Here is a 57671-nt window from a genome sequence, read left to right as displayed (position 1 = left end):
TTTGTGTCCTTGCGGCGTAGAGCCCGGCTGTCATAGGTGGAGACAAGTGCCGTGTCTTCAGCAGGGTTCCAGACGGTCGTATCGATGCCGTTCAAAATGCCTGAAAGGACATCCGCGCGAGCGTGCAGAACACCATCCAACCCCATGCCGAAATGAGGTGTCAGGACTTCCCGGGCATAGGTTGGACTGACCGTCGTGATCCTGTCAGCAAACATCATGCCGCCCTTCAAAAAACCGACATCGCCATAATATTCCAAACCTTCCGGGTTGAACCAGTCCTCACGCAGGCCAAGCTCGTTCAGAACATGAGCGCCATACCGTCCCTGAAAGGCAATGTTGTGAATCGTCAGAACCGACTTCGGCCCTGCCCGGCCTGCCTGTTTCAGATAGACCGGAGCAAGTGCTGCCTGCCAGTCGTGAGCGTGAACGACATCTGGACGCCAGTCACCCAATCCGTCAAAACTGACGCGGGCCGCCGCCTGCGCAAGGGCCCCAAATCTTTGATGATTGTCTGCCCAGTCCGAGCCGTTCTGATCGGTATAGGGTTGTCCCGGACGATCGAACTGTCGCGGTGCATCTAGCAGCAAAAGCGTGATGCCTTTTGCCTTGACCTGAACCAGACGGCCGGCCCCGCCAGGAAGATCACCAAAACTGGCGACTTCCTTGCCCTTGGCGACAAGCGGCTGCAAAGAAGGATAGGCTGGCAGAACCGTGCGGCAGTCGATACCGATCTGTGCAAGCGCCCGTGGCAGGGCGCCGACCACGTCAGCCAGTCCTCCAGTCTTCACGAACGGAGCGCACTCCGAAGCCACCATCAAGACATTCATGTCATGTATCCAGTCGGTCGATCATGGATTGCGTGATCAGACAAATGCCCTGTTCGGTCCGCCTGAAACGCTTGGCATCGAGTTCGGGGTCTTCACCGACAACAAGGCCTGACGGGACTTTTACGCCACGGTCGAGAACCACGTCCTTCAAATAAGCACGCCGGCCGACTTCGCTGTATGGCAGTGCAACTACGCCTTCCAGCTCCGCATAGGAGTGCGTCTTGACCCCGGTGAAAAGAAGGCACCTGTAGAGGGAGGAACCTGACACAATGCAGCCGCCGGAAACCATCGACGACACGGCCTGTCCACGCCGACCCTCTTCGTTGTGAATGAATTTGGCTGGTGGCGCTAATTCCGAATAGGTCCATATCGGCCAGTCATTGGCATAGATATCGAGCCCGGGTGTAAAATCAGTCAGATCGATATTGGCCTGCCAATAGGCATCTATCGTCCCGACATCACGCCAATAGGGTTTGGACTCCAGACCGGACATCACGCAGGAGCGACCGAACGGATGAGCCATGGCGCCGCCCTCGGCGACGATCTGCGGAATAATGTCCTTGCCGAAATCGTGACTTGAACTTGGGTCGATGGCGTCCTGCAGAAGCAGTTCATAGAGGTACTCAGCGTCGAAAACATAGATCCCCATGCTGGCCAGCGCTTTTTCGGGGTCACCGGGCATCGCAGGCGGATCAGCCGGCTTTTCGACGAAGTCCAGAATATTGTCAGCCTCGTCAACGGCCATAACACCAAATCCCTTGGCCTCCTCGCGCGGCACTTCCAGGCATCCGACCGTCACCTTCGCACCGGTCCGCACATGCTGCTCGATCATGATCGAGTAGTCTTGCTTGTAGATATGATCACCGGCCAGAACGAGAATGTATTTTGGGTCATAGCTCCTAATGATCTTGATGTTCTGGTTCACCGCATCGGCAGTTCCCTTGTACCAGTTCTCTTCATCAAGCTGCTGCGAAGCGGGCAGAATATCGAGAGACTCATTGCGCTCGGCACGGAAAAAACTCCAGCCGCGCTGAATATGCCGGATCAGACTATGGGCCTTGTACTGTGTTGCCACACAGATCCTTCGGACACCGGAATTGACCGCATTGGACAGGGCAAAGTCGATGATGCGTGTCTTGCCACCGAAATAGACCGCCGGTTTCGCCCGGATATCAGTCATTTCCTTGAGCCGGCTGCCACGGCCGCCCGCAAGCACGTAGGCGAGTGTTTGCTGTGCCAGTCTGTGTCTGTCCTGTTCCATCGAGGCCTCCCAGTCTCTTGTTTCTTCGCAGCTATTCTCCGCAATATTCAAAAAAGAGCGTCGCCAGCGGCGGCACCGTGATTTCTATCGAGTGTTCGCAGCCATGACCGGCAACCGCCTCCGCGATCACTTCTCCACCATTGCCCTGATTGCTTCCGCCATAGGCTTCTGCATCCGTGTTCAGGCGCTCCGTCCAGCGTCCGGGTTCAGGCACGCCGATACGGTAGCCGGTGCGGGTGACCGGTGTGAAGTTCGCTACGACGAGAACCGGCGCACTTCCGTCCCTGCCGTTTCTGACCCATGAAAAAACAGACTCTTCCGCGTTGCCGCCGTCGATCCACCGGAAGCCTTCAGCAGCACAATCGAGTTCATGAAGCGAAGGCAGGGAGCGGTAGAGTGCGTTGAGATCGCGGATCAGTGCCTGAACCCCGCCATGAGTCGGATAATCCAGCAGGTGCCAGTCGAGACTCTTCTCGTGGTTCCACTCCGAAGGTTGCGCAAATTCACCGCCCATAAACAGCAGCTTCTTGCCCGGATGTCCCCACATGAAGCCATAGTAGGCTCTCAAATTGGCGAAACGCTGCCATTCGTCGCCCGGCATGCGTCCGATCAGGGAGCCTTTTCCATGAACAACTTCGTCATGGCTGAGTGGCAGAACAAAGTTTTCCGAAAATGCGTAGTGCAGTCCGAAGGTCATCTTGTCATGGTGATATTTCCGGTTCACCGGATCTTCCGACATGTAACGCAGGGTGTCGTTCATCCACCCCATGTTCCATTTGAATCCAAAACCGAGACCACCGGTTGACGTGGGTGCACTCACCCCCGGATAAGCGGTCGATTCCTCAGCAATGGTCATGATGCCCGGGTCGGCACCATAAACCGCCTCGTTCATCTGTTTCATGAAGGTGATTGCTTCCAGGTTTTCACGTCCGCCATGAACGTTCGGCACCCATTCCCCTTCCTTGCGCGAATAGTCGCGATACAGCATCGAGGCCACGGCATCGACCCGAAGGCCGTCTATGTGGAATTCTTCCAGCCAGTATTTTGCATTGGCGATCAGATAGTTGGAAACTTCTGTGCGCCCGTAGTTATAGACGAGCGTGTTCCAGTCCGGGTGATACCCTTCCTTGGGATCCGCATGTTCATAAAGCGCCGTTCCGTCGAACCGCCCGAGCCCGTGGGGATCGGTTGGGAAATGTCCTGGCACCCAATCAATGATCAGACCCAGATCCGCCGCATGGCAGGCTTCGACAAAAGCACGAAAATCGTCCGGAGACCCGAAACGACTTGTGGGCGCAAACAGGCCGACCGGCTGGTAACCCCAAGATCCACCAAACGGATATTCGGAAATCGGTGTCAGCTCGATATGGGAAAATCCAAGATCTTTTGCATAATTGACCAGATCTTCAGCCAGCTCGCGGTAATGTAGTGTGCGGTCCCCGTCTTCTGGAACACGTCGCCAGGATTCCAGGTGCACTTCATAGATGGAAATGGGTTTGTCGAACCGCTGCAGGTCTCCCCGCCTGCCGATCCAGTCAGTGTCCTTCCACTCATATCCGCGCAGGTCCCGCACGACAGACGCCGTTTTGGGTGGATGTTCCGAACCAAACCCGACCGGGTCGGCTTTGAGCGGCATGAGTTCACCGGAATTGCTGATAATCTCATACTTGTAGGCCATGCCGTCGCCGACATCGGGTATGAAAAATTCATGGACACCCGTGGCCCCGCGCCGACGCATGATATGCCTGCGCCCGTCCCAGCCATTGATATCCCCAACGATTGAAACGCGCCGGGCATTCGGTGCCCAGACCGCAAAATGCACCCCGTCTACGCCTTCATGAGTGACAACATGCGCTCCCAGAGCCTGCCAAAGCCGTCCGTGCGTTCCCTCACCCAGAAGGTATTCGTCCATGTCACCCAGAACCGGACCGAATGCATAAGGATCGGCTTCTGTCCAGACGTCGCCGCCATGTGTCATGCGCAATCGGTAGGAAAACCGTTTCCGGCGGCGAGGCACTTTGACGGCAAACAAACTGTCCACGCCGTCAACAGGACTCAGCTTGACCAGCGCCTTGCCTGAACCCTCTTCCAGCACTTCCACGGTTTCCGCACCGGGGCGAAAACAGCGCAGCACCAGATCGCCATCGATCTCATGAAGCCCAAGAACCGAAAACGGATCAGCATGTTCACCGGCCGCAATGGCCTGCGCTTCCGCAAGATCGATTAGCACGCCCTTTGTCATCCCGTCAGCTCCAGTCTGACTTTTCCGGATGCACTCACCTGCCAGATATCGCGCGCATAGCCCTCGATCGTCCTGTCTGACGAGAACCAACCCATATTTGCCGTATTGCGCAGCGCCATAGCCGCCCAGTTTTGCGGATTGCGATACACTTCATCAACACGCCGCTGCGTTTCGAAATAGCTGTCGAAATCACAAGTCACGAGGAAATAGTCATGGTCGTAGAGTGTGCCAATCAGCCCGTGGTAGCGCGATGGGTCACTGGGTGAAAATACACCTTCGAAAATCTGGCCAAGGACACGGGTCAGGCGCGGGCTTGCCTCGATTGCCGCTCTTGAAAATCCGTGAACATGCCGCCGCTCAACCACTTCGTGCGCCGTTAGTCCGAAGAGGAAGAAGTTCTCCGGCCCTACGTGCTCCCGGATCTCGACATTTGCACCGTCCAGGGTCCCGATGGTCAAAGCACCGTTCAGTGCAAACTTCATGTTGCCTGTTCCAGATGCTTCCTTTCCGGCGGTTGAAATCTGTTCAGAGAGATCAGCTGCGGGGATCAACCTTTCAGCCATGGTCACGTTGTAGTTCGCCGGATAAACGACCTTCAAGAGATCCTTTGTCACTCGATCATTGTTGATCACGCTGGCAACATCGTTGATCAGGTGAATGATCTGCTTGGCAACATGGTATCCGGGAGCAGCCTTGCCGCCGAAGATTTTTACGCGCGGTGTCCATTCGGTATTCGGCGCATCATGCATCTCATTCCAGAGCGCGATTGTCTCCAGGATATTCATGAGCTGGCGTTTGTATTCGTGAATACGCTTGATCTGGATATCGAACATCGCACCCGGGTCGATCTGGATATCGCAGCTCTGTGCAATCCAGCCCGCCAGTTGCTCCTTGTTCCGCCGCTTGGCCACGCTGAAAGCATCCAGAAATACGCGGTCGCCGCTTTTCTGGTTGAGCGCCTTCAGCTGCTCAAGATCCCCGACCCAGCCTTCACCGATTTCCTGAGTGATCAAGTCGCTCAATGGCGCGTTGCAGGTGTGCAGCCAGCGGCGCGGCGTAATGCCGTTCGTCTCATTGACAATCCGCGTCGGGTGAATGCGATTGAGATCGGCAAAGACGGTTTCCTTGACAAGGTCCGTATGAAGTGCCGAAACGCCGTTGACCTTGTGCGCCATGATGAAGGCGAGTTCGCCCATGCGCACATGGTCCTGCTCCAGAATACGCGGACTGCCGGGATACTTGGCCTGTTGGTCGTCCTCAATGGAGCGAATGATTTCCAAATGGCGCGGAAGGACCCGTCCCAAAAGACCGACATGCCAGCGCTCCAGCGCCTCGGGCAGCAAAGTGTGGTTTGTATAACCCAGACATTGACGCGCCAGATCGATCGCTTCAGCCATCGGCACATCGTGTTCATCCACCATCAAACGGACAAGCTCCGGACCGGCAATGGCCGGATGGGTGTCGTTCAATTGAATGGCGACCGCATTCGGCAGCTCTCGGATGTCGTCGTGATCCCGTAGAAAACGGCGCAGCAGATCCATGATCGATGCAGCAGTAAAGAAATATTCCTGCTTGAGGCGCAATTCCTTGCCGGCATCCGTCGTATCGTCCGGGTAAAGCACGCGGGAGATCGTTCTCGCCAATGCCTCGGAGCGGCCCGCCGCCAGATAGTCGCCGCGATTGAAGCTCTTCAGGTCGAATTTGGCTTCAGGCTTTGCCGACCAGAGACGCAACGTGTTGCCCCAACTGCCCTTCCAGCCGACAACCGGCGTGTCATAAGCTGTTGCCAGAACCGTTTCCCACGGATGCCAAAGCGCCTTGCCGTCCTGATGCTCCACATGACCGCCAAAGCCGATGCGGAACTGCACTTCCGGGCGCGCGAACTCCCAGGCATTGCGCTGAGAGAGCCATGTTTCAGCGGTTTCTACCTGACTTCCATCGACGAAGTCCTGTTTGAAAAGCCCGTGTTCATAACGAATGCCGTAGCCATAGGCCGGAATGCCAAGAGAGGCGAGAGAATCCATGAAACAGGCTGCAAGCCTGCCGAGACCGCCGTTGCCGAGGGCAGCATCCGGCTCGTTCAGGACGATTGCCTCATAATCTTGCCCCAGATCAGCCAACGCCGTCTTGGCCTCCTGAACAAGACCAAGGTTTGCCGCTGTGTCTTCAACAAGGCGCCCGATCAGGAATTCCATCGACAGGTAGTAAACGCGCTTCGCGCCACTTTCATAAGTTTCGCGCGTGCTGCGGAACCAGTGGTCCACCATCCGGTCGCGTAGCGCGAGCGACAGCGCCACGCGCCAGTCGTAAACGGATGAATGCGCTGCGTCCTTGCCTAGCGAATTGCGCAGGTGTTTCAGGATTTCTTCTTTCATGCTCCGGCCTTTTGGACGTTCCCAGATCTCTTGCTTTTTTGCGCCTTTCAAGACGCCGCCATCAGCCGCGACCTTATCGAAGCCCCTTTCCTTTTTCCATTGACCTGCCGAGCATAGTAATCGCTCGTGCGCGTTGCACACATTTTCTTCACATATAATTATTTCAATCGATTGATCCGTCGCGGTTCCGCCAATAGCGAAAAGAAAAACCCTTAGCTTCGGAAAGCTCAAACTCGTTCGACCGGCAAGCTTTCGACCTCATCGATTGGCTCCTAGTTGCTGAGTGTTACGCACCCTCGTCTTGGACGGGAAAACCTGGCGCAGTCAGATCCAGTGCGGAGACTGGTTCGAGCACCAACACCCCTACTGCCCAAAAGCCGGAAAACGATGCAGACAAGGTAGGCATATAGCTTTGCCCCACAACGCCATTTGAGCAGCCGGATCAAGCAGGCGCCCCCCAAAACGCGGTTCCGTGACTGTGATCACAGAAAGAAAACAAGCAACTATCTAATTTTTAAGTCGTAGGAAAAAAAATTTTATAAGGAATTTAACAATGCCACAATATTCGCAGGTTTCTATCAGTCAATTCAAAGATAAAACAAAACCTGAATTCGGCGAAAGTTTCAATTTTGCTTCAGATATTGAGGGAGAAGGTGAAGATGACGCTTCTTCTTCGTTCGACAGATTTGAATTCGACGATGGGGAGAACGGTTCGTCCGGAGACACCATTCCGACCGAAACCGTTACGTTTAACTTTGAAGAGATCAAGGTAACCTATTCAGAACGGTTAGACCTTGATGTTGCGTTGAGCGGAGACGGCGACCTTCCCCCGGGTGCTACCGACGACTTTTTCTTCTGATCCAAAACCAGAAATGGTCGGCCTCATCTGCTTGAGGGCGACCAATGTTCTATGCAGCGCAGGTTTGGCTCGTTGCACCAATAAGTGACCCTTGCACGGATGCGCCGCTCTGAGCTGATCCATTGAAGAAGCTCAAAGAAAAAGACGCGCATCATGAACCGCGCCCCATCGAGAATCACCAGCAGTGAAAATGCTTCAAAATGCGGCTTCATGATTTTGCGGCAACAGCGTGACCGTGCCGAATATAAAGTGTATCAACAAAACGCACACAATTTTACGCTATTGCACTGCAACAGGGAAAATTGAAAAAGTACTTGTGATTCAACAATAAAAATCCCGTTTCAATTAAAAATTTTAACACTTCCAGCATAAACTATATGGAGCGGCATAGTAAAAGTTCGCGACAAATTGACACGATAAGACATAAACCTTATCAAGAAAAAATGATTGAACGAGACATAAAAATTGTAGAAACCGCCTTGCAGCTGTTTGCACACTACGGTGTCAGGAAGACAACGATGAGTGAAATCGCAAATGCTGCCGGGGTGGCCCGTCAATCTCTCTACAATGCTTATGATGGCAAGGAAGACCTGATTTACGGCGCGCTGGAACATCGCGCACGCGTCTCCGCCTCTTCAATTGTCGCGGAGTGCTCTGAATTGGAAAGCGTCGGCGAGCGTCTGGACGTTGCTTTCAAATATCTTGTTCTGAAACCCTGCGAAATAATGCTGCAGGTGCCCCACCGCGAAGAAATATTGCAGGTGGTTGAAAGTTTTGAAAACGAGAAGAAGAATAAAATTATCCAGCTTTACAACAATGTAATCATGGAAACCCTGAGCCCATTTGAGAACAAGACAAAGCTGGGCCAGGTAAGCTTCGAGGAATTGTGTAATTTTATTCGATTCTCATTCGACCAAATGAAGAAAAATGTGGTCGACCTTGAACAGCTGCATCATACCTATTCGCCATTGAAAAAACTGCTCGAAAACAGCGTAGATGCTTAGTTTGCCCAAGTTGTAATACTGGCAGGTTTCATTTCCCAAATTCTCGGCACAAATTGACAAGGCCGATCTATGGGGGCGGTCCGGCAGGGTGGAACCTGCCGGACCGAGGACTGACTAGAGGTCATAGAGGTCAAAGACCGCTGTCAGTGAGCTCGCGTCAAATCAGAACGTCCGCTGCAGGCGAACACCGAAGAGGAGTTCGTCAACATCAGAACCTGCGTCCGGATCAACATTCGCGTAACCAACATCAGCACCCAGGATGAAGCCAGATACCGGCTCCCACTGTACGGAACCATCGATCGCCCAACGGGAGAAGTCGGTGAAGCCGTTAGCCTGATCGACGTCCATGTAAGAACCGTCGAGTGCCAGACCGATAGTGGAAGTTGCCTGGACGTATGCACCAGCTGACAGGGAGTAACCGTTGGAAGTACCGCTGGTTGCGCCGAAGTCAGAAACAGTCACGCCGCCTTCAGTGCTGCCTGCACCGATGTAGGACAGAGCGCCGTCAGCATAGAAGCCCTGGAAGTAGATGTTCGAACCGGAGTTGATCATCGGCAGGTTGAACACGACGCCACCGCCGACTGCCCAACCGAGCTGGTCGTCAGCACCGTTGTTGGTTCCACCAGTCTGGTGGGAAGCAGCTGTGCTCGGGTAAACCTGGTGCAGAGCACCGGACAGCTGTGCAGAACCCCAGCCCTGGGAAACCGCGAGAGCAGCAACGACGTCCGGCATGCGGGTGCCGCCATAATCGCCAACCTGACGGCCAGCCTGATCTTCAAGAGCGATCGTAGCGGAGAAACCGTTGCCGAAAGCTGCTGTGTAAGCGATCTGGTTGATCGTCTCATCGGACCAGTCACGGTCAACAACACCAATGAAGGACTGACCGGTGAAGATGTCGAAGTTAGAAGCGAGGTAACCAGCTGTCAGTCCGCCCCACTGGATGTAGGTGGAACCGAAGTCGAAGGTTTCTGTATCGTTGTCTACACGCTGAGACAGCTCAACATATGCACGCAGAGTACCGAACTCGGTTGCTGTACGAGCGTCGAGGTACAGGTAACCCTGTGTACGCCAGGAGTAACCGTCAGAGTCGCGAGTGCCCCAGTTACCATCGTCGAGAACGTTGTTCACGATGAACTGAGTACGAACACGGCCACCAACACGCAGGCAGGTTTCTGTGCCCGGAATGTAGTAGAAGCGTGCGCCGTATGCGTCACAGATACGAACGTAGTCGACCGGCTCCGGAGCAACCGGAAGATCGGCAGCCTGAGCGGTGGCAGCAGTTGCAACTGCTGCAGCGCCGAGCATCATGCCCTTAAAGAGTTTCATAGTGTTCTCCAATTTCTAAACTGCGTAGCAACCAAACGAACCGCAGAAATTAAGCCAATTTCTAATTTTTACTTAAGTTTATACGAATCATTCGATTCTAAACTTAGATCGATTGCCTGCTGCCACGATAAAAACTGCTTTTCCCTCTCAATAGCAAGCCTAGAAAACACCGCGAATGAACATTCAAAACTCAAGTAGCATTTTTGCAACATATTGTTTTTAAAGGCATATTTTAATTTAAACACAGAAAGCCCCGGCCGATTTCCAACCAGAGATGCGAGCAGTTAAATACTTATTGGGAGAAAGTATTTCTCCAAACGAGCCGCGAGTGCAGGACATTGCATTTGCAACCACACATGGCTTACCCGTGCTGCACATTTAGACTCTAGGAGTCTTTTTGTCAAATTGTCTCTTTGTAAATTTGTCAATAATGTAAATGTGTCGCACGCAGACTGTGGGTTGTGGACGTACGGCGGTCGATTAGGCGCCGCACTCAAAAGGAAAACTCAAGCTGTTGAGCCCCAGAAAAAATGCGACGAACCCGCTATGTTTGAAAGCGTCGTTGAGGTTTCATATTGCAGGCGTTTACCTGAGCCAGTTCACGATCACCTTGGTTGTCTCAACCGGCATTTCCTGCTGTAGCCAATGCCCCGCATCCAGGCAGACAACTTCGACCTTCGGCACGAAGTCGCTCAAATTGGGTGACTTCGGCACAACATCCCGATCTCCATAGATCATGAGAGCGGGCTGATGGATAATGGGATCGACCTTAGCCAGTAGATGCCAGTTGCGATCAAGGTTGCGATACCAATTGATGCTGCTCGTGAACCCTGAGGCTTTAAAGGCGGTGTCGAAAACGGACAATTCGAGATCGCTCATAAGCGGCTCTCCGGAAGGGACGATTGCCTTGGCAAGGTTGATCATCATCATCCCGGGCTCCGGAACCACGGGCGGCTCGTTCTTTCGAAACAAATTCCGCAGGAATTGATATCGGTTTTCGTCCAGAATCGCATCTGCGACACCCGGCCGGCGGTTGAAATGCACCATATAGTGATCGCTTCCCAGAAAGCCTTCAATGAAGTCTATCCACGGAACGTCTCCTCGCTGCTGATACGGCAGACTGAGCGCGATCACCTTTTGCACACGATCGGGGTGCAGCATGGCCGCGTTCCAAACGACATTTGCACCCCAGTCATGACCAATGAAAATTGCATTCTCATATGCGAAGTGATCGAGAAGTGCGACGAGATCGCCCGTAAGGTGTTCGATATCATAGGCGCTCACGTCCGTTGGCCGTGATGAATTGCCATAGCCGCGCTGATTGGGAACGATGACATGGTAGCCCGCGGCGGCAAGTGCAGGCATCTGAAAGCGCCAGGAAAAAGCATGTTCCGGCCAACCGTGACACAGCACAATCGGCCTTCCCACGTTTTCCTGCCCACATTCAAAGACTTCCAATTCAACACCGTTGAGCGAAATCATTGTTGGTTTGGGAAAGTCGGTCGGATCAAACATTTAGCTGCCTTTTAAGAATGAGATGCGACCAGGCACCGCCGTCGTCGACGCTGTGTTCTGGATCGGGTGTGTCGAGGCGGGTGTCACAAGTCCGAAAAGTCCTTGCTGAGGCCTGCACCTGATGCTTAAGGTTAAACAGTGCCATTTTCTGGCACCTTTAAATGCTGATCTTGCCAAATGAATATTCGCCTCAGACAAGACGCCATCGTGCGCAGCCTTCGACGTAACGGAACATCGACAATTTCTGCGCTCGCGTCAGAGGTCGGCGCTTCAAGACGGACAGTTCTGCGCGACATCGGCGCGCTACGCGACCAGGGGTTCATCATTCATGCCGAGCCAGGCCGAGGCGGCGGGCTGCAGCTTGATCCGCAATCGGTCCAGACGGCACCACGCCTCTCGGTCGTCGAGGTTTTTGCACTGCTGATCAGCGTTGCCTCGATGCGCGCAGCCGGATATCTGCCTTTCTCAAAGCTTGCGGATGCGGGACTAGCAAAAATCGAGAAAGCTCTGCCCTCGGACAAGGTTCGAGATTTGAGGCACTTCCTGGATTGCCTGTATGTCGGAGAACTCGCACCGCAGGTTGACCTGTCCAATATGGGAACGATGGATCCAGTCCTGCTTCCTGCATTTGAAACAGCATTTCTTCAACGCTTACACCTTCGTTTCAGCTATCGCGACGCAAAGGGCGAAACGAGCAGCCGATACGTCGAACCGCAGGCAATGCTCATACTGCCTCCACTTTGGTATCTGGTCGCCTGGGACCCGGCACGAGATGATTTCCGGCACTTTCGCATGGACAGGATCAGCAAGCCGGTCTGCGTGCAAGGCGCAACTTTCAGAAGACGGAACATCGTTTTCCAAGAGGGCGTGAGACCCGTAAAGCGAATCCGGCGCTGATTTCCGGGCTTCGAACCGATCAAAGGCATGTCATTCTTGAGGCTGTTAACGCGCGCGCAATTCCAGGTGACCGTTTAACGAGACATTTCGGTATATGCCTTCTCGAACAATGAGCTCTCGGATCAAGACCGATTTGCCGTCAATCAGGTGGTATCGCCGACATGTATCCTGGTTTCCAGCTTGTCTGTCAGCTTCTCCACCGTGGCCTCCGGCGGCGCGGATATCCAGGTCGCTGCGGCGACACCTATCTCATATCTTGGCGTTTGCGTTGTCGTGATTTTCTGAGGCAACGCGGACAGGAACCCAAGGCCATTGAACCCTGCGATTGCGACCTCACCCGGCACGTCAATACCTTCAGACATACAGTGCATCAGACCACCGGCGGCAAGGTCGTCATTTGCGTAATAAATTGCGTCCGGGCGTTCGGCCTGCGCCAGAATATCCTGCGTCAAATGCCTTCCAACCACCATTGAAGAGGCTTCTGTTGATGTGCGCTGAGCAATCAGTTGCCCACCGCCTTCGCCAATACAAGTTGCAAATGCTTCGAAGCGTTTCGTTGCACGAAGGTCATGCCCGGCCTGGCTTGCGACATATCCGAACGATCTGTATCCGCGATCAAGCAGATGAGACGCCATATCCCGTCCCGCTTCAGTGTGCGAAACACCAAAGCATGCAGACATCGGTTCGCCGTCAATATCCATGATTTCGGCAACCCGGACACCGGTCTGCTCAACAATGCGCCGAACCGCATCACTGTGTTCAAGACCTGCCAGGATGAGCCCACGCGGACGCCATGACAGAAGATCGAAGACGAGTTCTTCCTCGGCTGCCTGCGTGTATTCCGACACGCCGAAAACCGGCCTCAATCCTGCTGTGCTCAGGGTGTCGCTTATACCCGAAAGGACTTCCGTAAAGACCCGGTTTTGCAGAGTTGGCACCACAACTCCAACAAGCGGATTGTCATAGGCCGCGATCCCCCCCGCCAGCCGATTGTGGACATAACCGATTTCCCGCGCGGCGTTGTTGACTTGTTCGCGAACGTTTCTCGAGATGTATCCTGCGCCGCGCATGACCCTGGAGACGGTCATCTGACTAACACCTGCCACACGCGCAACATCGTGCATCGTCGGCTGGTCTTTTTTGGATTTGCTGCTGCGCCTGGTGGCCATAGAAGTCTCTATTATTCAACGACTTTCATTTTTTTCTTGACGAATGTTTACATAAACACAATACCTATATCAATGTGTGTTTACGTAAACACATTGGGATTGCACATGCGCAATCCGAGCTGTTGGTCATTTGGGAGGACATGATGAAGAACCTACTTTTGAGCGCGACATTCTTGCTCGCCGGTGTTGGCACCGCATTCGCGGACACTTATCGACCCGAGTGTTTCGTCCCCGCTCCGGAAACATCCACGATTTCCTATGATGCGAAGGAAGGCCCCTACAAGCTGGCCTTCGTAAACGGTTTTGCGGGCAATGACTGGCGCATTCAGGCAATCCAGTCCGCCAAGGCTTGGGCTGATCGGCCAGAGAATGCGGGCAAAATCGACACATTCTCCATCGTGTCGGTCGGAAACGACAGTGCGGCCCAGATTGCAGCCATCGACAATTTCATTGCGGCCGGCTACGACGCGATTACCTTCATCGCAGTCAATCCGACTGCCTTCGAACCTGTAATCCGGCGCGCCGAACGCGCAGGAACGATCCTCGTTCCCTTCGACAACGTACTCGACACGGACAAGGTCGTTCAGGTCAACGAAAGCCAGAAGGAACTGGGTGCACTGAAAGCGCAGACGGTCATGGACATTCTTGGCGGCAAAGCCGAGAAAATCCTGATGGTGAATGGTCTGCCTGGCAACGCGACTGACCGGGATCGCCGCCTCGGCATGATGAGTGTTCTGGAAAAGGTCGACGGATTGGAAATCGTCGAGGTTGTCGGCAATTGGGACACCGGCACGAGCCAAAAAGTGGCCGCTGATGCGCTCGCGACCCACGGGCAATTCGATGCAGTCGTCTCTCAACATGGATCTGCCGGAACGATCAACGCGTTGCAGTCCGCCGGTCATCCGATCGTCCCCATGGGTGTTGATGGTGAAAACGGCGTTCGCATGCTGATGGACGAACTTGACATTCCCGGCGTATCGGCGAGCCAGGCACCTGCCATGTCCGCAATCGCTCTTGAAGCGGCAGTCGCTCTTCTGGAAGGCAACGAACTGCCGCAGACAATCTACCTGCCGATTCCTCAGGTCAAAGCAGACGAATTGGAGGCCGGTGTGAACTATTTCCCGGACCTGCCTAAAAGCTTCAATACCGGCACAGGCTATGCGGAGTGCTTCACGCCCTTCAGCCCTGAAGAAATCTCCGGACAAAATCCAAGCAACACATAATTCATAATGGTCCGGCGGCACCATCATGTGCCGCCGGACAACTTGGAAAAATCCGATGACAGACCCCGACAAGCCCCTGCTGCGCATGCAGGACATTTCGATGCACTTTGGCGCAACGAAAGCATTGAACAACGTCGACTTCGCCTGCAAGCCATCCGAGATACACGCGATACTCGGTGAAAACGGCGCAGGCAAATCGACACTCATGAAGCTTATTTCTGGCGTATTGCAGCCAACCGGGGGGCGCATCATTCTGGATGGCCAGGATGTCAGGCTAGCAACCCCACGCGTTGCTCAGAACCTCGGGCTTGTATGCATGTTCCAGGAACTGTCCCTGGTTCCTGATCTGACCGTTCGGGAGAATCTGCTTCTGGGTGCGCCTGGAAGCGGCCTTGGATGGCTCCGTTCAGACGCACTGGTCAAGGCGCGGGACGTTCTGGACCGGATCGATGGCGGTCACATAAAAATGTCGGCTAGAGTGTCCGATCTGACGCTGCCATCTCGACAACAGGTGGAAATTGCCAAGGCACTCATGCGCAAACCAAGATTGCTCATCCTGGATGAAGCGACTTCAGCACTAAATGCGTCTGTTGTGACGAAGGTCTTCGACTTGATCCGCGCCGAGCGAGACCAGGGATCAAGCGTCCTGTTCATCTCCCATAGATTTCACGAGATCGAGGCACTGGCCGATAGAATCTCGGTCTTTCGGAACGGAGAGCGCGTCGAGACTTTCGACAATGGAGATCATTCCTATAACGAAATCATCAACATGATGGTCGGACAGAGGATCGACGAACTGTTTCCACCCAAACCTCCGGCACGCGCAGATGCAAAGGAAGTGCTGAAGGTTGAGAATTTTTCATGGGACGGACGCGTTACGGATATCAGCCTGACGGTTCATGAAGGGGAAATCGTCGGGCTGGGCGGTCTTGATGGCCAGGGGCAAGGAGCATTCCTGATGGGCCTTTTCGGTCTGCTGCGAACTGCCGAGGGCAAGGTCACAGTGGCTGGGAAACCCGTTTCCGTCACGAGCCCAAAGGCCGCGAAGCAGCCGGACATCGCATTGGCCTTCATTCCCGAAGACAGGAAAACCGAGGGTTTGATCCAGGACCAGAGTATTTTGGAAAATTTGCAGCTGGCTGCAATCGGATTGAAGGACCTGGACGCCTCAAATCCAGACCTTTACCAGGATACGCTTGAGCGTCTTGAACTCAAACATGGCGGCCTGGAATTGCCGGTTTCATCGCTTTCCGGCGGCAATCAGCAGAAGGTTGTGCTGGCAAAATGGCTTGCACTCAAACCCAGGTGCCTCCTGCTCGCAGACCCGACACGCGGCATTGACGTGAAAACCAAGACACAGATTTACAGCATGTTGCGCAGGCTCGCCGATCAAGGCACTGCAATCCTTCTTCTCAGCACGGACTACGAAGAACTCATCCAGCTTTGCGACGAGACTCATATTTTCTATGCAGGCCGGTTGGTCAGCTCAATGAGAGGGGACGACATGACAGCGCAAAACATCATTGCGGCGTCGCTGAACGTCACCGAAAAACGCAAGGTGGTTCATGCTTGATTACATCCGTGCCAACCGGCGTGAAGTCATAGCGGCAGTTGTTCTGCTGGTGCTTCTGTCGCTCTACCTGGGCACGCATCCGCGCGGAGCCTCCACTTATGTAATGACGATCTGGGCAAACCAGTGCCTGATCCTTGGGTTGGCGGCGATCGCACAATTTTTTGCGGTCGTCGTACGCGGGATCGACCTGTCGGTTGGTGCGGTGATTGCGCTTACTAACACCCTGGCCTCGCACCTACTCGATGGATCGGCAGGAGCAATAGGTTTCGGTGTCCTCGCCGTGCTCGCTGCCGGTGCCCTATGTGGCCTGCTGAATGGTCTCATCATTGTTTTCGGCCGCATACAGCCAATTGTGGTCACACTGGCAACAGCATCAATCTTTGTCGGTGGTGCCCTCATGCTCAGACCGACCCCCGGCGGTGCCGTCAACTATGATCTGGCGGATGCCATTACACTTGATATTGCAGGCATTCCGACCGCGCTGATCATTTCCGGGTTGCTGATCTTCGCCTTCTGGTTACCCTTTCGCAGAACCGGGCTCGGACTTGGGCTCTATGCGCTCGGGTCGTCAGAGCAAGCAGCGTTTCAATCCGGGATCAACACGCGCCTTGTACGCATTGCTGCCTTCACACTTGCAGGTCTTTTTGGCGGAGCCGCCGGGCTTTACTACAGCTTTGTCACGACAACCGGAGATGCGGGAATTGCCGCGAACTTCACCCTGAATTCCATCGCAGCCGTCGTGTTGGGCGGAGTGCTTCTGCGAGGTGGGGTCGGGTCGCTAATTGGAGCATTGGCTGGCGCTTTCATTTTGAAAACAATCGCTTCGCTGATGTTCTTTTCCGGCATTCCTTCGCTGGCGCAACCCCTGTTTGAAGGGCTTATTTTGGCCGCTGCGATCGCGATTGGCGGCGCAGATGTCCTTCGTACCCGCAACAGGTTGGAGGTCTTTGGCCGATGAGCCGCACAATCACACCTGACAGCATGATGCCCTATTTCGGGACCGTGGTCCTCATCCTGGCGGGAAGCCTGTACTTCCCGCAAATCCTGACCTTCGACTACTTGAGCCAGCAGCTACAGATCGCAGCGTTTCTCGGCCTGCTCGCAACTGGTGCGACGATCGTTATCCTGCTCGGGCACATCGACCTTTCCGTACCATGGGTGCTGACCGGGGCGGCAATCCTGTCCACGGCCCTGGTAGGGTCAGGCAATCCCGTCCTGTCGGCGCTGGCGGTACCGGCCGCCCTCGCCTTCGGAGCGCTAATCGGTGTCGTCAATGGCATAGGCGTCGCCATATTGCGCATTCCCTCGATGGTTTGGACATTGGCTGTCAATTCCATCCTGCTTGGACTTGCAGTGCTCAATACCGGCGGTTTCAATCCAAAGGGCGAAGCCAGTCAGCTCATGGTATCCATGGCCTCTGGCAACGTATTCGGCCTGCCCGTCAGCTTCCTGACATGGATGGCTGTCAGTCTTGCAATCGTTGCCTTTTTGACCAGAACGCCGTTCGGCCGCTACCTGCGTTCAATCGGCTACAACGAGAAGGCGACCTTCCTGTCAGGTGTCTCGACGCCGAGTGTTGTCTTTGCGGCATTCGCGCTCGCTGGCATGTGTTCGGCATTGGGGGGTGTCCTGCTCGCCGGTTACGCGAACCAGGCCTATCAGTCGATGGGGGACCCCTTTCTTCTTCCGACAATTGCCGCTGTCGTCATCGGCGGAACGTCTATTCTCGGCGGACGTGGTGGGCTGTTTGGCACAATTGGCGGCGCATTGTTCATAACGTTGCTGACATCGATACTTTCCGTGATGCAGATCGGAGACGCCTGGCGGAGCATCGTCTTCGGGGTGATCATCCTTGCTATGCTTTTGTTCCAGGCAATGAGAAAAGGTGCACGATCATGAAGCCCGGCTATGTCACGGTCGACGCGCGTTTCAAAAGTTTTGTCGACACATCGACTGCACCCGATGTAATCGCAACGGATTGCACCTGGACGGAAGGTCCCGTCTGGCTTTCTGACGGTCTCTTTTTCAATGATATTCCGGGCAAACGCATGTTGCGATGGACCGAAGACAAAGGCGTGTCGATTGCTCTTTCGAACAGTGAATTCGCAAATGGCAACACGCTGGACCCGGCGGGAAACATGGTGTCATGCGAACACGGCGGACGGCGGGTTGTCCGGCGGCAAGACCCTTTTGATTTGAACTCTGCGGAGACAATCGCCGACAGTTTTGAGGGCAAAAGCCTGAACTCTCCAAATGATGTCGTTGTTCGTTCCGACGGTTCCGTCTGGTTCACCGATCCACCCTACGGCATAAATTCGGATGTTGAAGGATACCCGGCCGAAAGCGAACTCGACGGCTGCCACGTATATTGCGTGTCGACCGACGGAAGTATCCATGCGGTCGCAACGGATTTCGACAAACCGAACGGCCTGGCCTTTTCACCAGATGAGACCAAACTCTATATCGCCGATTCAGGTGCCATCCGTGGCGCAAGTTTTCCCGGAATAGACTACAATCTGCCTCATCATATCAGGGTCTTCGACGTCGACGGACCCAGGCTGAGCAACGGTCGTGTCTTTGCCGTGGTTGCGCCAGGCATTCCCGACGGGTTTCGCGTTGATCATCAGGGATTTGTCTGGACTTCGGCCCTTGACGGCATTCACTGCCTTTCACCGGAAGGCGCCCTCATCGGCAAGATCTTGTTGCCCGCGCAGACATCAAATATCTGTTTCGGCGGACAAGACGGCATGACAATGTTCATCACGTCCTCCGACAAGGTTTACCGGGTTCACAGCCACCGCAGGGATGCCGCCCATGTGCTTCGCGAAAAGACTGGGAGGTCCGTATGACCGGGTCGATGAATGTTGCCGTCGTTGGCCTTGGATCCATGGGTTTTGGTATGGCCCGATCATGTCTTCGCAAGGGCTATCAGGTCTTCGGGTCTGACATTGTAGGCGAACGCATGGAAAGTTTCCGAAAAGAGGGTGGTGCAGCCGACGAAGTCGATACTGTTGTCGCGGCGCTAGACGCAGTCGTGGTTGTGGTTCTGAACGCCGATCAGACCGAAACCATTCTGTTTGGGGAGGCAGGACTTGTACCGAAATTGAGGTCAGGTGCTGTGGTTGTCGCCTGCGCGACCGTGCCTCCTGATTTTGCAAGGAGCATGGAGAAGCGCTGCCAGCATCACGGTGTCCATTATCTTGACGCACCCGTGTCCGGCGGATCGGTCAAGGCAGGTGAAGGCAAGCTCGCCATTATGGCAGCCGGCACGCCCGAAGCGTTTGCTGCCGCTCAGCCGGTGCTGGAGGCCACAGCTGAAACGGTCTTCAAACTGGGGGACGAGGCAGGTTCCGGATCAGCGATGAAGGCAGTCAACCAGCTTCTGGCCGGTGTGCACATAGCGGCAATGGCAGAAGCCATGACATTCGGCATGACACAAGGCATCGATCCGCAGAAGTTCATCAACGTCATCAGCAGATGTGCTGGAACAAGCTGGATGCTTGAAAACCGGGCACCCCACGTGGTTGCAGGAGACTACACACCGCACAGCCAGACCGTCATCTGGCCGAAGGATCTTGGTATCGTGCTGGAAGCAGCGAAAAGCTCCGGTCTTGAAGCGCCGATTACGGAAGCAGCCCTGGGTCAATACAAAAAAGCAGTTGCGATGGGCCTGGGTCACGAAGACGACGCGGCTATTACGAAAGTCTATGCCCGGAGCGCCGGATTGCAGTTGCCGGGAGAAGGCTGATGCGGCTGGGATGTATAGGGGACGACTTCACAGGCTCAAGCGATCTGGCCAACACGCTCGCAAAACAGGGCATGCGGGTAACACAGTATTCCGGCACGCCGCGTACCGACGCTGCCGCGAGTGTTGAGGCAGGCGTTGTTGCACTCAAAAGCAGGTCGATAGATCCAGACGATGCCGTTGCGCAGTCTCTTGAAGCTCTGGATTGGCTGAAATCGCAGGGCTGCGAACAGTTCTTCTTCAAATACTGCTCAACCTTCGATTCGACGCCAGAAGGCAATATTGGTCCTGTGACCGATGCACTTGCAGAAGCGCTCGACGCGCAAAAAGTAGTAGTCTGCCCTGCGTTTCCCGGTACTGGCCGCTCCGTCTATCAAGGTCATCTGTTCGTGAACGATGCGCTCTTAAGCGAATCTGGTATGCAGGCGCATCCCCTGACACCAATGACAGATCCTGACATCCGGCGCTGGCTGGCGCGGCAATCGCGTTTTGCTGTCGGGCATGTAGCCGCACAGCACGTTCAAAGCGGCGTTGACGTCATCCGGCAAAGACTGGAAAGCGAGCACAATTCCGGCAAACGATTGATCGTGATCGATGCGATCCGGGACGAAGACCTCATCGAAATAGGTAAAGCCTCAAACGACTTGCGGCTCGTCACGGGTGGTTCTGGGGTCGCGCTGGGATTGCCTGCAAATTTCGGCTGCACGCCCTCAAGAGTGCCGTGGACCGCCCAACCGGGAAAATCCATTGTTCTTTCCGGTTCCTGCTCCCTGGCCACACGTCGCCAAGTACAGGCACATAGCGCGCGACATCCTGCGCAGGAGATCAACGCAGCAGCGGTTATTGATGGACACCTGACGGCAGAGGAAACGGCTGAGTGGCTTCTTGGCAGCAACGGTATTCCAATGGCTTTCAGTTCCGCAGATCCCGACAGTGTGACCGACATCCAGGACACCTACGGCCGAGACCGTTCAGCAGCGGCGTTGGAAACCTTCTTTTCCGACGTTGCCCGTCTTGCGCGCGCAGGCGGTGTTACTCGGATCATCACGGCAGGCGGAGAGACCTCAGGTGCCATTGTTGAGGGTCTTGGGCTGGAAACACTGGAGATCGGCCCTGAAATCGACCCTGGCGTCCCTGCACTAAGGGCGGGACCTGAACTTGTGGTCGCTCTGAAATCCGGCAACTTCGGTTCTGACGACTTTTTCGAGAAAGCGGACCGGATGCTTCAGGGATGAGTGAAGCGGCCTTAAGGGAACAGATATGCCTTCTCGCCCGTTCGCTCTTTGAGCGCGGTCTCACCCATGGGTCTACCGGCAACATTTCGGCGCGAACTGAAGATGGTGGCCTCCTGGTTTCCCCGACCGGAACAAGTTTTGGTCGTCTCGATCCGGCTCGACTGAGCAAATTCAATGATAAGGGAAAGCAGATCGAGGGTGACCGTCCGACAAAGGAAATGCCGCTGCACACGGCATTCTACGACACGCGCTCGACTGCAGGCGCCGTAGTGCACCTGCATTCCTGTCACTCCGTTGCCCTTTCCATGCTGCCCGATGTTGATCCGGAAAACTTTCTGCCACCGCTGACGCCATACGCGATCATGCAACTCGGCAAGGTGAAGCTGTTGCCGATTTTTGTGCCGGGGGATCCGGCGATGGGTGAGGCTGTCCGGGGGCTGGCCGGCAAACGCAGCGCTGTCATGTTGGCCAATCACGGGCCTGTCGTTGCGGCAAAAGACGTAGAAGCTGCATGCAATGCAATAGAGGAGCTTGAAGCGACCGCTAGACTCACCCTGTTGCTGCGCGGAGAACAGCCAATCCCCCTCAACAAGGAACAAGTTCATGCGGTCGTTTCCAAATTCGATGTGGAGTGGGATGATTGACTAGCTTTTCGGCAAATCTCGGCTTCTTGTGGGCCGATCGCGCCCTGCCGGCGGCAATCCGTGCTGCCAGGTCACACGGTTTCGATGCCGTTGAATGCCATTGGCCTTATGAGACACCAGTGCTCGATGTAATGGCCGCACTGGAGGAAACGGGACTCAAGATGCTCGGCTTGAATACAAGGCGCGGTGATGTCTCGAATGGAGATAATGGTTTTGCTGCGCTTCCTGAGAGAGAAGATGAGGCGCGGGCAGCAATTGACGAAGCAATCGATTATGCGGACCGCACCGATACCGCCGCAATCCACGTAATGGCCGGGAAAGCGAGCGGACCAAAAGCGCAAGCCACCTTTTTGAAAAACCTTGACTACGCGGCGACACGCACCAACCGAACCATCTTGATCGAACCGTTAAACCGGCATGACGCACCGGGATACTTCTTGACGAACACCACACAGGCAAGGGACATCATCACCAAGCTCGCCGCCCCGAACCTGAAACTCATGTTCGACTGCTATCATGTTGCACGCAACGAGGGCGACGTGCTTTTCCGGTTGCAGGACCTCTTGCCTATTGTCGGTCATATTCAGATTGCCTCGGTTCCTGATCGCCGAGCGCCAGATCACGGCGAACTGCACTACCCGACTGTTTTTTCCAAGATTGCTGACATTGGCTGGAAGAAACCAATCGGCGCCGAATACAAACCTTCGGGCGATACTGAAGAAGGTCTCGATTGGATGAAACGCTATAACAGTTAATTGCTGAACAATGGACCTGCAGCCCCTATACACTCTGTTTCAATACCATCATTAGCAACTGTGCCAGGAGAAGTCAGGTTTTGGCAGATGCTCCAACAAAGACCCAGCTGCCTCTCCAGCCCTCGCTTTGATGCTTTCAACGATCAAGTGCTCGTGGACGGAAACTCGACACGCCCGACCATGGGGAGCTTCAGGGAGAAATCCTTGACGTCTATTCCATAGGTCAGGCCAAAGAGATTTAACTCAACCCCCTCCTCCCAGGCGACCAAAAGCCCAAAAAGCCCCAAGACGGACAGTTGATATCCTGTGCCGCTTGGAGCCTTGTCCCAAAACCCGCCTTGCAAGAAATCCTTGCCAACGGCCGTCGGAGGTAAGTCAAGTCGCAGCTCTGGAACCACTCGGCCCAAATGGGCAATGAAAGTGTTTGAGTTGGGACCAGGCCAAACAGTATAGCGGTCATCATATTGGTAGCTGCGGATGGTCTTCAGAAGCCGTGGGATCGCGGCCTCAGCCTCGTCACCGTGAAGTTCTGCAAGCAAGCGTGGTGCTGATCCGAACCAGCGGCTGTCCGGAGCCCGGCTTGAAGAGGATACGGCTTTCCCGCCATAGCGCACCCGCCACCCCGTCACTTCATAGGTCGTGAAGTGCGCTGCTTCCGGTTCTTTGATGGATATCCAGCTGTGGACACCGAAATAGCCGCGCCAGCTGAAAGCCCTGGCAGAATAAACTTGAATGATGGCTTGCCGTTCCAACAGCGGGTCGGGCGCAACACCAAGCGGTGCCCTGCTGGCGCTGCTCCAATGAGCAGAAGTCGTTTGCACGCCCGAAAATACGACAAAGAGGCCAAGGCCGAGATTGAAAAGCAGAAAGCCCGTAAACCAGACGAAGATCCGACGCATTGAGTATCCAACAAATCCTATCTGACTGACCGAGATGAAGATCTAGTCCTCGCGAGACAGTTGTCCATAGTACCGGTCGACCGAAGCACCCCATTCAATCCTGGCGGTTCGTTTTTGTAAAATCACGAAGCCTAAAACTTGCGTCAGGTGAGCACCTGAAAATCATGCAGCCGCTCCAACCTAATGGGTTTCCGATATTGCCAGTTTAAGAAATTGCGCCTTCGGCAGACCAATGAGCTTTGTCTTCATCAAAACGAATGGTGGATCCAACTTCGGTTACCGCCTGACAAACGCCGTCGCCTCAATCTCTATGACGGCTTCGTCTTCAATGAGGTCTTTGACCACGAGCATTGACATGGCCGGAAAGTGTTTGCCGAAAACGCGACGGTAAACCTCGCCGACCTCGCGCTGTTTAGCCAGATATTCGGTCTTGTCCTTGATGAACCATGTCAGGCGTCCAATATCGGAAATCTCGCCGCCCGCCGAGGTGACGATGTCCACAATATTGGTAAGCGCCTGCTCCATCTGGGGCAGAAATCCACCAGGTGCAAAGCGCTTGTCCTTGTCCCAACCGATCTGTCCGCCAATGTGGAGCGTCCCGTCCGGCATCAGCATCCCGTTCGCATAGCCGAGTGCTTTCGCCCAACCTTCCGGGTGAATGACTTCAGGTTTCATATGCAGGTCTCCAGGATGCTCCGTTTGCGCTCGCCATCAGGTGCATGCCCACGGGCAATGCGTCCAGCACGAAATGCGCCCTTGTCGCGGTTCAACGCGCAGCCAATCTTTTCATCTATCCGCAATTGTCGCCTGGTATCAGTCATCAGGTTACACGCGATTTCGTCTGATACATCGGGTCCCGCCAGAGTTCTCCGACAATCACCTCTTCAAGAATTTTCGCGGCTGCAACAACATCTTTCTCGTCGAGATAAAGTGGCGTGAAACCGAACCGCATGATGTCAGGTGCACGAAAGTCACCGATCACTCCCCTGTCGATCAGGGCCTGCATCGCCGCATAGCCATGTTCAAACGCGAAGGATACCTGACTGCCGCGCAATGCGCCCTCGCGTGGGGATGCAAGCTTGAGCACCGGACAACGTCGTTCCACTTCGGCGATGAAGCACTCCGAGAGATCCAGCGAAGCCCTGCGGATGTCACCCATATCGACGCCGTTCCAGGCGTCGAGCGCCGCATCGAGGATCGACAACTGAACAACCGGAGGGGTTCCTACACGCAACCGCTCTGTTGACATGGCCGGTCGGTAGTCCGGTTCCATTGCAAACGGTGCATCATGTCCCATCCAGCCCGCCAGGGCTGGCTCGACGCTTTCGACCAGGTCCGGCCGAGCATAGATAAACGCCGGAGCACCCGGCCCCCCGTTGAGATATTTATAGGTACACCCAACAGCAAACTCGGCCTTGGAACCGGCAAGATCCAGAGGCACAGCGCCTGCACTATGTGCCAGATCCCAGATCATGACGGCACCTGCCGCGTGGGCCTTTTCCGTAACCGCTTTCATGTCATGAAGGCGGCCAGAACGGTAATCGACATGCGTGAGCATGACTGCCGCGACATCTTCGGAAATGTGGCTCATCACGTCTTCCGGAGCCGGGGCGCACAATTCATAGCCCTTGTCGACGGTGTTCATCAGACCTTGAGCCATATAGAGATCGGTTGGAAAGTTTCCGGCATCCGACAGGATTACCCGGCGCTCAGAACGCATTTTCAAGGCAGCAGCCAACGCCTGGTAGACCTTGATCGACAATGTATCGCCCGTCGCGACAGAACCCTCAGGCGCACCGATCAAGCGGGCAATCCGGTCACCAACACGTTTGGGGAGCGCGATCCAGTCGGCCGTGTTCCAGGCCCGGATCAGCTCCTTGCCCCATTCTTTCTCAATCACATCGCCAGCACGTTCCAACGCCCCTTTCGGCAAGGGGCCAAGAGAGTTGCCGTCGAGGTAAATGACATTGGCCGGAATGTCGAAGAGCTCTTTCTTCGGCAGGCTCATAGTTCACCTCTCAGATGCCAGAGTTCGGGAAAGAGTTCGACTTCGAGCATCCGCCTTAAATACGCAACCCCGGACGTGCCGCCGGTGCCGCGTTTAAAGCCGATAACCCGCTCAACAGTCGTGACATGGTTGAAGCGCCAGCGGCGGAAATAATCTTCCATATCGACCAGTTTTTCGCCCAGTTCATAGAGCGTCCAATAGCTATCAATATTCTCGTAAACCAGCTTCCAGCGTGCTTGAATTTCAGGATGCGCCTCATGCGGTTCTTCCAGCTGCGGCGCCGGAACATTGTCCTCATGACCGTCCAGTGTCCGGAAGAGCAGGCGGACGACTTCATCGTAAAAGCTTGGCCGGGCGAGTTCGGCCGACAGCTCCTTGTGGATTTCCGGCAAATGCGCATGGGGCTTCAGCATATTTGGATTCCGGTTGCCGAGCACATATTCGATCATCCGGTACTGGTAGGACTGAAAGCCCGATGACGGACCAAGAGTTTCACGAAACAGCGTGTAGTCAGCCGGCGTCATCGTGCGCAGCACATCCCACTGATTGTTGAGCTGTTCGAATATCCGGCTGACCCGGGCCAGCATCTTGAACATCTTGGCCGTGTCGCCTGTTCTTAAAGCCTCACGGGCAGCTGCCAGTTCATGAATGATCAACTTCATCCAGAGTTCGGACGTCTGATGCTGAACGATGAACAGCATCTCGTCATGCGCGTTGCTGAGGCAATGCTGCTGCGACAGGATCGTATCAATATGCAGATAATCGCCATAGGACATGGCATCTGAAAATCCCGTCCTGGCGCCGTCTTTTTCCGGATCATAGGCTTTGCTGCTCATGACGCTGTCCTGAGGCGGAACCGCTGGATCTTGCCGCTTTCGGTTTTCGGCAGCGCATCGGCAAAAACAATACTGCGCGGATATTTGAACGGGGCAATCGTTGCCTTGACGTGATCCTGCAGCGCTTTGATCATGAGATCGGACGCTTCGTGATCAGCTCCAAGGACAACATGGGCCTCCACAATTGCGCCGCGGTCTGCGTCAGGGACACCGATCACGGCACACTCGGCAACGGCTTCGTGCGACAGCAAGGCCGCCTCGACCTCAGGTCCGGCAATGTTGTAGCCGCTGCTCAAAATGATGTCGTCATTGCGCGCGGCGAAATGAAAATAACCGTCTGCGTCGCGGGTAAAGGCGTCGCCGGTAATGTTCCAGCCATTCTGGACATATTCCGTTTGCCGTTCCCCTTTGAGGTATCGGCAACCTGTTGGCCCGCGCACGGCAAGCCGTCCGACGTCACCGGTAGGAACTTCGTTACCGTCGGGACCGACCACCTTGGCTTCATAGCCCGCAACGGGCCTGCCGGTGCAGGCCGGCCGGTGATCTTCAAACCGGTTGGTGATGAAGATATGCAATAGCTCGGTCGAGCCTATGCCATCCAGCATCGGCTTTCCTGTCTTTGCCTTCCATTCCTCATAGACCGGAGCAGGCAAGGTTTCGCCGGCCGAAACGGCAGCACGCAGCGAAGTCAGATCCGCCCCCTCATCCATGGCGCGCAGCATGGCCCGATAGGCGGTCGGCGCGGTAAAACAGACGGTCGCGCGGTATTTTTCGATGATGTCGACCATATTCGGCGGCGTCGCCGCTTCCAGAAGTGTTGCTGCCGCACCGAACCGCAAGGGGAAGATCGCCAGCCCACCGAGACCGAACGTGAATGCAAGCGGCGGCGAGCCGACAAAAACATCCTGCGGGCCGACATCCAGCACTTCCCTTGCATAGGCGTCCGCGATGATGAGCAAGTCCCGATGGAAATGCATGGTGCCCTTGGGCTCGCCAGTTGACCCGGACGTGAACCCAATGAGCGCCACATCGTCCCGGCTGGTTGCGACAGCTTCGAACTGCACCGGCTTTTCCAGCGCCAGCCGGTCGAGTTCGGCATCGTGATTGGATGTTCCGTCAAAACCGACCACCGTCTTCAGATGAACACTGCCTTTCGCGCAGGCTGTCATCTCATCCATCAGCCTTGTATCGCAAAGCGCATGAGTGATCTCGGCCTTGTTGACATACTTCGTCAGCTCACCAGCCCGCAGCATCGGCATCGTGTTGACGACGACCGCACCGGCTTTGGTCGCCGCCAGCCAGCACGCCACCATTGCCGGATTGTTGGCCGAACGGATCAGAACCCGGTTGCCGGGCTTGAGTTTCAAATCCTCCACGAGCGCGTGCGCCAGACGATTGGTCCAGTCGGATAGCTCTTTATAGGTGCGCCGCCGTCCGTTGCCGATCAGCGCCGTGTGATCGCCAAAGCCCTTTTCGACCATCCTGTCGGTCAGTTCCACCGCCGCGTTGAGACGTTCGGGATAGTCAAATCCATCCAGCAGAAAGTCCGGCCAGGTGTTCGTCTCGGGCAAATTGTCCCGCGAAAACGTGTCGATATGAGCAGAATGTTGGAGCATGATCACATTCCCTGTTGTTCGGCGAGGGTCTGTCTGGCGATGACCACCCGCTGGACGTCCGACGCGCCTTCATATATGCGCAGAGCCCGGATTTCGCGGTAGAGCCTTTCAACGGTTTCGCCTGAGCGAACCCCGTCTCCGCCGTGAAGCTGCACGGCCTTATCGATGACCTGTTGCGCCTGATCGGTTGCAAAAAGCTTGGCCATCGCAGCTTCGCGGGTCACGCGCGGTGCGCCTGCATCCTTCGTCCAGGCAGCACGGTAGGTCAAAAGCGCTGCGGCATCGATATCAAGCGCCATATCTGCGATATGCCCCTGCACCATCTGCAACTCTGCTAGCGGCGCCCCTTGAACATGACGGCTGGAAACACGCTTGAGAGCTTCATCCAGCGCCCTGCGCGCAAAGCCCAGCGCGGCCGCCGCAACCGTCGACCGGAAAACATCCAGGACCGACATCGCAATCTTGAAACCCTGACCGGGCTCGCCGATCAGCGCTGATGCGGGAATGCGGCAGTTCGAAAAACGAAGCCGGGCAAGCGGGTGCGGGGCCAGAACATCCAGCCGCTCCATAATCTCGAAGCCGGGCAGTCCGGTAGGAACGATAAAAGCGGAAAGCCCCCTTGCACCAGGAGCTTCACCTGTGCGGGCAAAAAGCGTGTAGACATCGGCAATTCCGCCATTGGAAATCCAGGTTTTTTCACCCTCGAGGATAAAATGCTCTCCGTCCCGGGTTGCCGTCATGGTGGAATTCGCAACATCCGAGCCCGATTGCGGTTCGGTGAGAGCAAAAGCGGAGATAGCCTCACCCGCCCGGGTTTTTGAAAGCCATGCCGCTTTCTGGTCAGGTGTACCGAACAGTGAAATCGCTCCGGTACCCAGTCCCTGCATGGCAAAGGCAAAGTCCGCCAACCCGTCATGACGGGCCAATGTCTCACGGATCAGACACAGGCTTCTGACGTCAAGCTTGCCCTCATCCGAGGAGCTAAGGTTCAAAAAACCGGCATGTCCGAGATCCTTGACGAGCCGACGGCAGGTAGCATCGGTGTCGCCATGATCAACGTCCGAAAGATGCGCGCCGGCCCATCCCTCAAGCTTCGCGGAAAGCGCGCGATGACGATCTTCAAAAAACGGCCAGTTCAAAAAGCTCTTGTCCGCCATCAGTCACCCTCAAATACCGGTTTTTCTTTGGCGACAAAGGCATGGTAAGCCCGGTGAAAGTCCTGTCCCTGCATGCAGATGGCTTGCGCCTGCGCTTCGGCTTCGATGGCCTGTTCAATTGACATGGACCATTCCTGGGCCAGCATTGTCTTGGTCATCATGTTGGCAAAGCCAGGACCGTCGGCGATGCGCCTCGCCAAGTCTCGTGCTGTCGCAAGCAGGTCGTCCCGCTCGACAATGCGGTTGAAGAAGCCCCAGGCATGCCCTTCCTCAGCACTCATCGATCGCCCGAGATAAAGCAGTTCCGCGGCACGCCCCTGCCCGATGATCCGGGGTAGGATTGCGCAGGCGCCCATATCGCAGCCCGCAAGCCCGACACGGTTGAACAGGAAGGCCGTCTTTGCCTCAGGTGTCGCAATCCTGAGGTCCGACGCCATGGAAATGATTGCACCAGCCCCGGCACAGACCCCGTCGATTGCGGCGATGACGGGCTTGCCGCAATTGACCATCGCCTTGACCAGATCCCCTGTCATGCGGGTAAAGGCCAGCAACTCTTTCATGTTCATTTTGGTCAGCGGGCCAATGATGTCGTGAACGTCACCACCTGAGGAAAAGTTGCCGCCGTTCGGCCCGAAAACGACTGCCTTGACATCATCGTCATAGTGAAGCTCGCGAAACCAGTCGCGCAGCTCCGCATAGCTGTCGAATGTCAGCGGGTTCTTGCGGTCCGGACGATTGAGCGAAACTTCTGCAATCCCGTCCGCAACCGAGCAATTAAAGTGCTGAACGTCGCTCCGCATGGTCACTTGCCCTCCTCAAGCGCTTCGCTTAACCGGTCGAGGCGGCCGATCATGCCGTCCACGTCCTCAGAGTCGAGCCCACTCAGAATTTCGTCGATCCAGGCCTCATGCACTTCTGCATGCTCGGCAAAGACGTTCTGTCCTTTCGGCGTCAGCCGAACAAGGTTGGCGCGCCGGTCGCCGGGCACTGCAACCCGCAAGGCCAGGCCTTCCTCTGACAGCTTGTCCACGATGCCGGTGATGTTGCCATTGGAGACCCGCAGCATTTGCGAGATTTCGCTCATCTTCAGCCCGTCGGGTGAGCGCGCCAGCGCGGACATCACATCAAAGCGCGGCAGCGTCCAGTTGAACTCATTGCGCAAGCGCCGCCTGATTTCGTCCTCAATCAGGCTGGAGGCCTTGAGCAGTTTCAGCCAGAGCCGCAAGCGTGCCTTCGAGACAGATTGCTCTGCTCCAGTGAGAGCCGGTTCGTTCATACTTCTCCTCCCGACAAGGCAATTGCCTGTCCGTTCACCGACCGCGCAGCATCAGAACACAACCACAGCGCAGTTCCAGCGACTTCATCAGTTTCGATGAACCGTTTTTGCGGATTGCCCGCAATAAGAGTTGCACGCGCCTCTTCCGCGCTCAGACCCGTCTTTCGAACGATGATTTCAATCGACCGTTCAAGGAGCGGCGTTTCCACGAAGCTTGGGCAGATCGCGTTGACGGTCACACCCGTCTGGCCAAGCTCGATCGCCAGCGAGCGGGTCAAGCCGATGACACCGTGCTTGGCCGCACTATAGACCGCCACATAAGGATACCCCTTCAACCCGGCGGTGGAGGCAACGGCAATCATGCGCCCCCAACCGGACGCTTTCATATCGCCCAGCGCGGCCTGCCAAAGATTGGCAACGCCAATCAGATTCACCGCCAGCATTGACTGCATCTGATCTTGAGACAGTTTTGCGAAAGGCACGCTTTCAACGGCACCTGCATTGGCAACGGCAACGGAAATCGGTCCGTTTTGCTGCCGGGCAGCGTCCAGTGCCTTCGCAACAGCCTCCGCGTCGGTGACATCGCACAGCTGGTAAGAAAGACCCTGCGCCTTCAACGGCTCCTCACGTCGCCCCAATATCGTAACGCGCGCGCCTTGCCGATTGAATGCCTGCGCCGTTTCGGCACCGACACCGGAGCCGCCGCCGGTCACGACCACATGTTTGCCTGCCAGCGTCATACCCGGATTGCCTCTGCTTCACGGTCCGCAAGCCGCCAGGCCTGATCGCGCCCGGCAAGATAAGGTGGCTGCCAGACGGCCTGCCGGTCACCGATCTTCGCGCCTTCATGCAAGGTCCAATAAGGGTCGGCCAGATGCGGTCTGCCGATGGCGATCAGATCGGCGCGTCCGGCCATCAGGATCGAGTTTGCGTGATCGGCCTCATAAATGTTGCCGACCGCCATCGTGGTGATGCCTGCCTCATTGCGGATCCGGTCGGAAAACGGCGTCTGGAACATGCGTCCGTAAATCGGCTTTGCCTCCGTGCTGGTCTGACCGGCGGAGACGTCGATCAGATCCGCCCCTGCTTGCTGAAATGCGCGCGCAATCTCGACGGCTTCTTCCGGCGTTACCCCGTCATCACCGGCCCAGTCATTTGCGGAAATGCGCACGGACATCGGCTTGTGTTCAGGCCAGACACGGCGCATTGCGTGGAAGACTTCAAGCGGGTAGCGCAGCCGGTTTTCCAGGCTGCCGCCATAGTCATCCCTCCGGGTATTGGAGAGCGGCGAAATGAATGAAGACAGCAGATAGCCATGGGCAGCATGTAGCTCAATCATGTCGAACCCGGCCCGCTCTGCCATCTCGGCTGCGGCAACAAACTCCGACTTGATCGCCGCCAGATCGGCTTCGGTCGCTTCGCGCGGTACAGCATTTTCTTCAGACCAGGCTAGCGCCGATGCCGACACAAGGTCCCAGTTGCCGGACGCCAAGGGCTTGTCCATGCCTTCCCAGCCGATATTGGTGGAACCCTTGCGGCCTGAATGACCGATCTGGCAACAGATCCTGGCCTCGGTCTCGCCATGCACGAAATCCACCAGACGCTTCCAGGCAGTCTCATGTTCCGGCGCATAAAGACCTGGACAGCCCGGCGTAATCCGGCCCGTTTCTGAAACACAGGTCATTTCGGTATAGACAAGCCCGGCTCCACCTTTCGCGCGTTCGCCGTAGTGGATCAGGTGCCAGTCTGTCGGGCAGCCGTCGACGGCCTTATACTGCGCCATCGGCGAAACGACGATCCGGTTTTTCAGCTCCATCTGGCGCAGACGGAATGGCGCAAACATCGGTGCGCGCACCGACGCATTGTCCGGAACACCGGATGCATGCTGAAACCACTGCTCAGCCGAACGCAGCCAGTCCGGATCACGCAGGCGCAAGTTCTCGTGCGAGATACGCTGCGAGCGCGTCAAAAGCGAATAGTTGAACTGCACCGGGTCAAGATCGAGATAGCGCTCGACATCCTCAAACCATTCCAGCGAATTGCGTGCTGCGGACTGAAGCCGCAGCACTTCCAGCCGCCGCTCTTCCTGATAGCGTCCGAAGGCTTTCTCAAGGGCCGGTTCGCTGTGAATGAGGTCGGCCAGCGCAATGGCGCTGTCGAAGGCAAGCCGTGACCCGGACCCGATGGAAAAATGCGCCGTTGCCGACGCATCGCCCAACAGAACCACATTGCCGTGGTGCCACTTTTCGCAAAGCACCCTCGGGAAGTTGATCCAGACCGCCGACCCGCGCAGATGGTCGGCATTCGACATCAGCTTATGCCCGCCAAGATGCGCCTCAAAGGTCTTGCGGCAGGTTTCGACGATCTCTTCTTTCGACATCCCGTCAAAGCCGAAATTGGCGTAGGTCTCTTCGGTGCACTCGACAATGAATGTCGCTGTCTCATCATCGAACTGGTAGGCATGCGCCCAGATCCAGCCGTGCTCGGTCTTCTCAAAGATAAAGGTGAAGGCGTCGTCGAATTTTTGGTGCGTGCCAAGCCAGACGAACTTACACTTTCTGGTATCGATTTCCGGCTTGAAATGCTCCGCATAGGCGCTACGCACGCTTGAATTGATGCCGTCACAGCCAACGACCAGATCATAGTCGCGGCGATAGCTTTCAATATCGTCAAACGGCGTCTCAAAGAGCAGTTTGACGCCCAGCTCACGCGCACGCTCCTGAAGCAGAAGCAGCATCTGCATACGGCCGATCCCGGCAAAACCGTGACCGCTGGAGACTGTGCGCACGCCGTCATGTACTACGGCGATATCGTCCCAATAGGCAAAGTGATCGCGTATGGCTTCAGCGCTTTTCGGGTCGTTCGTTGCCAGGTTTTCCAGCGCATCGTCCGACAGCACGACACCCCAGCCAAACGTGTCGCTCGCCCGGTTGCGCTCAACGACAACGATCTCGTGCGAAGGGTCCCGAAGCTTCATCGAGATCGCAAAATAGAGCCCGGCAGGCCCACCGCCCAAACACGCCACCCGCATTGATTGCACCTCCCGAATTTCGAGCGCTCCCGCGCCACGGATCGACACGAGTTAACGTAACTCAGCTCACAGATATTTCAAGCTTGAAATTTATAAGATTAAATTATTTTGATTCATTGCTCAAACACAGACATGGTCTTGACCACCGAATGTTTTGGACAAGGGCACATCCGAGGAAACGGAGCGCCATGGAAAACGGGGCCAGAACAAGCGAGGGCAGCGCCGGGCAAAGCTCTCAATCAAACCTAGAAGAAAGCAAATTTTTCAGAGAAATGAAAACCCTTGTAACCGCTACGTAAGATTGAAATCTGCAACCCTAAAGTTCCCATATTTCCGCCAATTTTGAAATTTTGACAATTCAATATCAATTTTAAAGTGCGTAATTTTTAATATTTACAACCAACATAACACATGCCACCGTGCACTCAGAAATACAACTTATTGACGAAAACTTGAGAGTGGCGGGGGCTGTTTTGGTTGAGAATTCTTCTTCGCACATTGCTATTCGCTGAAGCCGCTTGACGAGCGTCCTTTGGCAAAATGTCTAAGAGACGCTCCGCCTTTGGAAAGCGCGGGAGGAGTTCATTGCGTATTGGACGGATCTTGCCTATGACCCCAGGGTACCGGAATTTGAATTTGAAGAAGCACCAAGTAAAATGGTTCATTTTGGGCTTAGCTTGGGTCTGCCAACGTCGGCCGATCTACTCCCCTCTATAGCAAAGGAGGTCTCGAACAGCGAAGATTATCCTGACATCTTCGCCATGCCCGACCCTGATGCAGCAAGCAACATCCTTCGAAATACCATTAAATACTTAAAATATGGAAATAATAATAATTTCCATTAAAATTAATTGATAGATGGAGAGAGTAAGCATCCAGACAATATTATATATTTAATCGCGCCGCCTCCATAGCGCTCTAGTTGACTAGAAGCCAGCAATTCCGCATGGCCCAGTTTTCATGAAATCCATTGGCGTTAAGGTGATATCAAGTCAAAAAAATTGCCCACGCGCTAGCATGTGATTTGTCCAGCACATGACATGCTAAACAGGAGCTCGCAGAGCCAGAAGGTTAATTTTTTGCAAATAGGCAGAGACTAAAACGAGAGCATATTACAATGAGTAATCGTTTCATGACCATGCTAGCCCTAGAAAACGCGCAATTCGCGGATGGAAGGGAAGTGATTGCGGCGCTCAAGTCTTTCGCGCCAAATGTCGAGGCGGAAACGGTAGACTCAGAGCAAGCAGAAGCTGCTCAACCAACTCACTTGGTTCGTATGGGACAAACCGTTCTTGCGCTAATCCATGTTGACAAGCCGCTGCCCGTGGACACCGCCGAACGTCCGATTGCTTACAATCAGACTTGGCCAGGAGCCAAGGCAGCAGTAGAAAAACACAAAGCGCATGTAATCGTAGCGGTCTTTCAGTCAGAAGAAGGCTTTGCAGCTGCGCGCCAAAGCGCAATCAATCTGACACTTTTAACCGCAGCCGTTATCAAGAGCCATTCGGTACTCAGCATAATTTGGACGACCGGCAACACTATCTCTGAACCGATCATGGCTTTTAAAGCTCTGCAGCAGATCAGCGAACAAAAATACCCTCTAGATCTGTGGCTACAGATTTATCCTTATCGTCCCCCCACTCTACCCGAATCTCAAACAATGATCGGTTTTGTTACTGAAGGCCTGCAGCCTTTTATCGGCCGGGAAATTCAGTTTGAACCCGGGGCTCTCTCGCCCCAGGACACTGCCTCTCGAGTGCTAAACATCTCACACTACCTTTTGGCGCAGGGACCGGTGCTTCGGGACGGTGAGACGCTCGGAATAAGCGAAACCGAAAAAATCCGCATTCGGCATAGGCCGGAAGGCGCTCAACCGGGAGTGCCTATTTTGGAACTGAGCCTGGAGCAGGCGAAAACCATCTAGACAAATAGAAAGACAACACAAAGAAAGAGGTAAGTAATGGCATGGAGAGTATCCGTTGATATAAAAGAGTTTCCAAAAAAATTTGATTACAGGCCAGATCAATCTGGTCAAATGGGGGATATTGAGCAAACAGAACCTAAACTAACTCCAGACCAAGTGCCGTCGAGAGTAACAATTAGCGGAAAAGTTTCAGAATGCGCCCTGTTCGTTATGGCTTTTGGCGGTGGGCAATGGATCGTTTCGCAAAGATTTAGGGACCTTGTCGAAGCGTTGGAACCGAACGTTCATAACTGGCTACCCACGGACCTATTTTGGTCGAATGGGCAGCCACTACCAGAGCCTTACTACTTTCTGCAACCAGGTCAATCACTGGACACCGTTATTTTCGAAAGATCTTTTTTTACAAGCGGCGTCTCAACTACCGGAGAACACTATGTTGTTTTCCCCGTAACAAGTCATCTGATGACATTCGACAAAAGAAAGATAAACGGAAAGCACCTTTGGAAGGAGTATTACGCTGGATATCAAGATACTTTCTTTTCCGATGAATTAGTTAACGAATTGAAGAAAATAAGATTCAAAAAATGCTTCGAACTTCTTGAATGTCGAGAGGAGGTTGGAAATGACGGTTGACATAAATGATTTTGTATTCGCGAGTGAATTCAGAACGGACCCAAGCTTTCCAAAAAAAAATCCTAAAGAAACCAGTCCAGCAGACTGGAATGCGAATTTCGAAGGCCATCATCTTATTCCTACAAATGTTGCTAATAAATTCAAGTTTCTGAAAGCTCTGGCGCAAATTGATTTGGACCCCAATAATCCCACAGGAACTGGACTCTACAAACACAATAGCTTTAACGAAAATGGTATTTGGCTGCCAACCCACGAGGCGGATTCAATTGCAAGCGGTCTCGCGTTACATAAGGGAGGCCATACAAACACATACAACGGTCTTGTCGAAGATCTTCTTCGTGAAATTGAAAGAAAACATAATCTTGGCAATCTAAGCCAAAACACAGATTTTGATGACCCGGATATCCGGTCACGCCTTGAGGCTGCAGCAAAGGAACTGGATGCTGTCGAAAAGTATTTGCGCGACGGTTTGATGGCAAATCGCGTATCGGGAGCCAATGGCTCAGACCCCGATCGCATGGCGCCTAAGTTCATGATAAATAGTGCAGATCCTCACGCTCAAGCCATTGGAGGATTCGACGCCGGCTACCCGGCCAGCGTAGCGGAAGACTACAAGGACTTTCTAGATTTGCACTTCACCAACGGCGATCCCGTCGACGGCACGCCGAAGGGAAGTTACCAAAGCATTTCGACGGCCTCGGACCCAAGTATTACGAATGCCAATGGGGATGTGGTTAACCCTTTTGAGCGACGCGCACTTATTGACCCATCATTCGACACTGCCGGAATTGAGGTATTTTCTGCCCAATCGCAACTGATTAGAGGCTCGAATTCTCTCAACGACAGCGGCCCCCAAAACCCCTTTTCGGACAAGGTTGATTTACTTGGCGTTGCCATCCTCACAACTGCAGGAATTGTTTTGGTTTCATCCGATCCAGCCGCAGCGCAAGAGATAAATGATGATATTAGAGCATTTCTCGAAAGTGTTGACAGCGACACCTTACTGGATTTCGGCGCCTCTGCGATATTAGAAAAGGTTGTAGCAGGAACCATATTTGTCGCCGCAGGTAAACAAGCAGGCGCTTTTGCATACATCACATATGAAATTGGAATAAATATAAATGACGCGCGTGCCGTTTTGGAATATTTCGAAGCAAAATTCCCTCATTGGACTTGGGTTGACTATGTAAAACCTCTTTTCGATTATTTGTATGTTGCTACACAGTATTTTCCTGACTTCGAATTTGATTTCCCTGAATTTGTTATGCTTGAAGACGTGGGGCATTTCTCCGGCAAGGATGATCGCCAGGCAATTCTAGCCCTCGGAGATGATTCGATTGATGCTGGCGGCGGCAATGACTGGATCGCGCATACAGGAACCGGCGTGGTGCGTGGTGGGGAAGGCGACGACACCATTGTTGCTTTCACACAGTATGAAGGGATCGAGCAAAGAGTTGACGATCGACGCCGGTGACGGCAATGATTGGGTTTGGGGGTTCGGCGCCGCAGAAATTCACCTCGGCAAAGGTAACGACTGGCTCATTAGAGCGGGCACAGGCTCTGTCATATACGCAGGCCCAGGAGGTGAGGACGACAAAGATTTTATCAATTTGATGTGGTCCACCGGCACGCAAGTGGTGGGCGCTGATGGCTATGACTTGGTTCTGGCGTTTGGCCATTTGAGCACAGCCGGTACTTTTACCAAGCACGTCGATTCAGAAAGTCCTTTTTTATATGGTCTCGGAGGCATTCTTAAATTCGCAGTCGACGCAAGTGGCGCCCTGGCTATCGGAGACCTCTTTTCGAGACGCGAGGACGAAGAGTCGTTCCTCACATTGGCAAACTTCAATAACGATCCCTTAGGTCCAGCCTCCGAAGCAACAGCAGGCATTCGAACGGCAGAGATCCAAACTGAAATGTGGCGTCTTGCCGATGGGCGCGAGAACGGTATTGGCAAGGTCAATGGTGAAAGCATGTGGTCTTTCATCGTTCAAAGTGTGAAGTATGTTCTCGATTCTGCGAATGTCGGCGGCGTCGATCCGCTTGTGTTCGACCTCGACGGCGACGGCCTGGAACTGACCTCCATGGTGACGGGCGTCAGCCCCATGTTCGACATGGATGGCGACGGGTTTGCCGAGCATAGCGGCTGGGTGGCGCCGGATGACGGGCTGCTGACGCTCGATCTCAATGCCAATGGCACCATCGACGATATCAACGAGCTTTTCGGCGGCGTCGGACAGTCCGGCTTTGCAGCGCTGGCCGCCTATGACCTCAACGGCGACGGCAAGATCGACGCGCAGGATGCGGTTTATTCGGATCTCCGCATCTGGCGGGATCTGGACCGGGATGCTGAAACCGATGCCGGTGAACTCTTCACACTTTCCGAACTCGATATTGCCTCTATCGATCTGACGGCGACCGATGACGGCAGCCAGAACGCGCTGAATGTGGTGGCCCGTACCGGCAGCTTTACGCGCGGCGACGGCAGCACCGGCACGGTGGGCGACATCGAGTTCCGAATCAACAATTACGACACGGTTTATACGGGCGATACGACCATTGCGCCCGATATCGCGGCCAACATGCCGGCCCTTAAAGGCCATGGCGTTCTGACCGAACTCCAGGTGGCCCTCACGCTGGAGGGCCCGAACGGGCCATTGGCGCAGACGATCAACACCGTTCTGCCCACGCTGAATGTGATCGACCGGGACGTGCTGTCCGAGCGCGCCTTCGACATTCTCGATGCCTGGGCCAAGGCACCGCCTGCCGCCACTGGCTTCGGCAGCAATCCGGATGTGCCGGTGCTGATCAGCCGCGCGGGCGGCGAACTGGAAGTCCTGGACTTCGCTGTTCAGGTGACCGAGCAAATCACTTTGCAAGATGGGTCGGAAGACACTGTCACCTATTGGAAACTGGCAGGCAGCACCTCCATCACCGACGCCGATGGCAATGTGATCGAGTACCCAAGCTATGATCAGGTTCTGGCCGACCCGGTGAATGGGGCGGATGTTGCCTGGGAAGTCGTCACCGCAGCCGAGCTTGATTTCATCGAGCGCTATTTCGGCGAGAACATACCCGTTGACGATCCGGGAGCCTTGACCGGAACTGCAATTGCCGGCCTTGGCGCCCTTTTGGGCCGGACAGAGCTGCTGGTGGAGCAACTTGCGCTTCGCCTGGCGATGCAAGGCGGTTTGAAGCCTTATTTTGACGGAGTTGAATATTCGGTCGAAACCGACCGTTTCTCGCCCACCTCCGAATTTGAACTCATCCCGTTCTTCAAGAAGATCTTCGAAGCAGCACCGCAAGATGCCACTGGCGCGGCAGACTGGCTGGACGCCTGGAAACCGCTGATCGACACGCTTCTGTCAGACTATGACCGGCCGGGTGGCAACCGGATTACGGAGCCGTTCATCTTCACCAATGTGGTGGCTGCCTACGAGACCGTCGGATTGCCGGTCAGCCTGGCGGTGGCCGCCGAGAGCCTCGGAGTCTCGCAGGATATCGTTGACTATGGTTCCGGCGCCCGCACCGGCACGGACGAGAACGAAATCTTTTATATGTCCACCGGCGACGACGTGGTGGAGAGCAAAACCGGAAGCGACGTCTTTGTCTTCGGTCAGAATTTCGGCAATGACGTCATCAACGACCTTGAGCAAAGCTCAGACAATTTCGACACCATCCGTTTTGCTCATCTGACGCCCGATCAGATTACCGCTGCCCGGGACGGCAAAGACCTGATCCTGACTGTCACGGAAACCGGAGACAGCGTGCGGGTCGTGGGCCAGTTCCATGACATGCAGTATTCGCTGTTTGGCGGCGTTGTCGGGCCGTTTCAGGGCATTGAAGAAATTGTTTTCGCCAATGGCGAAGTCTGGGGCATGAGCGAGATTGCCACCGCCATCTCAAACCCGCTTGCCAGCGATGACACCCTGATTGGCACCGATCATGCGGATCTGATGGATGGCGGGGCCGGCAATGATTTTCTGCAAGGCGGCGACAATACGGATATCTATCTGTTCAATGCCGGCTATGGCCACGACACGATTCACGATGCCCAGGTTGATGTCCTCTCGCGCAGCGAAGACATTCTCATCTTCGGCGCGGATCTCTCCTATGACGATCTCTCGTTCTACCGTGACGGTGGCAGCAATACGCTGGTCATCAATACGGCGGGTGGCGACAGCCTGACGATCAACGGCCAGTTCTTTGGCGTAACTGCGATCGGCGGGGAGTTCTGGTTCGACCGGATCGAATACTTCCAGTTCGAGAACAGCAATGGCGAGAGCCAGGGCTTCGACTACGAACACATCATGAGCAGACTGATCGCCGATGCCAAAACCGACGGCGACGACACGATCTACGGCTTCACCCGCGATGATGTTCTCGATGGCGGCTCCGGCAACGACTACCTCTCCGGTGGCAACAAGAACGATACATATGTCTTTGGCTTCGGCTACGGCTCAGACATCTTCGATGAAGGCATCAATCTTGATCTGAATTTCGAGACAATTGACAAAGTGAAGTTTGGCGAAGGTGTTACGGCAAGCGATGTGACACTCGAGCGCGAGGGCGACAGTGCGGACCTAACCGTAAAACTGTCGGATGGCAGCCAGTTCAAAATCCTGCGTCAATTCCTTGGCGACAATATTGCCGGTAATCACTACTTCGCCATCGAGAGCTTTGAGTTCGAAGACGGCACTGTCTGGGATCAGGAACACATCTACAACTACTTCCTGCAGTCCACCACTGGTGATGACACCATCAATGGCTTCTGGCGGAATGATGTATTGGACGGCGGCGCGGGCAACGACTACCTGAATGGCGGCGATGGCGACGACACCTATCATTTCGGCTTCGGCTATGGACAGGATATCATCTACGACAAGTTCCTCTCAGTCTTCAGCAATGAAAACGACAAACTGCTGTTTGGCGCAGGCGTCACCGCAAATGACGTCACCTGGTCGCGGAATGGGGCTTCAAATGACCTGATCGCAACTCTGTCTGACGGCAGCCAACTGACGATCCAAAGCCAGTTCCTCTATAACAATTTTGGTCACCGCTATTTCGATATCGAGCATTTCGAATTTGCAGACGGGTCAACGATTTCAATCGGTGAAATTCAACAGCAGCTGATCGCAGGCACAGACGGAGACGACACACTTTACGGGTTCGCGTCCGAAGACGTATTTGACGGCGGATTGGGCAACGACACCTACTATGGCGGCGAATACAGCGACACCTACCACTTCGGCATAGGCTACGGCCACGACCGGATCTTAGATGAACAGGTTTCGATCTTTATAGACAACACGGACAAGATTGTTTTTGGCGCGGGTATCTCGACATCGGACGTCTCAATTTCCTGGACCGACGATCTCTACCTTGATCTTACACTGTCGCTAAATGCGAACGACAGCATCACGGTTGTTGGCTACAGAGGCTTGGCACCGTTCGATTTCAATGTCGTTGAAGAGTTCCATTTCCAAGATGGCACGGTCTGGGAGACAGACGATCTCATCGCCCACTATCTGCAAGGTGTATCGACCAGCGGTGATGATCTCATTTCAGGCTTTACTCTCGATGACACCATTGATGCCGGCGCTGGAGACGACACTGTCTACGGCCGTTATGGCTCTGATACGATCAGAGGAGGCTTAGGTGACGACAACCTCAACGGTGGCAAGCATTCCGATACTTATATCTACGAGTTGGGAGATGGCGCTGATATTATCGCTGAAACCACAAACAATGGTGCTGCCGACAAACTTCTTCTTGGTGCCGGAATTCTGACATCTGAGGTGACTGTTTCGCGTAGCCCTCAAGATCTAAATGAGGTCATTCTCACATTTGTAGATGGAGGCTCGGTAACGCTGAAACACCAATCCGTTGATTGGTTCGACAGCGGTGTTGAGCTGATAGAATTTGCAGACGGTACAATCTGGACCAGCGAGGATCTTGCTCGGATCCTGGCGGAGAACGCCTGGACAGATGGCGATGATACGATCGACGGCTACACCAACTCAAACGACTATCTCTTCGCAGGAGCTGGAAACGACACTGTCTTTGGCTATTCCGGAGAGGACATTATTACAGGTGGTCTTGGCGATGATACGCTCGACGGCGGTAAAGACTCCGACATCTACCGTTACGATCTTGGCGATGGCGCAGACACCATCATAGAGACCTATAACAACGGTACTGCCGATCGGCTGGTCCTTGGTGAAGGCATCCTTCCAGGAGAAGTTACTCTCGTTCGCGGAACGAGTGATTTGAACGAAGTCACACTGTCGTTCACCGACGGCGGCTCGGTCCTGTTGAAACACCAGCTGGGTGAATTCTTCAATAGCGGTGTCGAAGAGGTTCAATTCGCCGATGGCACGATCTGGACCCGTGCCGACTTGCGCTCCATGATCTTGGCACAAGAGATCACAAATGGCGACGATGACATCAACGGCTTCGGTGTCGTCGACACTATCGATGCCGGTGCTGGCGATGACACTGTCAATGCTGGCGACGCGGATGATATCCTCACTGGTGGATTAGGCGACGACGTTCTTGATGGCGGAGACGGTTCGGACACGTTTGTCTACAATCTTGGAGATGGCAACGATACCATCCATGAGCTTTTCAACAATGGTGCCACCGACAAGCTGGTTCTCGGAGATGGAATTGTTCCTGGCGAGGTCACGCTGACGCGCGGTGTAAGTGAGCTGAATGACGTCACACTAGGTTTCGTCGATGGTGGATCAGTCCTTCTGACGGACCAGCTCGACGACTATTTCGACACTGGCGTTGAGCAAATCGAATTTGCCGATGGCACGATCTGGACCCGTGGTGACCTGCGTTTGCTGCTTCTGTCGCAAGCAGGAACATCTGGCGACGACATCATTCACGGCTTTAATGTCGATGATGAGATTGACGCTGGTGTCGGGAATGACAGCGTAAAGGGTGCATCTGGTGACGACATTATCACCGGCGGTCTTGGCGATGACGCGCTCGAGGGCGGCAAAGGTAGTGACGTTTACCACTACAATCTGGGCGACGGCTCGGACACGATCAGTGAAGACTATTATCAAGGTGCGGCTGACAGGCTGGTCTTTGGTGCTGGGATTACGCCGCAATCCGTCAAGATCGTACGACCCGGTGTGGGCGCTCAAGATGCTTTGCTACTGCTGTCTGACGGATCGATAATCACCCTGACAGAACAATTCCTTGCCTCCTCCGAAAAAGGCATCGAGGCGATCGAATTCCAGGATGGGACCGTTTGGACGCAAACGGACATCGAGACGATCGCAATCATTAATGCAAAACCTCAGGCAGAAGCCGATAATTTCAATCTTTTATTCGACGGTTCGCCGATTGAACTAGCGTCCGCCGATATACTGGCAAACGATGTCGATGACGGAACGTTGACCATTGTCGCTGCCACAATTGACGGCAACGGAACTGTTGACTTGTTGCCTTCAGGTAATTTGAGCCTTCTCCCGGATGAAGGCTTCGAAGGCGATATTATTATCACCTATGTGGTCAGCGACGGCGACTTCACATCAGTCAATGTCATCACAGTTTCCGTTTCTCCCGATGACGATCCAGCAACAGACGACACCATCACCGGAACCAACGAGGATGACATCCTGTTGGGGGGTAGAGGCAATGACACGCTGAATGGTGGTAGCGGCAACGATATTCTGGTTGGCGGCTTGGACAACGACACACTGCACGGCAGCTATGACAGCGATACCTATGTCTTCACCAGAGGCGACGGAACCGATACAATCGAAGACAATGGCTATCTCTCTACCGACAAGTTGGTTCTACACGGATATGCGCAGAGCGAAGTGATCGTTTCCCGAGCGAGCACCTCCAGTTCAGCGATACTGACCTTTGTCGGAACCACCGATCAAGTTACAATTGTTGATACACTTGAGGGGAGTAACTACGATCAGATTGAGCAAATTGTCTTTGATGACGGTGCGATTTGGTCGATGGGCGATCTGCGAACCAAGATCCTCAGCAGTCTTCAGACCGATGGCAATGACACTATCCAAGGCTTTAGTAGCATTGGAGATGCCATTGAGGGCGGTCTTGGCAATGACACGCTCCATGGACGAGGTGGTTCAGACACTTATGTGTTCTCCCGAGGTGATGGAGTCGATGTAATTGAAGACAACGGATTCGGAGACACGGATCGACTCGTACTTCACGGCTACTCTCCGGACGAAGTCATTATTTCGCGAGATGGATTATCAGACACTGCGATCCTGACTTTTGTCGGAACATCCGACCAAATCACTTTGGTCGAGTCGCTTGATATCAGCGTCTACGATCAGATCGAGCAGATTGTTTTTGACAACGGTACTATCTGGACAATGAGCGATCTCCGATCCGCTGTCCTAACCTCTGTTCAGTCCGATGGCGATGATTTCATTCACGGCTTTGGCCGTGTTGATGAAACGTTGGTGGGTGGTCTGGGAAATGACACGATTGAAGCGGATGGCGGTGATGATACACTAATAGGCGGCCTCGGAAACGACACATTACACGGTGAAGGCGGCTCGGACACTTATGTCTTTGCACGCGGTGACGGCGTCGATACTATCGAAGACAACGGTTTTGGCTCTACGGACAAGATTGTAATCAACGGCTACCTGCCGAACGAAGTGAGTGTTTCGCGCGTCGGGTCATCGAACACAGCAATATTTACCTTTGCTGGAACAACAGACCAGATCACAATCATCAACACTCTTGATAGTGACCTTTGGGACGGGATTGAGCAGATTGTCTTCGACAATGGAACGATCTGGACCATGGCCGAAGCCAGGGTGCAAGCAATGTTCGGTACCTCCTCTGATGAAGTCATCATCGGATTCTCTGGAGATGATGTCATCGTCGGCGCTGCGGGGAATGACATTCTGACTGGTGGCGGCGGAAACGATACATTCCGCTTTATTGCTGGAGATACCGGCAATGACACTGTCACGGACTTCACAGCAGGAGCTGGATCTGGCGATATGATTGAGTTTGAAACTGCTATCTTTACGTCTTACTCAGAGGTGCTTGCAGCCGCGACAGATGACGGTTCCGACACGACCATCTCGATTGACGGCAGCACGAGTATCGTCCTAGAAGGTGTCCTTACCAGCGCGCTGCTTCAGGATGATTTTCAGTTTGTGTAACCTATCTACCAGAGTAGATCGGCGTTCTCACAATGCCGGTTAATTGCCTGCCAGGCTAAGGAACGAATGACGAACGTCATCGCTCCTTAGCCTGCACTTCGCGAGTGCTTCTTGAAAGAACTCGATGCACAGTCAAACATGCGACTAAGTTGTTCGCCCTGGATCTGTGCCCAACCACCCGAAACCGACCCAGATGACGCAATTGAGCTATTTTGCTCCGGGATCTGTCGCGAGCCGAGGTGCGATAAATCGGAAAACTGTTTTGAGGAAAAAGGTTGGTTGACCGGAAACGGTCCACCCGGCCTTGATATGGCTTGAAAGCTCCAGGCGGAAGCGGGCAATCGGTACGTCGCATCCGATGGTGGCATGACGGCGGGAAGCAAAAAGGAATGAGACATGTCAGCTTTTCCTGACAAGGCACAAATCGTCATCGTCGGTCTGGGCGGCATTGTCGGCGCGTCGGTGGCGCATCACCTCATCGAGCGTGGCTGGACGGATATCGTCGGCATCGACAAGTCCGGCATTCCGACGGATATCGGCTCGACGGCCCACGCATCCGACTTCTGCTACACCACAAGCCACGACTATCTGTCGGTCTGGACCACGCAATATTCCATCGATTTCTTTGAAAAGATGGGCCACTACGCCCGGGTCGGCGGTCTTGAGGTCGCGCGCACCGGTGATGACACCTGGATGGAGGAAATCAAGCGCAAGGTCACATCCGGCAAGGCCTTCGGCACCAATGTCAGCCTGGTCACTCCGGCCGAGATCAAGGAAAAGTTCCCGCTGATCGAAGAGGACATGGTCCAGGGCGGCATGTGGGATCCGGATGCCGGTCTGGTCATTCCGCGCTCGCAGACCGTCGCCGGCAAGTTGGTCGACCAGGGCGAAAAGTCTGGCAAACTGAAGGTCTTCGCCAACACGCCCGCGCAATCGCTTATTGTCGAGAATGGCCGAATTTCCGGCGTCAAAACCCATCGCGGCACGATCCACGCCGATCACGTGATTGTCTGCGCCGGTCTTTGGGGCCGCCAGATCGCCGAGATGGTCGGCGAAGACTTGCCGGTTATGCCCGTCGACCACCCGCTGACTTTCTTCGGCCCCTATAACGAGTTTGAAGGCACCGGCAAGGATATCGGATACCCTCTTTTGCGTGACCAGGGCAACTCAGCCTACATGCGCGACACGGGCGACCCGAAAACAGCCGAAGGCGGGCAGATAGAATGGGGCTATTACGAGACCGACACGCCGCGCCTCTGCCATCCGCGTGATCTGCTTGAAAAGGATCAGGCGCGTCTGTCACCCTCGCAGCGCGATCTGGAAATGGAACAGGTCATCGAGCCGCTGGAACGCGCTATGGAACTGACGCCGATCCTGGGTGAGATCGGCTATAATGAAAGCCATTCCTTCAACGGTTTGTTGCAGGTCTCCGCTGCCGGTGGCCCGTCTTGCGGCGAAAGCCAGAAAGTACGCGGTCTCTGGTACTGTGTTGCCATCTGGGTGAAGGACGGCCCGGGCTACGGCAAGTTGATTGCAGACTGGATCACCGACGGACGCACTGAAATCGATCACGCTTCCATCGATTATTCCCGCTTCTACGCCCATCAGATGACCGAGGAATTCATCGAAGGGCGCTGCTACGAAGCGGCCCAGAAGATTTATTTCCCCGCAATCCATCCGCGCGAGCCATATGCTTCCGGCCGCGGCGTCAAGCGCTCCCCTTTCCATGAGCGCGAAGTCGAACTTGGTGGTCACTTCATGGAACTTGGCGGCTGGGAACGCGCGCATGGGTATGCCGCCAACGACCACCTGCTGGAGAAATACGGCAACCGCGTTCCTATGCGCGAAAATGAATGGGACAACCGTCACTTCTGGCGTGTTTCCAATGCTGAGCAGCTGGCCCTCAGCGAAGATTGCGGGATCATCAACCTGTCGCATTTTTATATGTTCGACGTTGAAGGTCCTGATCATGTGGCCCTGATGGAATGGCTTTGCGCTGCCAAGATCGGCGGCGACACCATGATCGGCAAAGGCATCTACACGCATTTCCTCGATGACGAAGGCAATGTGCGGGCGGATCTGACGGTCTTCCGCATGGAAGACCGTTGCCGCATCGTGGATGGTGCTGATGCCGGACCGCGTGACCTGCGCTATGTTCAACGTGTTGCCGAAGACAAGGGCTTCAAGGTCACCGTGACGGATGTCAGCGAAGCCTATACCACCATCGGCATTTGGGGTCCGAACGCCCGGGAAAACCTGAAGAAGGTCGTTTCCGATCCGGCAACGCTCGATCCGGAGAACTTCCCCTTCGCAGCCATCCGCAAGCTTGAAATCGCCGGCAAGGAAGTGTCAGCACTTAGGCTGTCCTATGTGGGCGAACAGGGCTGGGAACTTCATATGAAATATGAAGACGGTCTTGCTGTCTGGGACGCGCTCAGAGCAATCGGCGTCATGGCCGTTGGCGTTGAAACCTATGCCAATTCGCGCCGCATGGAAAAGAGCCTGCGGCTGCAGAACGCCGATCTCCTGACCCAGTATAATCTCTATGAGGCGGACCTTGCCCGGCCGAAAGTGAAGGAAGCCGACTTCCGCGGAAAGGCCAAACATCTGGAGTACCGGGCGCGCGAAAAACAACCTGCCATGCTGTGCACCCTGGTCATGACCGACAACACAGACGGACAAGGCGTCAAGCGCTATCCGGTTGGCGCCATGCCGGTTCAGGACCCTGAAACGGGCAAGACGCTGGTCGATAATCTCGGGCGGATTTCCTACACAACATCAGTTGCTTATGGACCGACCATCGGCAAGAACATCGCGCTCGCCTACCTGCCTCAAGACTATTGCCAGGTCGGCCGCAAGCTGAACGTCGAATACTTCTCGGAAACCTACCCGGTTGAAGTGGCGGGCGTCGGATACCAGCCGCTGTATGACCCGGAAAACCTGAAACCACGGTCATAGTGCCGTATTCCGCGAGGTCTGAAAAAGACCTCGCGGCAAGCACCGGTTATTGAAACGCGATTTAATAAACCCTAAATTGAAAGTGTGATTGTAGTCTTTCAGGAGGGTACCCATGCCATTCTTTTCTCCCCGCGGTCCGGTTTCGCACGCAGCAGCAGAAGCCTTTGCAAAGGGTGTCAAAAGAGGAATGGCGCCTGAATCGCGCATCCCGTCTTCAGAAAGGAAAGCTGAGGCCCAGACCAGGCGTGCAGAAGAGCCGCCGACAAGCGCCACCCGTGTCACTCCAAGCCGGAAAAAGACAGGCTTTTTGTCTCGCTTGAAGGCTTTCTTTCTGCGCTAGAACAGTCTCAAGACGGGCCAACCGTCCTGAGAACTTTTTTGGTTGTCTCGCGCATCGCCGGCATGACCGACCGCAGTATTTCATTGCGGTCGAACACGTTCGGCTTGTCCGCCAATGTCTGACGCAGTGAGCGGCCGAACGTTTGCCGCAATTCCGTTCCGAAGTTGAATTTGCAGACACGCGTCTCGCGCGCAAGGCGAATGCGATCGTCCTGTGGAATGCCGCTGCCACCGTGCAAAACCAGCGGTTTTGTCGTCACATGCTCAACAGCTGCGAGCGCCTCAAAATCAATGCCGTCTGTCGCTTCAGTTTGCAGGTGCACATTGCCAATCGACACAGCGATTGCATCTGCTCCGCTTTCCTTGTCGAACCGCGCAACCTCAGCCGGATCGGTAAAGGCGGAGGAGGCCCCTTCGGCATAGCCGACATACCCGACTTCCCCTTCAACGGAGACATGGGCTTTGCGCGCGATTTCAGCCAGACCCGCGGTCATATCGATGTTTTCGGATATCGGACGCTTGGATCCATCGAACATCAGCGACGTGAACCCGTGATCGATCCCCTGCAGACACTCTTCAACGCTGTAGCCATGGTCCAGATGACAGACCACCGGAACACTCGCCTGATCCGCCAGATGACGCAGCATTTTGCCGATCACGGGCACTGGTGTATGCGCCCGGCATCCGGGTCCGGCCTGCAGGATCACAGGCAGGCCTGTTTCCTCGGCGGCTTCCACAAAGGCAACGGCATCTTCCCAGCCGAGCACGACCAATCCGGCAAGCGCATATCCGTCGCGGGCAGCATCTGCCAGAACGTCATTCAGTGGAACTGCGGTCATTTGAACTTGGCAATCATGTCCTTGATGCCCGGGATCGTCTCGATCTGCCAGGCATGATCGGGCTGGAAATACTGAACCAGCGAGCGCTGCGACAGACCGCCCAGGATCGTGAAATAATACATTTCATAGCCTGGTGCGACGACGCAAGGGTGGTAGCCTTTGTCGAGCACGATCGTTGATCCGTCGACGATGTGATAGGCATCCCCAACCTTGCCGTCCTCCCGCTGAACCAGCTGCATGCCGAAGCCGTTGTTCGGGCGGAAGCGGAAATTATAGGTCTCGTCGTGACGCGATTCTTCCGGCAGACGGTCCGTATCGTGTTTGTGCGGCGGAAAGCCGGACCAGCCCCCCTGGCCGACCGTGAACAGTTCGGACACCAGAAGGCGGCCTACCCTGTCGTGATACTTGGTTCCCAGAATGTGTTTGATCTTGCGGTGCGTTTTGGTGTCGTCGGAGCCGTATTGCACCAGGTCGATATCCGGCGTCCGGACATCGAATGGTTCCAGAACCTTGTCGTATTTGGCCCCTGCAACGAACACTTCAGCGGCTTCGCTGACACAGACCATCTGCGCCTTGGCACCGGTCGGGACATAGACGCCTTCCGGTTCTCCGTCCCAGACATCCCCGCCACGATTGCCGAGCTTGTCGAAAGACACACCTTCAACAGTTACATCCACGCTGCCCGTCGCCGGAACAATGGCGGTCTCGTAACCGGGCACCGAGTATTCAAATGCCTGCCCACGTTTCAGCTTGACGATGTTGAAGTAGTTGAGCGGAACACGCGTATCGTCGGTATCGATGATGGCCTTGTTCGCATTTTCGAACGGCGGGATATGCATAACGATCTCCTCAGCTCTGTGGAGCGGTGTTTTGCTCAAGAAACGACTCAAGCTCTTCGGGCGTCGGCATGGCGGGTGCACAGCCAAAGCGTGACACAACCATTGCTGCAGCGGCTGAGCCGCGCAGCACCGCCTCTCTCAGCGTCGCCCCTTTGACAAGGGAAGCAATCAGAAGAGCCATGAAGGCATCGCCAGCCCCCATCGGCTTGATGGCTTCAACCGGAAAAATACCGGTCTGAAAACTCTCTTCCGGTGCGAAGACGATCGAGCCCATTTCGCCCATTTTGTAAATGGCGGTCTTGCCGGCCTCGGTCAGGCCGCCCGCCAAACGGCGACCTGCCTCTGTGTCTCCTCCGGCCACAACGGCAAATTCTTCATCGTTGCCGACAACAAGGTCCGTCAATTCAATGGCGGCACCATAAGTCTCCGCAGCTTCCACGCTTCCAGGCCAGCTATAAGGGCGATAGTCAAGATCGATGACGACCATCATCCCGGCGGCACGTGCCTCTTCCATCGCCACGAAGCAGGCTTTGCGCGAAGGGTCGGCCGCAAGCGCTGTACCGGTCACGATCAGCGCATCGAACTTGCTGAATTCAATCTCCCTGACGTGGGCTTCATCAAGCAGAAGATCCGCTGCATTGTTCCTGTAAAGCGTGTTCTGGGTATTTTCGATGCGCGTTTCCGTCACGGCCAGCGAGGTTCTGCATTCACCTGCAAGCTCAACGACATGCGTCGTATCAACACCGTAGCTGCACAGTTCCCTGCGGACAAAGCGGCCAACTGAATCCTTTGACACGCAGGTCAAAAGACTGGTCGCCACACCTTGCCTTGCCAGACCGGCGGCAATGTTGCCGGAAGACCCGCCAAGAGCGGTCGCAAATCCGGTCGCAGTCTCTGCTTCTGCGCCTGGAGGGTCGGCATAAAGATCCATACCGGCCCGGCCAAGGACCAACATTCTGGACGCGGGCGAAAGGGATTTCGGCATCTCAGATGCCTTTTCTTTGCGCGCTGCGACCGGCTTCCCAATCAACATGCGCCTTGCGCACGCGTTCGCTTTCCGAGACTTCCGGAGTGCCAACTTCCCACCATGCGTGACCTTCCTGTGTCCATCCGTCAAAGGCGTCCACCTGAAGAGAAATCACATAGGTCTTTTCCGATTGCTTGGCGCGACCGAAGGCCTCTTTCAGCTCGGCAATGGAAGAAACGGTTTCCGCATTCGCACCCATTGCCCGCGCATGCGCCTCAAAGTCGACAGCAAAGGGCTCAACCGCCAGCCTGCAATCGCTGATCAGATTGTTGAAGGACTCGTTGCCGGTGTTGTTCTGCAACTTGTTGATCACGGCAAAGCCGCCATTGTCGCAGACGATGACAATGAGCTTGGCTCCCGACAATACGGAAGAATAGATGTCGGAGTTCATGAGCATATAAGAACCGTCGCCGGTAAAGACGATCGTGTCGCGATCGGCATGGCGCTCCTGGTGACCAAGACGAGCACCCCAGCCACCGGCAATTTCATATCCCATGCAAGAGAAGCCGAATTCAACATCCACGCTGCCCAAGGAACGTGTACGCCAGTTGGCTGTCACCTCGGCGGGCAAACCGCCTGCCGCAGCAACAACCCTGTCATCATCCGCACAAACCTCATTCACCGCGCCGATCACCTGAGCGTAGGACATCGGCCGGTTGCTGCCGTCTTGCGCAGTTGGCGAGGTATTGTCGTCGACATAAGCGTTCCAGGCGGCCCGCTCCTTGGCAGCCTTCTGCCTCCAGTCAGCAGGTGTCTCATAGGTCCCGAGCGCGTCTGCAAGAAGCGGCAGCGTCAATTTGGCGTCTCCGACTACCGGCAGAGCCATATGTTTGCCCGCATCAACGCGCCCGACATTCAGGGACACGATTTTCGCATCACCCGCAAATGCCGTCCACGACCCGGTTGTGAAATCCTGCAGGCGGGTGCCGACTGCAAGCACGACATCTGCTTGACCCGCAAGAGCATTGGCCGAATTGGAGCCGGTCACACCGATCGGCCCGCAGTTCAGTTCATCTGAGTGAACAAGATTGGCCCGACCCGCGATCGTCTCAACGACCGGAATCTTGTGCCGGCGCGCAAAGTCGAGCAGCTCCTGCGTTGCAAGCGAGTACTGGACACCGCCACCCGCAATGATCAGCGGGCGTTCGGCGGATTTCAGACACGCGGCTGCAGCCGCAAGTTCGCGCTGATCGGCGGTCTGGCGACGCAGATAGTGGGTGTTCGGCTCAAAGAATGCTTCCGGATAGTCATACGCCCAACCCTGAACATCCTGTGGAAGTCCCAGGAACGCCGGCCCGCAGTCTGCCGGGTCAATCAGCGTGTTGATCGCAGCCGGCAACGATTGCAACAGCTGTGCCGGGTGTGTCAGCCGATCCCAATATCTGGTGACACTCTTGAACGCATCGTTGACCGACAGGCTTGGATTGCTTGGATGTTCAACTTGTTGCAGAACCGGGTCCGGCAATCGGGTGACGAATGCATCCCCGGACAGCATGAGCAGCGGCAGTCTGTTGGTGTGCGCAATACCTGCGGAAGTTAGCATGTTGGTCGTGCCCGGTCCGGCCGACGTTGTTGCAAACATGAACCGCTGGCGCAGTTGCTGCTTGGCGTAGGCAACCGCAGCCATTGCCATGGATTGCTCGTTCTGACCGCGCCAAAGCGGCAGTTCTTCGCGGTGCTCGTAAAGCGCCTCGCCAAGACAGGTGACGTTGCCGTGGCCGAAAATGCCAAAACCGCCGGCGCAAAGCCTGACTGTCTTGCCGTCGACTTCGACGAATTGCGCGGCAAGATGGCGGATGAGTGCCTGAGCCATGGTCAGGCGAAGGGTTTTCTGGGCCATGCGCCTCAATTCCTCCCGGACAGCTTTTTCTATTGGCTCTTGGAGCCCTTGACGGCGAAAGCTAATCGGTGTTTACGTATTTTGCAAGCGGTTGCAAAAAAGATCGGATGAAACGGGATGGAAACGCGCAAACTTGGTGTCGGCATCGTCGGCGGCGGGTATATGGGAAAGGCGCATTCAGTGGCGATGCACGCCGTTGGTGCCGTGTTTGACACAGCCTTGCGCCCTGCCCTTGAAATGATCTGCACCACAACGCCTGAGGGCGCTGCGCGGAAGGCGAGCGAACTCGGGTTTTCAAACTCGACGTCCGACTGGCGGGAGCTTGTCAACAATCCTGCCGTCGAAGCCATCGTGATCGCTTCGCCGCAGGAAACGCATCTGGAAATTTCCAAGGCCGCATTTGACCTTGGCAAGCCGGTCTTTTGTGAAAAACCACTGGGGCGCAATCTGGCTGACAGCCGCGCCATGACAGCTGCGGCAAAAGCGTCAAACTGCATCAACATGGTTGGCTTCAACTATATCAGGACACCTGCCTCTCAGCTCGCACGTGAGATAATAAGCTCAGGGGAAATTGGCGACGTTACCTATATTCGCGGCGAGCACACCGAAGACTTTTTTGCCGACCCGGAAAGCCCTGCAACCTGGCGCACACAGGGCCGGTCAAACGGCACCATGGGGGACCTGGCACCCCACATCATCAATGCTTCGCAGGCTCTTGGCGGTCCGATGGAACGCGTCCTGGCAGAGATCGAAACTGTGGTGAAGGAACGGCCGGGAAAATCGGGTATGCAGAAGGTCACCAATGACGATCACGCCCAGATTATGTGCCGGTTCATGTCCGGTGCGCTTGGCGCGTTTTATGTCAGCCGCACGGCGTTTGGCCGAAAAATGGGTTATGCCTATGACATATTCGGCACCAAGGGCTCCATCCGCTTCGATCAGGAAGACCAGAACGCACTCTGGCTTTATGAAGGTGGCCAGAACCCGTCGCGGGAAGGCTTCAAGAAGGTTCTGACCGGCCCGCACCACCCGGACTACGTCAACTTTTGCCTCGGCGCCGGACACGGAACAGGCTACCAGGATCAGATCATTATCGAAGCCCGGGATTTCCTGAAGGCCATTGAAACGGGAACAAACAGCTGGCCTACTTTCCAAGACGGCCTTTATGTAAACCAAGTTGTTGAAGCTTCCTGGCAATCAAGCGAATCCCGAAGCTGGATCAATATCGACCAAGTTTAGGCCCAGGGCACCCTGCCCGGCCTCTATTCCGGAAACATCACATGACTATCAAGATTGGAAACGCCCCCTGCTCATGGGGTGTCGAATTCGCAGATGACCCGCGCAACCCGGACTGGAAAACGGTTCTAGACGAGTGCCGCGATGCGGGCTATCGCGGCATCGAGCTTGGTCCTGTCGGCTTCATGCCCGAAGATCCGGCAGAGCTCGGAGATGCGCTTGCCGAACGTGGCTTGGAGCTGATCGGCGGCGTCGTGTTTCGTCCCTTTCATGACCCGGCGCAATGGCACGATGTCAAGGATGGCTCCATCCGGACCTGCGCAGCCCTGAAGGCGCACGGTGCGAAGCATCTCGTCATGATCGATTCCATTTCGCCACGCCGGGCACCAACCGTCGGTCGCCCGGCCGAAGCGGAAAAGATGTCTTCCGAGGAATGGACAGTCTATCGCGGCAGGATCCAGGAGATCGCCAAGATGGCAAGCGAGGAATACGGCCTGACGCCGTCCATTCATCCTCATGCCGGTGGCTTCATGGATTTTGAGAACGAGGTCGAGCAGCTTCTGGAAGAAGTTGACGAAAAGCATATGAAGATCTGCCTTGATACGGGTCACAGCGTCTATGCCGGTTTCGATCCCGTCGCGTTCATGAAGCGGCATATGGACCGCATTTCCTACATGCATTTCAAGGATATCGACCCTGTTGTCATGAAGAGTGTCATTGCAAATCAAACGGACTTCTATGAAGCCTGTGGCGACGGTATCTTCTGTAATCTCGGCAAGGGCAGCGTTGATTTTGCTGCCGTCAGACAATTGCTGCTGGATGCAGGCTTCACCGGCTGGTGCACGGTTGAGCAGGATTGTGATCCGGCCAAGGCACAATCACCGCTCGACGACGCTCGCGAAAACCGCGCCTTTCTCAAATCCATCGGCTTCGAGGTAACGGCATGACAAAGCTCAATTGGGGAATGATCGGTGGCGGTGCAGGGTCTCAGATCGGTCCCACTCACCGCATAAGCGCTGGCCTGGACGGCCATTTTCTCCTGTGCGCTGGAGCCTTTGACATTGATCCGGACCGAGGTAAGGCCTTCGCAGATTCGCTCGGCGTTTCAGCTGCTCGTGCCTATGGCGACTGGCGTGAAATGCTCGCAGCCGAAAGCAGACGCGATGACCGACTGGACCTCGTCACCATCGCGACTCCCAACGCCACGCACTACGAGATTTCTCGTGCTTTTCTCGAAGCGGGTTTCAACGTCTTGTGCGAAAAACCACTGACAATGACAGCGGATGAAGCACGCGAAATCGTTGAAATTGCCAAGAAATCCGGCAAGGTCTGCGCGGTGAATTATGGCTATAGCGGCTACCCGCTGGTTCGTCAGATGCGTGCCATGATCGCCAATGGCGACCTTGGAAAAGTCAGGCTTATCAAGGCAGAGTTTGCGCACGGCTTTCACGCAGATGCCGAAGAAGCGGACAATCCGAGAGTGCGCTGGCGCTACGACCCGGCTCAGGCGGGAACATCTGCGGTGTTCGCGGATGCCGGCATTCATGCGTTCCATATGGCCTGTTTCGTATCAGGCCAGACGCCGACGGAATTGTCGGCGGATTTTGCCTCTCTGGTTGGTGATCGCCAGTTGGAAGATGACGCAATGATCAACTTCCGCTTCGACGGCGGCGCGGTCTGCAGGCTCTGGACAAGTGCGGTCGCAGTTGGCCGGATGCACGGACTGACGCTCCAGGTATTCGGTGAGAAGGGCGGACTTTCCTGGCAGCAGCAGCATCCCGAGCAACTGCATTGGACGCCGCTGAACGGAAGAACCCAGATCCTTGAACGCGGTGACGCGGAATTATCTGAACAGGCCGTTCGCGCTTCGCGCATCCCGATTGGTCATGCCGAAGGCATGCCGGTTGCTTTTGCAAATATCTATATGGATCTGGCGGATGTCCTGAATGCCCAAAAGACCGGAGGAGAGCCCGATCCCCTGGCACTTGACTTCCCTCAGGCCGAAGACGGGTACTGGTCGATGCGGGCAATCGAAGCTGCTGCTTCATCTGCCAAGGCAAACGGTGCCTGGACCCGGCTTTAAAAACTCGGGCGGACGTTCGGCAAAAGATCGTCCGCCCGGCTTCTAAAATGCCTTCGTGGCGTTCTTGCATCAAACAGGCTTCAGAGAACCACGCTCGACAATTGTGCATGGAAACAGGCGAATTTCCGCACTGCGCGTCGGGTTTTCAACCATGCCGACAACAAGTTCCACCGAACTCAGGATGATGTCCCGAATAGGTTGGCGAATGGTCGTGAGTGAATAGGCATCCCATCCTGCCATCGCAATGTCATTAAAGCCCATGAAACCGATTTCTTCAGGGATCGAAAGACCGGCGGCTCGTGCTGCATCCATCGCACCCATGCAGATCAAATCGTCACCACAAAAAACGGCTTCAATCCCACCTTCTTGCAAGACCTGCTGCATGGCATCCCGTCCGGCCTGATAGGTGTAGTTTTCCGCAAAGCAGGTGGCTGCCACCTCAAGACCTTTGTCGTTTGCGGCCTTCAAGAACCCTGCCGCGCGATCCTGTGTTGATGTTGCCGCTTCCGGCCCGCCCAGCAACGCGACCTTCCGGTAACCGCGCTCCGCGAACAGGGCGGCAGCCATGGTCCCGCAATAAACATTGTCGATCCCGACAACATGTACATTGGCATTCGCTTCATATTTGCCGAACGTGTGAATCACGGGAATACCGGCAGCCTGAAAGGACGTCGCAAAGCTTGTGGGAAGCGTCGATGTCGCAACGATGACGCCATCAACGCTGTACTGCCTCAGCAGCTCGACGAATTTTTTCGGCGAAGTTTCTGCAGACAGGTTCACGAGCAACGGGCGGAAACCGCGCTTCTGCAATTCGCTGGTGAACAGGTCGAAGACGTCGAGAAAGGCAGGGTTCTGAAAATTGTTCGCGACCAGACCGATCAGCTTGGTTCGATTTGTGGCCAGGCTGCGTGCGATCAGGGAAGGCTTATAGCCTAGGGTCTTGGCTGCCTTCTCGACTTTTTCTCGCGTCCTGGCGGAAACGCTTGCACCATCGGTGAAAGTCCGGGAGACCGCCGAACGCGACACGCCCGCCAGTTCCGCAACTTCCTTTAATGTAACCGCCAAATTTCAGCCCCAGCCCAGTTGGTCCTTATTCTTCGGGAAACCTACACGAATACCAGACAGCGTCAATTTTTTTGCAACCGGTTGCAATTTCTCTGGTGCTGTGCTTGTCTACCGGCAGGCACGGTCTCGAGGATGAAGTCCGGGATTGTAGAAAGCCTGAAATTTGGGAGGAACTTATGAAGAAGACATTGATCGCCTTTGCGACGGCCGCGATTGCGTTTACGGGACTGAGCGGCACC

General features: G+C 55.1%; 43 protein-coding genes (1 of these 43 running past the window's edge). 21 read left to right on the top strand and 22 right to left on the bottom strand.

The genetic code is table 11. The features are described from left to right. The 4 genes in view from glgA to Q0835_RS11540 are tightly spaced (at most 31 nt apart) and all read right to left on the bottom strand, a layout consistent with a single transcriptional unit that may run on beyond the window. Positions 1 to 827 carry the 5' portion of a glycogen synthase GlgA gene (glgA, locus tag Q0835_RS11555; protein WP_298961269.1) on the bottom strand. The gene continues 610 nt to the left of window position 1, outside the view, so the window shows 827 of its 1437 coding nt (coding positions 1-827); it begins with the start codon at positions 825 to 827; its stop codon lies off the left edge, out of view. Position 828: 1 nt separating this feature from the next. After that, the gene (gene glgC, locus Q0835_RS11550) at positions 829 to 2088 is read right to left on the bottom strand and encodes a glucose-1-phosphate adenylyltransferase (protein ID WP_298813179.1); all 1260 of its coding nucleotides are present in this window, start codon (positions 2086 to 2088) and stop codon (positions 829 to 831) included. A 31-nt stretch (positions 2089 to 2119) separates the two neighbouring features. Further along, positions 2120 to 4330, bottom strand: coding sequence for a 1,4-alpha-glucan branching protein GlgB (gene glgB / locus Q0835_RS11545; protein WP_298961266.1), 2211 nt, complete (start codon positions 4328 to 4330; stop codon positions 2120 to 2122). Next, positions 4327 to 6705 carry a glycogen/starch/alpha-glucan phosphorylase gene (locus tag Q0835_RS11540; protein WP_298961263.1) on the bottom strand — a complete coding sequence of 793 codons (2379 nt, stop codon included), beginning with the start codon at positions 6703 to 6705 and terminating at the stop codon, positions 4327 to 4329. The genes glgB and Q0835_RS11540 overlap by 4 nt, the downstream gene beginning before the upstream one ends. A 553-nt stretch (positions 6706 to 7258) precedes the next feature. Between Q0835_RS11540 and Q0835_RS11535 the strand changes: the two genes are divergently transcribed. After that, positions 7259 to 7564 carry a hypothetical protein gene (locus tag Q0835_RS11535; protein WP_298961260.1) on the top strand — a complete coding sequence of 102 codons (306 nt, stop codon included), beginning with the start codon at positions 7259 to 7261 and terminating at the stop codon, positions 7562 to 7564. A gap of 377 nt (positions 7565 to 7941) precedes the next feature. Next, on the top strand, positions 7942 to 8568 hold the full coding sequence (locus tag Q0835_RS11530; protein ID WP_366142338.1) for a TetR/AcrR family transcriptional regulator: 627 nt from the start codon (positions 7942 to 7944) through the stop codon (positions 8566 to 8568). 162 nt (positions 8569 to 8730) lie between these two features. On the opposite strand, the gene Q0835_RS11525 is transcribed toward Q0835_RS11530, so the two are convergent. Then, entirely contained in the window at positions 8731 to 9894 is a 1164-nt protein-coding gene (locus Q0835_RS11525; RefSeq protein WP_298961257.1) for a porin, read from the bottom strand. A gap of 585 nt (positions 9895 to 10479) precedes the next feature. Then, positions 10480 to 11409: an alpha/beta hydrolase gene (locus Q0835_RS11520; protein ID WP_298961254.1), complete on the bottom strand. Its 930-nt coding sequence runs from the start codon at positions 11407 to 11409 to the stop codon at positions 10480 to 10482. Positions 11410 to 11586: 177 nt separating this feature from the next. On the opposite strand from Q0835_RS11520, the gene Q0835_RS11515 reads away from it, so the two are divergent. Next, positions 11587 to 12306: a WYL domain-containing protein gene (locus Q0835_RS11515; protein ID WP_298961252.1), complete on the top strand. Its 720-nt coding sequence runs from the start codon at positions 11587 to 11589 to the stop codon at positions 12304 to 12306. A gap of 143 nt (positions 12307 to 12449) precedes the next feature. On the opposite strand, the gene Q0835_RS11510 is transcribed toward Q0835_RS11515, so the two are convergent. After that, entirely contained in the window at positions 12450 to 13475 is a 1026-nt protein-coding gene (locus Q0835_RS11510) for a LacI family DNA-binding transcriptional regulator (protein ID WP_298961250.1), read from the bottom strand. Between the two features lie 143 nt (positions 13476 to 13618). Between Q0835_RS11510 and Q0835_RS11505 the strand changes: the two genes are divergently transcribed. From Q0835_RS11505 to Q0835_RS11465, 9 genes are read left to right on the top strand one after another with little or no spacing between them, the layout of a single operon-like run. Further along, the gene (locus tag Q0835_RS11505) at positions 13619 to 14698 is read left to right on the top strand and encodes a sugar ABC transporter substrate-binding protein (protein ID WP_298822653.1); all 1080 of its coding nucleotides are present in this window, start codon (positions 13619 to 13621) and stop codon (positions 14696 to 14698) included. A gap of 55 nt (positions 14699 to 14753) precedes the next feature. After that, positions 14754 to 16271 (top strand): sugar ABC transporter ATP-binding protein, encoded by a 1518-nt coding sequence (locus Q0835_RS11500; RefSeq protein ID WP_298961247.1) that lies wholly within the window; start codon positions 14754 to 14756, stop codon positions 16269 to 16271. Next, positions 16264 to 17229: an ABC transporter permease gene (locus Q0835_RS11495; protein ID WP_298822651.1), complete on the top strand. Its 966-nt coding sequence runs from the start codon at positions 16264 to 16266 to the stop codon at positions 17227 to 17229. The genes Q0835_RS11500 and Q0835_RS11495 overlap by 8 nt, the downstream gene beginning before the upstream one ends. Then, positions 17226 to 18170: an ABC transporter permease gene (locus Q0835_RS11490; RefSeq protein WP_298961244.1), complete on the top strand. Its 945-nt coding sequence runs from the start codon at positions 17226 to 17228 to the stop codon at positions 18168 to 18170. Before Q0835_RS11495 ends, Q0835_RS11490 begins: the two co-directional genes overlap by 4 nt. Beyond that, a complete protein-coding gene (locus Q0835_RS11485) occupies positions 18167 to 19120 on the top strand; it encodes an SMP-30/gluconolactonase/LRE family protein (RefSeq protein ID WP_298961242.1) in 954 nt (317 codons plus the stop codon). The genes Q0835_RS11490 and Q0835_RS11485 overlap by 4 nt, the downstream gene beginning before the upstream one ends. An 8-nt stretch (positions 19121 to 19128) precedes the next feature. Next, a complete protein-coding gene (ltnD, locus tag Q0835_RS11480) occupies positions 19129 to 20019 on the top strand; it encodes an L-threonate dehydrogenase (RefSeq protein ID WP_298961600.1) in 891 nt (296 codons plus the stop codon). Continuing rightward, entirely contained in the window at positions 20019 to 21251 is a 1233-nt protein-coding gene (otnK, locus tag Q0835_RS11475; protein ID WP_298961239.1) for a 3-oxo-tetronate kinase, read from the top strand. The genes ltnD and otnK overlap by 1 nt, the downstream gene beginning before the upstream one ends. Further along, complete coding sequence (locus Q0835_RS11470; protein ID WP_298961236.1) at positions 21248 to 21895, top strand: aldolase; 648 nt, start codon at positions 21248 to 21250, stop codon at positions 21893 to 21895. Before otnK ends, Q0835_RS11470 begins: the two co-directional genes overlap by 4 nt. Further along, positions 21892 to 22650: a TIM barrel protein gene (locus tag Q0835_RS11465; RefSeq protein ID WP_298961233.1), complete on the top strand. Its 759-nt coding sequence runs from the start codon at positions 21892 to 21894 to the stop codon at positions 22648 to 22650. The genes Q0835_RS11470 and Q0835_RS11465 overlap by 4 nt, the downstream gene beginning before the upstream one ends. Positions 22651 to 22793: 143 nt before the next feature. On the opposite strand, the gene Q0835_RS11460 is transcribed toward Q0835_RS11465, so the two are convergent. The 10 genes from Q0835_RS11460 to Q0835_RS11415 all read right to left on the bottom strand — a co-directional run bounded on the left by Q0835_RS11460 (position 22794) and on the right by Q0835_RS11415 (position 33473). After that, a complete protein-coding gene (locus Q0835_RS11460; RefSeq protein ID WP_298961230.1) occupies positions 22794 to 23549 on the bottom strand; it encodes a DUF3750 domain-containing protein in 756 nt (251 codons plus the stop codon). A 276-nt stretch (positions 23550 to 23825) separates the two neighbouring features. Next, complete coding sequence (locus tag Q0835_RS11455; protein WP_298822644.1) at positions 23826 to 24224, bottom strand: RidA family protein; 399 nt, start codon at positions 24222 to 24224, stop codon at positions 23826 to 23828. A 145-nt stretch (positions 24225 to 24369) separates the two neighbouring features. Then, positions 24370 to 25557: a kynureninase gene (gene kynU, locus Q0835_RS11450; protein ID WP_298961227.1), complete on the bottom strand. Its 1188-nt coding sequence runs from the start codon at positions 25555 to 25557 to the stop codon at positions 24370 to 24372. After that, positions 25554 to 26393, bottom strand: a complete 840-nt coding sequence (gene kynA / locus Q0835_RS11445; RefSeq protein WP_298961224.1) for a tryptophan 2,3-dioxygenase — start codon at positions 26391 to 26393, stop codon at positions 25554 to 25556. Before kynA ends, kynU begins: the two co-directional genes overlap by 4 nt. Next, entirely contained in the window at positions 26390 to 28009 is a 1620-nt protein-coding gene (locus tag Q0835_RS11440; RefSeq protein WP_298961221.1) for an AMP-binding protein, read from the bottom strand. The genes kynA and Q0835_RS11440 overlap by 4 nt, the downstream gene beginning before the upstream one ends. A 2-nt stretch (positions 28010 to 28011) precedes the next feature. Continuing rightward, positions 28012 to 29166, bottom strand: coding sequence for an acyl-CoA dehydrogenase family protein (locus tag Q0835_RS11435; protein WP_298961218.1), 1155 nt, complete (start codon positions 29164 to 29166; stop codon positions 28012 to 28014). Beyond that, on the bottom strand, positions 29166 to 29966 hold the full coding sequence (locus Q0835_RS11430; RefSeq protein ID WP_298961597.1) for an enoyl-CoA hydratase family protein: 801 nt from the start codon (positions 29964 to 29966) through the stop codon (positions 29166 to 29168). Before Q0835_RS11430 ends, Q0835_RS11435 begins: the two co-directional genes overlap by 1 nt. 2 nt (positions 29967 to 29968) lie before the next feature. Continuing rightward, complete coding sequence (locus tag Q0835_RS11425; RefSeq protein WP_298822638.1) at positions 29969 to 30442, bottom strand: MarR family transcriptional regulator; 474 nt, start codon at positions 30440 to 30442, stop codon at positions 29969 to 29971. Beyond that, positions 30439 to 31182: an SDR family NAD(P)-dependent oxidoreductase gene (locus Q0835_RS11420; protein ID WP_298961215.1), complete on the bottom strand. Its 744-nt coding sequence runs from the start codon at positions 31180 to 31182 to the stop codon at positions 30439 to 30441. Before Q0835_RS11420 ends, Q0835_RS11425 begins: the two co-directional genes overlap by 4 nt. Continuing rightward, entirely contained in the window at positions 31179 to 33473 is a 2295-nt protein-coding gene (locus Q0835_RS11415) for a bifunctional salicylyl-CoA 5-hydroxylase/oxidoreductase (RefSeq protein ID WP_298961213.1), read from the bottom strand. The genes Q0835_RS11420 and Q0835_RS11415 overlap by 4 nt, the downstream gene beginning before the upstream one ends. A 1180-nt stretch (positions 33474 to 34653) precedes the next feature. Between Q0835_RS11415 and Q0835_RS11410 the strand changes: the two genes are divergently transcribed. The 6 genes from Q0835_RS11410 to Q0835_RS11385 all read left to right on the top strand — a co-directional run bounded on the left by Q0835_RS11410 (position 34654) and on the right by Q0835_RS11385 (position 48504). Beyond that, on the top strand, positions 34654 to 35397 hold the full coding sequence (locus Q0835_RS11410; protein WP_298961210.1) for a DUF4261 domain-containing protein: 744 nt from the start codon (positions 34654 to 34656) through the stop codon (positions 35395 to 35397). A gap of 36 nt (positions 35398 to 35433) precedes the next feature. Beyond that, positions 35434 to 36030 carry a DUF1629 domain-containing protein gene (locus Q0835_RS11405; protein ID WP_298961207.1) on the top strand — a complete coding sequence of 199 codons (597 nt, stop codon included), beginning with the start codon at positions 35434 to 35436 and terminating at the stop codon, positions 36028 to 36030. Continuing rightward, positions 36020 to 37504, top strand: a complete 1485-nt coding sequence (locus tag Q0835_RS11400) for an AHH domain-containing protein (protein WP_298961202.1) — start codon at positions 36020 to 36022, stop codon at positions 37502 to 37504. Before Q0835_RS11405 ends, Q0835_RS11400 begins: the two co-directional genes overlap by 11 nt. Then, complete coding sequence (locus Q0835_RS11395; protein ID WP_298961199.1) at positions 37386 to 45206, top strand: calcium-binding protein; 7821 nt, start codon at positions 37386 to 37388, stop codon at positions 45204 to 45206. Before Q0835_RS11400 ends, Q0835_RS11395 begins: the two co-directional genes overlap by 119 nt. Positions 45207 to 45602: 396 nt before the next feature. After that, positions 45603 to 48164 carry an FAD-dependent oxidoreductase gene (locus Q0835_RS11390; RefSeq protein WP_298961196.1) on the top strand — a complete coding sequence of 854 codons (2562 nt, stop codon included), beginning with the start codon at positions 45603 to 45605 and terminating at the stop codon, positions 48162 to 48164. A gap of 112 nt (positions 48165 to 48276) precedes the next feature. After that, positions 48277 to 48504, top strand: a complete 228-nt coding sequence (locus Q0835_RS11385; protein WP_298961193.1) for a hypothetical protein — start codon at positions 48277 to 48279, stop codon at positions 48502 to 48504. Between the two features lie 7 nt (positions 48505 to 48511). On the opposite strand, the gene Q0835_RS11380 is transcribed toward Q0835_RS11385, so the two are convergent. From Q0835_RS11380 to iolD, 4 genes are read right to left on the bottom strand one after another with little or no spacing between them, the layout of a single operon-like run. After that, positions 48512 to 49342 (bottom strand): class II fructose-bisphosphate aldolase, encoded by an 831-nt coding sequence (locus Q0835_RS11380; RefSeq protein ID WP_298961191.1) that lies wholly within the window; start codon positions 49340 to 49342, stop codon positions 48512 to 48514. After that, complete coding sequence (locus Q0835_RS11375; protein WP_298821959.1) at positions 49339 to 50181, bottom strand: 5-deoxy-glucuronate isomerase; 843 nt, start codon at positions 50179 to 50181, stop codon at positions 49339 to 49341. The genes Q0835_RS11380 and Q0835_RS11375 overlap by 4 nt, the downstream gene beginning before the upstream one ends. A gap of 10 nt (positions 50182 to 50191) precedes the next feature. Then, the gene (iolC, locus tag Q0835_RS11370) at positions 50192 to 51166 is read right to left on the bottom strand and encodes a 5-dehydro-2-deoxygluconokinase (protein ID WP_298961189.1); all 975 of its coding nucleotides are present in this window, start codon (positions 51164 to 51166) and stop codon (positions 50192 to 50194) included. A 1-nt stretch (position 51167) separates the two neighbouring features. Beyond that, positions 51168 to 53048, bottom strand: a complete 1881-nt coding sequence (gene iolD / locus Q0835_RS11365) for a 3D-(3,5/4)-trihydroxycyclohexane-1,2-dione acylhydrolase (decyclizing) (protein ID WP_298961186.1) — start codon at positions 53046 to 53048, stop codon at positions 51168 to 51170. Positions 53049 to 53165: 117 nt separating this feature from the next. Here iolD and Q0835_RS11360 point away from each other — a divergent pair, with 117 nt between their 5' ends. The 3 genes from Q0835_RS11360 to Q0835_RS11350 are packed head-to-tail and all read left to right on the top strand — an operon-like array spanning position 53166 to position 56367. Then, a complete protein-coding gene (locus Q0835_RS11360) occupies positions 53166 to 54287 on the top strand; it encodes a Gfo/Idh/MocA family oxidoreductase (RefSeq protein WP_298821956.1) in 1122 nt (373 codons plus the stop codon). 41 nt (positions 54288 to 54328) lie between these two features. Next, positions 54329 to 55231 carry a TIM barrel protein gene (locus Q0835_RS11355; protein WP_298961183.1) on the top strand — a complete coding sequence of 301 codons (903 nt, stop codon included), beginning with the start codon at positions 54329 to 54331 and terminating at the stop codon, positions 55229 to 55231. Beyond that, positions 55228 to 56367, top strand: a complete 1140-nt coding sequence (locus Q0835_RS11350) for a Gfo/Idh/MocA family oxidoreductase (RefSeq protein ID WP_298961180.1) — start codon at positions 55228 to 55230, stop codon at positions 56365 to 56367. Before Q0835_RS11355 ends, Q0835_RS11350 begins: the two co-directional genes overlap by 4 nt. A gap of 69 nt (positions 56368 to 56436) precedes the next feature. On the opposite strand, the gene Q0835_RS11345 is transcribed toward Q0835_RS11350, so the two are convergent. After that, a complete protein-coding gene (locus Q0835_RS11345; protein ID WP_298961176.1) occupies positions 56437 to 57432 on the bottom strand; it encodes a LacI family DNA-binding transcriptional regulator in 996 nt (331 codons plus the stop codon). Positions 57433 to 57671: the final 239 nt, after the last annotated feature.

Source organism: uncultured Roseibium sp., from assembly GCF_947499295.1.
GTDB lineage: Bacteria > Pseudomonadota > Alphaproteobacteria > Rhizobiales > Stappiaceae > Roseibium.
Note: the sequence above shows the minus strand (reverse complement) of the source record. Positions and strands in the feature narration are given on the sequence as shown.

What these genes read in the sequence shown, in the direction of transcription:
- glgC (WP_298813179.1), bottom strand. Translation starts at nt 2,088, where the DNA reads ATGGAACAGGACAGACACAGACTGGCACAGCAAACACTCGCCTACGTG.
- glgB (WP_298961266.1), bottom strand. Translation starts at nt 4,330, where the DNA reads ATGACAAAGGGCGTGCTAATCGATCTTGCGGAAGCGCAGGCCATTGCG.
- Q0835_RS11540 (WP_298961263.1), bottom strand. Translation starts at nt 6,705, where the DNA reads ATGAAAGAAGAAATCCTGAAACACCTGCGCAATTCGCTAGGCAAGGAC.
- Q0835_RS11535 (WP_298961260.1), top strand. Translation starts at nt 7,259, where the DNA reads ATGCCACAATATTCGCAGGTTTCTATCAGTCAATTCAAAGATAAAACA.
- Q0835_RS11530 (WP_366142338.1), top strand. Translation starts at nt 7,942, where the DNA reads ATGGAGCGGCATAGTAAAAGTTCGCGACAAATTGACACGATAAGACAT.
- Q0835_RS11525 (WP_298961257.1), bottom strand. Translation starts at nt 9,894, where the DNA reads ATGAAACTCTTTAAGGGCATGATGCTCGGCGCTGCAGCAGTTGCAACT.
- Q0835_RS11520 (WP_298961254.1), bottom strand. Translation starts at nt 11,409, where the DNA reads ATGTTTGATCCGACCGACTTTCCCAAACCAACAATGATTTCGCTCAAC.
- Q0835_RS11515 (WP_298961252.1), top strand. Translation starts at nt 11,587, where the DNA reads ATGAATATTCGCCTCAGACAAGACGCCATCGTGCGCAGCCTTCGACGT.
- Q0835_RS11510 (WP_298961250.1), bottom strand. Translation starts at nt 13,475, where the DNA reads ATGGCCACCAGGCGCAGCAGCAAATCCAAAAAAGACCAGCCGACGATG.
- Q0835_RS11505 (WP_298822653.1), top strand. Translation starts at nt 13,619, where the DNA reads ATGAAGAACCTACTTTTGAGCGCGACATTCTTGCTCGCCGGTGTTGGC.
- Q0835_RS11500 (WP_298961247.1), top strand. Translation starts at nt 14,754, where the DNA reads ATGACAGACCCCGACAAGCCCCTGCTGCGCATGCAGGACATTTCGATG.
- Q0835_RS11495 (WP_298822651.1), top strand. Translation starts at nt 16,264, where the DNA reads ATGCTTGATTACATCCGTGCCAACCGGCGTGAAGTCATAGCGGCAGTT.
- Q0835_RS11490 (WP_298961244.1), top strand. Translation starts at nt 17,226, where the DNA reads ATGAGCCGCACAATCACACCTGACAGCATGATGCCCTATTTCGGGACC.
- Q0835_RS11485 (WP_298961242.1), top strand. Translation starts at nt 18,167, where the DNA reads ATGAAGCCCGGCTATGTCACGGTCGACGCGCGTTTCAAAAGTTTTGTC.
- ltnD (WP_298961600.1), top strand. Translation starts at nt 19,129, where the DNA reads ATGAATGTTGCCGTCGTTGGCCTTGGATCCATGGGTTTTGGTATGGCC.
- otnK (WP_298961239.1), top strand. Translation starts at nt 20,019, where the DNA reads ATGCGGCTGGGATGTATAGGGGACGACTTCACAGGCTCAAGCGATCTG.
- Q0835_RS11470 (WP_298961236.1), top strand. Translation starts at nt 21,248, where the DNA reads ATGAGTGAAGCGGCCTTAAGGGAACAGATATGCCTTCTCGCCCGTTCG.
- Q0835_RS11460 (WP_298961230.1), bottom strand. Translation starts at nt 23,549, where the DNA reads ATGCGTCGGATCTTCGTCTGGTTTACGGGCTTTCTGCTTTTCAATCTC.
- Q0835_RS11455 (WP_298822644.1), bottom strand. Translation starts at nt 24,224, where the DNA reads ATGAAACCTGAAGTCATTCACCCGGAAGGTTGGGCGAAAGCACTCGGC.
- kynU (WP_298961227.1), bottom strand. Translation starts at nt 25,557, where the DNA reads ATGAGCCTGCCGAAGAAAGAGCTCTTCGACATTCCGGCCAATGTCATT.
- kynA (WP_298961224.1), bottom strand. Translation starts at nt 26,393, where the DNA reads ATGAGCAGCAAAGCCTATGATCCGGAAAAAGACGGCGCCAGGACGGGA.
- Q0835_RS11440 (WP_298961221.1), bottom strand. Translation starts at nt 28,009, where the DNA reads ATGCTCCAACATTCTGCTCATATCGACACGTTTTCGCGGGACAATTTG.
- Q0835_RS11435 (WP_298961218.1), bottom strand. Translation starts at nt 29,166, where the DNA reads ATGGCGGACAAGAGCTTTTTGAACTGGCCGTTTTTTGAAGATCGTCAT.
- Q0835_RS11430 (WP_298961597.1), bottom strand. Translation starts at nt 29,966, where the DNA reads ATGCGGAGCGACGTTCAGCACTTTAATTGCTCGGTTGCGGACGGGATT.
- Q0835_RS11425 (WP_298822638.1), bottom strand. Translation starts at nt 30,442, where the DNA reads ATGAACGAACCGGCTCTCACTGGAGCAGAGCAATCTGTCTCGAAGGCA.
- Q0835_RS11420 (WP_298961215.1), bottom strand. Translation starts at nt 31,182, where the DNA reads ATGACGCTGGCAGGCAAACATGTGGTCGTGACCGGCGGCGGCTCCGGT.
- Q0835_RS11415 (WP_298961213.1), bottom strand. Translation starts at nt 33,473, where the DNA reads ATGCGGGTGGCGTGTTTGGGCGGTGGGCCTGCCGGGCTCTATTTTGCG.
- Q0835_RS11405 (WP_298961207.1), top strand. Translation starts at nt 35,434, where the DNA reads ATGGCATGGAGAGTATCCGTTGATATAAAAGAGTTTCCAAAAAAATTT.
- Q0835_RS11400 (WP_298961202.1), top strand. Translation starts at nt 36,020, where the DNA reads ATGACGGTTGACATAAATGATTTTGTATTCGCGAGTGAATTCAGAACG.
- Q0835_RS11395 (WP_298961199.1), top strand. Translation starts at nt 37,386, where the DNA reads ATGACTGGATCGCGCATACAGGAACCGGCGTGGTGCGTGGTGGGGAAG.
- Q0835_RS11390 (WP_298961196.1), top strand. Translation starts at nt 45,603, where the DNA reads ATGTCAGCTTTTCCTGACAAGGCACAAATCGTCATCGTCGGTCTGGGC.
- Q0835_RS11385 (WP_298961193.1), top strand. Translation starts at nt 48,277, where the DNA reads ATGCCATTCTTTTCTCCCCGCGGTCCGGTTTCGCACGCAGCAGCAGAA.
- Q0835_RS11380 (WP_298961191.1), bottom strand. Translation starts at nt 49,342, where the DNA reads ATGACCGCAGTTCCACTGAATGACGTTCTGGCAGATGCTGCCCGCGAC.
- Q0835_RS11375 (WP_298821959.1), bottom strand. Translation starts at nt 50,181, where the DNA reads ATGCATATCCCGCCGTTCGAAAATGCGAACAAGGCCATCATCGATACC.
- iolC (WP_298961189.1), bottom strand. Translation starts at nt 51,166, where the DNA reads ATGCCGAAATCCCTTTCGCCCGCGTCCAGAATGTTGGTCCTTGGCCGG.
- iolD (WP_298961186.1), bottom strand. Translation starts at nt 53,048, where the DNA reads ATGGCCCAGAAAACCCTTCGCCTGACCATGGCTCAGGCACTCATCCGC.
- Q0835_RS11360 (WP_298821956.1), top strand. Translation starts at nt 53,166, where the DNA reads ATGGAAACGCGCAAACTTGGTGTCGGCATCGTCGGCGGCGGGTATATG.
- Q0835_RS11355 (WP_298961183.1), top strand. Translation starts at nt 54,329, where the DNA reads ATGACTATCAAGATTGGAAACGCCCCCTGCTCATGGGGTGTCGAATTC.
- Q0835_RS11350 (WP_298961180.1), top strand. Translation starts at nt 55,228, where the DNA reads ATGACAAAGCTCAATTGGGGAATGATCGGTGGCGGTGCAGGGTCTCAG.